General features: G+C 70.0%; 49 protein-coding genes, 1 tRNA gene and 1 pseudogene (1 of these 51 only partly in view). 28 read left to right on the forward strand and 23 right to left on the reverse strand.

The genetic code is table 11. From position 1 onward, the window contains the following. Positions 1–1048 carry the 5' portion of a pyridoxal-phosphate-dependent aminotransferase family protein gene (locus ACIGXX_RS04650; RefSeq protein ID WP_383824354.1) on the reverse strand. Its footprint begins 119 nt before the window's first position, so 1048 of the gene's 1167 nt are visible here — the first part of the coding sequence; it begins with the start codon at positions 1046–1048; the stop codon falls past the left edge of the window. A gap of 96 nt (positions 1049–1144) precedes the next feature. Between ACIGXX_RS04650 and ACIGXX_RS04655 the strand changes: the two genes are divergently transcribed. Then, complete coding sequence (locus ACIGXX_RS04655) at positions 1145–1924, forward strand: IclR family transcriptional regulator (RefSeq protein ID WP_399972674.1); 780 nt, start codon at positions 1145–1147, stop codon at positions 1922–1924. Between the two features lie 269 nt (positions 1925–2193). Further along, a complete protein-coding gene (locus tag ACIGXX_RS04660) occupies positions 2194–3579 on the forward strand; it encodes an SLC13 family permease (protein ID WP_399972677.1) in 1386 nt (461 codons plus the stop codon). A gap of 53 nt (positions 3580–3632) precedes the next feature. On the opposite strand, the gene ACIGXX_RS04665 is transcribed toward ACIGXX_RS04660, so the two are convergent. Then, positions 3633–4397, reverse strand: coding sequence for a DUF2071 domain-containing protein (locus ACIGXX_RS04665; protein ID WP_351155833.1), 765 nt, complete (start codon positions 4395–4397; stop codon positions 3633–3635). Between the two features lie 149 nt (positions 4398–4546). Next, positions 4547–4951 (reverse strand): DUF5997 family protein, encoded by a 405-nt coding sequence (locus tag ACIGXX_RS04670; RefSeq protein WP_351155831.1) that lies wholly within the window; start codon positions 4949–4951, stop codon positions 4547–4549. A 58-nt stretch (positions 4952–5009) separates the two neighbouring features. Here ACIGXX_RS04670 and ACIGXX_RS04675 point away from each other — a divergent pair, with 58 nt between their 5' ends. Continuing rightward, positions 5010–5828, forward strand: coding sequence for a LysR family substrate-binding domain-containing protein (locus ACIGXX_RS04675; RefSeq protein ID WP_399972682.1), 819 nt, complete (start codon positions 5010–5012; stop codon positions 5826–5828). Between the two features lie 91 nt (positions 5829–5919). On the opposite strand, the gene ACIGXX_RS04680 is transcribed toward ACIGXX_RS04675, so the two are convergent. After that, positions 5920–6936 carry a YdcF family protein gene (locus ACIGXX_RS04680; RefSeq protein ID WP_351155827.1) on the reverse strand — a complete coding sequence of 339 codons (1017 nt, stop codon included), beginning with the start codon at positions 6934–6936 and terminating at the stop codon, positions 5920–5922. Between the two features lie 136 nt (positions 6937–7072). Between ACIGXX_RS04680 and ACIGXX_RS04685 the strand changes: the two genes are divergently transcribed. The 7 genes from ACIGXX_RS04685 (at position 7073) to ACIGXX_RS04715 (ending at position 15283) form a co-directional block, all read left to right on the forward strand. Next, positions 7073–7303, forward strand: coding sequence for a hypothetical protein (locus ACIGXX_RS04685; protein ID WP_351155825.1), 231 nt, complete (start codon positions 7073–7075; stop codon positions 7301–7303). Between the two features lie 28 nt (positions 7304–7331). Next, a complete protein-coding gene (locus ACIGXX_RS04690) occupies positions 7332–7640 on the forward strand; it encodes a hypothetical protein (RefSeq protein WP_361472994.1) in 309 nt (102 codons plus the stop codon). A 768-nt stretch (positions 7641–8408) separates the two neighbouring features. After that, positions 8409–9497: a DUF1996 domain-containing protein gene (locus ACIGXX_RS04695; RefSeq protein ID WP_399972687.1), complete on the forward strand. Its 1089-nt coding sequence runs from the start codon at positions 8409–8411 to the stop codon at positions 9495–9497. A gap of 103 nt (positions 9498–9600) precedes the next feature. Further along, entirely contained in the window at positions 9601–11355 is a 1755-nt protein-coding gene (locus ACIGXX_RS04700) for a discoidin domain-containing protein (RefSeq protein WP_383824372.1), read from the forward strand. Positions 11356–11398: 43 nt separating this feature from the next. After that, positions 11399–13840, forward strand: a complete 2442-nt coding sequence (locus tag ACIGXX_RS04705) for a glycoside hydrolase family 3 C-terminal domain-containing protein (protein WP_383824375.1) — start codon at positions 11399–11401, stop codon at positions 13838–13840. Between the two features lie 63 nt (positions 13841–13903). Then, positions 13904–14944, forward strand: coding sequence for a LacI family DNA-binding transcriptional regulator (locus tag ACIGXX_RS04710; protein WP_351155811.1), 1041 nt, complete (start codon positions 13904–13906; stop codon positions 14942–14944). Positions 14945–15094: 150 nt separating this feature from the next. After that, positions 15095–15283, forward strand: coding sequence for an antitoxin (locus tag ACIGXX_RS04715; RefSeq protein ID WP_351155809.1), 189 nt, complete (start codon positions 15095–15097; stop codon positions 15281–15283). Between the two features lie 118 nt (positions 15284–15401). Here the strand turns inward: ACIGXX_RS04715 and ACIGXX_RS04720 are convergent, their stop codons facing one another. Further along, a complete protein-coding gene (locus ACIGXX_RS04720) occupies positions 15402–16145 on the reverse strand; it encodes a metallophosphoesterase (RefSeq protein WP_383824380.1) in 744 nt (247 codons plus the stop codon). Positions 16146–16297: 152 nt separating this feature from the next. Here ACIGXX_RS04720 and ACIGXX_RS04725 point away from each other — a divergent pair, with 152 nt between their 5' ends. Further along, positions 16298–16900 carry a CGNR zinc finger domain-containing protein gene (locus ACIGXX_RS04725; RefSeq protein ID WP_399972694.1) on the forward strand — a complete coding sequence of 201 codons (603 nt, stop codon included), beginning with the start codon at positions 16298–16300 and terminating at the stop codon, positions 16898–16900. Here the strand turns inward: ACIGXX_RS04725 and thpR are convergent. The 5 genes from thpR to ACIGXX_RS04750 all read right to left on the reverse strand — a co-directional run bounded on the left by thpR (position 16879) and on the right by ACIGXX_RS04750 (position 22461). Further along, on the reverse strand, positions 16879–17475 hold the full coding sequence (thpR, locus tag ACIGXX_RS04730) for an RNA 2',3'-cyclic phosphodiesterase (protein WP_383824386.1): 597 nt from the start codon (positions 17473–17475) through the stop codon (positions 16879–16881). The genes ACIGXX_RS04725 and thpR overlap by 22 nt on opposite strands. Before the next feature lie 113 nt (positions 17476–17588). After that, positions 17589–19781 carry a hypothetical protein gene (locus tag ACIGXX_RS04735; RefSeq protein ID WP_399972698.1) on the reverse strand — a complete coding sequence of 731 codons (2193 nt, stop codon included), beginning with the start codon at positions 19779–19781 and terminating at the stop codon, positions 17589–17591. A gap of 88 nt (positions 19782–19869) precedes the next feature. Beyond that, the gene (locus tag ACIGXX_RS04740) at positions 19870–20715 is read right to left on the reverse strand and encodes a hypothetical protein (RefSeq protein WP_399972701.1); all 846 of its coding nucleotides are present in this window, start codon (positions 20713–20715) and stop codon (positions 19870–19872) included. 394 nt (positions 20716–21109) lie between these two features. Beyond that, complete coding sequence (locus ACIGXX_RS04745; protein WP_399972704.1) at positions 21110–21574, reverse strand: SRPBCC family protein; 465 nt, start codon at positions 21572–21574, stop codon at positions 21110–21112. Further along, a complete protein-coding gene (locus tag ACIGXX_RS04750) occupies positions 21562–22461 on the reverse strand; it encodes an RNA polymerase sigma-70 factor (RefSeq protein ID WP_366463945.1) in 900 nt (299 codons plus the stop codon). Before ACIGXX_RS04750 ends, ACIGXX_RS04745 begins: the two co-directional genes overlap by 13 nt. 400 nt (positions 22462–22861) lie before the next feature. Between ACIGXX_RS04750 and ACIGXX_RS04755 the strand changes: the two genes are divergently transcribed. Beyond that, positions 22862–24352 carry a hypothetical protein gene (locus ACIGXX_RS04755; protein ID WP_383824398.1) on the forward strand — a complete coding sequence of 497 codons (1491 nt, stop codon included), beginning with the start codon at positions 22862–22864 and terminating at the stop codon, positions 24350–24352. Position 24353: 1 nt separating this feature from the next. Here ACIGXX_RS04755 and ACIGXX_RS04760 read toward each other — a convergent pair whose 3' ends face one another. Beyond that, positions 24354–25187, reverse strand: a complete 834-nt coding sequence (locus ACIGXX_RS04760) for a helix-turn-helix transcriptional regulator (protein WP_399972708.1) — start codon at positions 25185–25187, stop codon at positions 24354–24356. 131 nt (positions 25188–25318) lie between these two features. Here ACIGXX_RS04760 and ACIGXX_RS04765 point away from each other — a divergent pair, with 131 nt between their 5' ends. Continuing rightward, positions 25319–26392: an aldo/keto reductase gene (locus ACIGXX_RS04765; RefSeq protein WP_351155784.1), complete on the forward strand. Its 1074-nt coding sequence runs from the start codon at positions 25319–25321 to the stop codon at positions 26390–26392. A 32-nt stretch (positions 26393–26424) separates the two neighbouring features. Here ACIGXX_RS04765 and ACIGXX_RS04770 read toward each other — a convergent pair whose 3' ends face one another. After that, positions 26425–27312 carry an MBL fold metallo-hydrolase gene (locus ACIGXX_RS04770; RefSeq protein ID WP_399972711.1) on the reverse strand — a complete coding sequence of 296 codons (888 nt, stop codon included), beginning with the start codon at positions 27310–27312 and terminating at the stop codon, positions 26425–26427. A gap of 457 nt (positions 27313–27769) precedes the next feature. Between ACIGXX_RS04770 and ACIGXX_RS04775 the strand changes: the two genes are divergently transcribed. Continuing rightward, positions 27770–28942, forward strand: a complete 1173-nt coding sequence (locus tag ACIGXX_RS04775) for a serine hydrolase domain-containing protein (protein WP_351155779.1) — start codon at positions 27770–27772, stop codon at positions 28940–28942. A gap of 65 nt (positions 28943–29007) precedes the next feature. Here the strand turns inward: ACIGXX_RS04775 and ACIGXX_RS04780 are convergent, their stop codons facing one another. Next, positions 29008–29547, reverse strand: coding sequence for a CGNR zinc finger domain-containing protein (locus ACIGXX_RS04780; protein WP_383824412.1), 540 nt, complete (start codon positions 29545–29547; stop codon positions 29008–29010). Between the two features lie 135 nt (positions 29548–29682). Here ACIGXX_RS04780 and ACIGXX_RS04785 point away from each other — a divergent pair, with 135 nt between their 5' ends. The 3 genes from ACIGXX_RS04785 to ACIGXX_RS04795 all read left to right on the forward strand — a co-directional run bounded on the left by ACIGXX_RS04785 (position 29683) and on the right by ACIGXX_RS04795 (position 31012). After that, positions 29683–30384, forward strand: a complete 702-nt coding sequence (locus ACIGXX_RS04785) for a haloacid dehalogenase type II (protein ID WP_383824415.1) — start codon at positions 29683–29685, stop codon at positions 30382–30384. Between the two features lie 208 nt (positions 30385–30592). Continuing rightward, the gene (locus ACIGXX_RS04790; protein ID WP_383824469.1) at positions 30593–30844 is read left to right on the forward strand and encodes a DUF3253 domain-containing protein; all 252 of its coding nucleotides are present in this window, start codon (positions 30593–30595) and stop codon (positions 30842–30844) included. Positions 30845–30938: 94 nt separating this feature from the next. Further along, positions 30939–31012, forward strand: a tRNA-Met gene (locus ACIGXX_RS04795). 238 nt (positions 31013–31250) lie between these two features. On the opposite strand, the gene ACIGXX_RS04800 is transcribed toward ACIGXX_RS04795, so the two are convergent. Next, a complete protein-coding gene (locus ACIGXX_RS04800; protein ID WP_351155769.1) occupies positions 31251–32309 on the reverse strand; it encodes a vWA domain-containing protein in 1059 nt (352 codons plus the stop codon). A 351-nt stretch (positions 32310–32660) separates the two neighbouring features. Between ACIGXX_RS04800 and ACIGXX_RS04805 the strand changes: the two are divergent. Beyond that, positions 32661–32954 (forward strand): annotated as a pseudogene (locus ACIGXX_RS04805) (sigma-70 family RNA polymerase sigma factor); the annotation flags it as partial. A 246-nt stretch (positions 32955–33200) separates the two neighbouring features. Here ACIGXX_RS04805 and ACIGXX_RS04810 read toward each other — a convergent pair. After that, on the reverse strand, positions 33201–33746 hold the full coding sequence (locus ACIGXX_RS04810; RefSeq protein WP_383824419.1) for a GNAT family N-acetyltransferase: 546 nt from the start codon (positions 33744–33746) through the stop codon (positions 33201–33203). Positions 33747–34092: 346 nt separating this feature from the next. On the opposite strand from ACIGXX_RS04810, the gene ACIGXX_RS04815 reads away from it, so the two are divergent. Together ACIGXX_RS04815 and ACIGXX_RS04820 are read left to right on the forward strand one after the other, a co-directional pair. After that, the gene (locus ACIGXX_RS04815; protein ID WP_399972844.1) at positions 34093–34764 is read left to right on the forward strand and encodes an HNH endonuclease family protein; all 672 of its coding nucleotides are present in this window, start codon (positions 34093–34095) and stop codon (positions 34762–34764) included. Between the two features lie 162 nt (positions 34765–34926). Continuing rightward, entirely contained in the window at positions 34927–35550 is a 624-nt protein-coding gene (locus ACIGXX_RS04820) for a hypothetical protein (RefSeq protein WP_351155763.1), read from the forward strand. 164 nt (positions 35551–35714) lie between these two features. On the opposite strand, the gene ACIGXX_RS04825 is transcribed toward ACIGXX_RS04820, so the two are convergent. Beyond that, positions 35715–36806 carry a hypothetical protein gene (locus ACIGXX_RS04825; protein WP_399972719.1) on the reverse strand — a complete coding sequence of 364 codons (1092 nt, stop codon included), beginning with the start codon at positions 36804–36806 and terminating at the stop codon, positions 35715–35717. 333 nt (positions 36807–37139) lie between these two features. After that, positions 37140–37916, reverse strand: a complete 777-nt coding sequence (gene map / locus ACIGXX_RS04830; RefSeq protein ID WP_351155757.1) for a type I methionyl aminopeptidase — start codon at positions 37914–37916, stop codon at positions 37140–37142. A gap of 64 nt (positions 37917–37980) precedes the next feature. On the opposite strand from map, the gene ACIGXX_RS04835 reads away from it, so the two are divergent. Beyond that, on the forward strand, positions 37981–38286 hold the full coding sequence (locus ACIGXX_RS04835) for a helix-turn-helix transcriptional regulator (RefSeq protein ID WP_361472929.1): 306 nt from the start codon (positions 37981–37983) through the stop codon (positions 38284–38286). A 50-nt stretch (positions 38287–38336) separates the two neighbouring features. Here ACIGXX_RS04835 and ACIGXX_RS04840 read toward each other — a convergent pair whose 3' ends face one another. Then, positions 38337–39362, reverse strand: coding sequence for a GlxA family transcriptional regulator (locus ACIGXX_RS04840; RefSeq protein WP_399972724.1), 1026 nt, complete (start codon positions 39360–39362; stop codon positions 38337–38339). Positions 39363–39461: 99 nt separating this feature from the next. Here ACIGXX_RS04840 and ACIGXX_RS04845 point away from each other — a divergent pair, with 99 nt between their 5' ends. Further along, positions 39462–40286 (forward strand): dienelactone hydrolase family protein, encoded by an 825-nt coding sequence (locus tag ACIGXX_RS04845; RefSeq protein WP_399972727.1) that lies wholly within the window; start codon positions 39462–39464, stop codon positions 40284–40286. A 341-nt stretch (positions 40287–40627) separates the two neighbouring features. On the opposite strand, the gene ACIGXX_RS04850 is transcribed toward ACIGXX_RS04845, so the two are convergent. From ACIGXX_RS04850 to ACIGXX_RS04865, 4 genes are all read right to left on the reverse strand, one after another. Then, positions 40628–42658 carry a hypothetical protein gene (locus tag ACIGXX_RS04850; RefSeq protein WP_351155750.1) on the reverse strand — a complete coding sequence of 677 codons (2031 nt, stop codon included), beginning with the start codon at positions 42656–42658 and terminating at the stop codon, positions 40628–40630. 40 nt (positions 42659–42698) lie between these two features. Continuing rightward, positions 42699–43940: a carboxylate--amine ligase gene (locus tag ACIGXX_RS04855; protein ID WP_366463960.1), complete on the reverse strand. Its 1242-nt coding sequence runs from the start codon at positions 43938–43940 to the stop codon at positions 42699–42701. A 276-nt stretch (positions 43941–44216) separates the two neighbouring features. Next, positions 44217–45041 (reverse strand): phosphotransferase family protein, encoded by an 825-nt coding sequence (locus tag ACIGXX_RS04860; protein ID WP_399972731.1) that lies wholly within the window; start codon positions 45039–45041, stop codon positions 44217–44219. A 323-nt stretch (positions 45042–45364) separates the two neighbouring features. Next, positions 45365–46009, reverse strand: a complete 645-nt coding sequence (locus ACIGXX_RS04865; protein ID WP_399972734.1) for a TetR/AcrR family transcriptional regulator — start codon at positions 46007–46009, stop codon at positions 45365–45367. A gap of 153 nt (positions 46010–46162) precedes the next feature. Between ACIGXX_RS04865 and ACIGXX_RS04870 the strand changes: the two genes are divergently transcribed. The 6 genes from ACIGXX_RS04870 (at position 46163) to ACIGXX_RS04895 (ending at position 55329) form a co-directional block, all read left to right on the forward strand. Then, positions 46163–47137, forward strand: coding sequence for an ATP-binding cassette domain-containing protein (locus ACIGXX_RS04870; protein WP_399972737.1), 975 nt, complete (start codon positions 46163–46165; stop codon positions 47135–47137). Beyond that, complete coding sequence (locus ACIGXX_RS04875; RefSeq protein WP_383824476.1) at positions 47059–47709, forward strand: CatB-related O-acetyltransferase; 651 nt, start codon at positions 47059–47061, stop codon at positions 47707–47709. Before ACIGXX_RS04870 ends, ACIGXX_RS04875 begins: the two co-directional genes overlap by 79 nt. A gap of 1303 nt (positions 47710–49012) precedes the next feature. Continuing rightward, the gene (locus ACIGXX_RS04880; RefSeq protein ID WP_351172459.1) at positions 49013–49504 is read left to right on the forward strand and encodes a MarR family transcriptional regulator; all 492 of its coding nucleotides are present in this window, start codon (positions 49013–49015) and stop codon (positions 49502–49504) included. A 1235-nt stretch (positions 49505–50739) separates the two neighbouring features. Continuing rightward, on the forward strand, positions 50740–52776 hold the full coding sequence (locus ACIGXX_RS04885) for an MMPL family transporter (RefSeq protein ID WP_351172654.1): 2037 nt from the start codon (positions 50740–50742) through the stop codon (positions 52774–52776). Between the two features lie 257 nt (positions 52777–53033). Beyond that, positions 53034–54296 carry a cytochrome ubiquinol oxidase subunit I gene (locus ACIGXX_RS04890; protein WP_351174186.1) on the forward strand — a complete coding sequence of 421 codons (1263 nt, stop codon included), beginning with the start codon at positions 53034–53036 and terminating at the stop codon, positions 54294–54296. 25 nt (positions 54297–54321) lie between these two features. Continuing rightward, positions 54322–55329 (forward strand): cytochrome d ubiquinol oxidase subunit II, encoded by a 1008-nt coding sequence (locus tag ACIGXX_RS04895; protein WP_351174183.1) that lies wholly within the window; start codon positions 54322–54324, stop codon positions 55327–55329. A gap of 191 nt (positions 55330–55520) precedes the next feature. Here ACIGXX_RS04895 and ACIGXX_RS04900 read toward each other — a convergent pair whose 3' ends face one another. Continuing rightward, the gene (locus ACIGXX_RS04900) at positions 55521–56006 is read right to left on the reverse strand and encodes a phospholipase (protein ID WP_351174180.1); all 486 of its coding nucleotides are present in this window, start codon (positions 56004–56006) and stop codon (positions 55521–55523) included. Positions 56007–56586 lie beyond the last annotated feature (580 nt).

The following is a 56586-nucleotide window of genomic DNA, read 5'->3' on the forward strand; positions in this document are numbered from 1 at the left end:
AGTGGCCGAGATGACCGATGCGGAAGATCCGCCCGGCGAGCTTGCCCAGGCCCGCCCCCAGCGACATGTCGAACCGCTCAAGGACGATCTTCCGCACCTTGTCGGCGTCCTGGTCCTCGGGCATGAGCACCGCGGTGAGCGAGGACGAGTACTCGCGTTCGTCGGCGCACAGCACCTCAAGACCCCATCCGCGCACGGCGGTTCGGGTCGCCTCCGCGTGGCGGTCGTGCCGGGCGAAGACCGCGGGCAGCCCTTCGGCCTGGAGCATCCGCAGCGCCTCGGCGAGGCCGTAGAGGAGGTTGGTGGCGGGCGTGTACGGGAAGAACCCGCGCCGGTTCGCCTCGATGATCGGCTGCCAGTCCCAGTAGGACCTGCGCAGCCGCGCCGTGCGGGATGCGGCGAGGGCCTTCTCACTCACCGCGTTGAAGCCGAGTCCCGGCGGGAGCATCAGCCCCTTCTGGGACCCGGCGACGGTGACGTCGACGCCCCACTCGTCGTGCCGGTAGTCGATCGAGCCCAGCGAGGAGATGGTGTCGACGAGCAGCAGCGCGGGGTGTCCCGTCGTGTCCATCGCCTGCCGGATCGCGGACACCCTGCTGGTCACGCCGGTCGACGTCTCGTTGTGCACCACGCAGACGGCCTTGATCGTACGAGCGCTGTCGGCCGTGAGGCGTTCGGCGACGGCCTCCGGTGAGGCGCCGTGGCGCCAGTCGCCGGGCACGAAGTCGACGTAGAGGCCGAGCCCGGCGGCCATCTGCTGCCAGAGCGTGGCGAAGTGGCCGGTCTCCACGTGCAGCACCCGGTCCCCGGTGCTGAGCGTGTTGACGAGGGCCGCCTCCCAGGCTCCGGTGCCGGAGCCGGGGAAGACCACGACGTCTCCCGCGGTGCCGAAGACCGGCTTCAGCGAGGCGAGCAACTCCGTGGTCAGCGCGGCGAAGTCGGGTCCCCGGTGGTCGATCGTCGGCGCAGACATGGCGCGGAGCACCTGGTCGGGGACGTTGGTGGGCCCCGGTATCTGCAGGAAGTGCCGCCCGGATCGAGAGGTCAATGTGGCCAACTCCCTTGAGAAGCGTGCCGCATTGTGGCACGGTGTGTCGTAAGGTGGCACGGGGAGCGTAGGGCCGACCCGGTGGGGAGTCAACGGATGCAGAGCGTTCTCAACGCACTTCGCGTACTGGAAGAGGTCGCCGCACGGCAGCCGATCGGCGTCGCGGACCTGGCCCGCGGCCTCGATCTGCCCAAGAGCTCGGCACAGCGCGCCCTGCTCACGCTGCACACGGCGGGCTGGATCCGACCGGCCGGCGGCGAGGTCACCCGCTGGGTCGTGACCACCAAGGCGCTCCAGGTCGGGCGGCGCGCCACGGGGGAGTTGAGCCTGCGCGACGTCGCCCTGCCGCTCATGGAGGAGCTGCGGCGGCGCATCGACGAGACGGTCCATCTGGCCGTCCCGGACGGCGACAAGGTGGTGCTGATCGAGCGCCTGGAGACCTCCAAGCCGGTCCGGATCATCCTGGCCCTCGGAACCCAGCTGCCCATCCACGCCTCCGCGAACGGCAAGGCGGTCCTCGCGGCGAGCCCCCAGGACGTGATCAACCGTCAACTGGCGTCCAGACTAGAAGAGTTCACGGGATCGACCATCACGGACGGGGAAGACCTGCTCGCCGAGCTCGCACGCATCAGGGAGCGGGGGTACGCCACCAACGGCGGGGAGTGGCGCGACGACGTGTCCGCGGTCGCGGCCGCCGTCCGGGACGAGTCGGGGACGCCGGTCGCGAGCATCAGCGTCAACATGCCGACGAGCCGGATGACACAGGAGGCCAGCGCCGCGTACGGCGCGCTGGTGAGCGAGACCGCGCGGCAGGTCAGCGCTGCCCTCGGGCATCCATGGCAGGGCGTCGCGGGCGGCTCCGAGGCCGGGCGCTAGCGGGCGGCGCCCCCCGCAACGCATTCGGGCGTTCCCCTTGACGCCCCGGGAAGCGCGCTCCAATACTCCCCATTGCGAAAGCTCAATTCCGTCAGGCGGAATTAGTCATCCCCCCTGGGCTCCTTCGATCCCGGGGCGGACGTCCGTGCGCGCCCTCATCGACCGCGCACTCCTCGGTGCCGCGCGCACTTCTTGACGCCGTGCGCACCCCTCGCCACGCGCCCCGGCGCACCGCGACATGACCATCGGCCGACGGCAAGGGAGCCCTCGTGTCAGATCAAGTCATCTCCATCATCGCCCTGGTCCTTGTCTTCGCCATCGCGACCTTCTCCGCCGTCCACCTCGGCGCGCTCGCCCTCGTGGCCGCGTTCATCGTCGGCTCCACCGTGGCGGACGAGTCGACGGACGACCTCTTCTCCGGCTTCCCCGGCGACCTGTTCGTCGTGCTCGTCGGCGTCACGCTCCTGTTCGCCATAGCGAAGAACAACGGCACAGTGGACTGGCTCGTCGACGCGGCCGTGAAGGCGGTGCGGGGCCGGATCGCCCTCATCCCCTGGGTCATGTTCCTCGTCACCGCCGTCCTCACGGCCGTCGGCGCGGTCACCCCGGCCGCCGTCGGCATCGTCGCGCCCATCGGCCTCGGCTTCGCCGCCGCCTACGGCATCAACCCCGTACTTATGGGACTGCTCATCGCCAACGGAGCCAGCGCGGGAGGCTTCTCGCCGATCGGCGTGTTCGGCAGCATCACCAACAACGTGGTCGAGCGCAACGACCTGCCGGGCAACCCCACCCTGCTGTTCACCGCCTCGTTCCTGTTCAACGTGGCGCTGTGCGTCATCGTCTTCTTCGCCTTCGGCGGACGGCGATTGCTCGGGCAACGAGCACGGACGTACAAAGGCGGTGACGGCAACGGCAGCAGCGAGCGGCACGACGACGCAGCGCCACCGGGCGGACCCGACGGACCGGGCGGTCAATTGGTCGAGGCGGGCGGGACACCCCGACGTACCCTCGCCGTCGCCACGACCACCGCCCCCACGCCACCGGACGAGCCCCTCAGGCTCGACGGCCCGCGCACGCTCACCCTCATCGGGCTGCTCAGCCTCGTCGCCGGCGCGCTCTTCTTCGACCTCGACGTCGGCCTGATGGCGCTCACCATCACCGTCGTCCTCTCGCTGGTCTCCCCGAAGTCGGTCAAGGGCGCCGTGGACCGGTGCGCGTGGTCGACCGTGCTCCTGGTCTGCGGCATCGTCACCTACGTCAGCCAGATGGAGCGCATGGGCACCATCGACTACCTCGGCAAGCAGGTCGCCTCCATCCAGGCCCCTCTCGTGGGCGCCCTGCTGATCTGCCTCATCGGCGCCCTGGTCTCCGCCTTCGCCTCGACCACCGGCATGCTCGGCGCGCTGATCCCGCTGGCCGTACCCTTCCTGCTCGCCGGCGAGGTGGGAGCCGTCGGACTCATCACGGCCCTGGCCATCTCCGCGTCCGTGGTGGACGCCTCGCCGTTCTCCACCAGCGGAGCCCTGATAACCGCCAACACCCCCGCGGACCAACGCGACTTCGTCTTCCGCCGCCTCATGGCCTGGGGGCTCGGCATCAGCGTCGTCGGCCCCCTCGTCACCTGGGGCCTGTTCGTCGTCCCAAGCTCGCTGTGAGGGCGTACGAAGTGGTGTCGTACGCAGGGACGTCGTACGCCGTCGGGGCGCCCTCAGGGGGTCGGGATGCCGCCGGGCCGGGCAGGCCGCCCGAACCGGACCGGAACGCCCGGCGAGTACAGCACGCTCACCGGGTCCCCGACCGGACGCGGCAGCCCTGCCGCCGCGACCAGGTCCTCGTCGCACTCGATCAGCTCGGCCCGGTGCAGCGGCCAGCGCGGATGCACGTTCGGCAGGAACATCTGCCGACCGAAGAACGTGTTGTGCATGCCCCACCGGGCGGTCAGGAAGTGCTCGAAAGCGGTGGGATCCTCGACCCGCTCGCCCACCCGCACGGAGATACGGCTGTGCGCCCCGCGCGGGCCCGGCCAGCGCCTGGCACTCGTGTACGTGACGGTGTCGCCGCGGTGCCGGATGCTCATCCGCGACCACTGATACGGCAGCCGGAACGCGGCGCGCGCGACCGCCACCGGGATCAGGCGCGAGGCGTCAAGGGACCGGAAGACGACACCCCGGCGGCCCTGGGCGTCCACCGAGTACAGGCGGACGTTGGTCTCGGGAAACGTGCCCAGATAGGGGATGCCCGGCAGCCGGAACCAGCCGACCCGGTGCATGCGGAACGCGACCAGGCCCACATAGGTGACCCCGTCGTGCAGATCGGGGACCGTCCCGGCCGGAAGCAGCGGCGCCACGTCCGCGGGATCCACGGCCCAGTGCACGAAAGCCAGATCCAGCCACGACTGCGTGAGCAGCGGATTCTCGGCGGAGGCGGGCGGATCGGCGGTAATCGGTTCCGGGGAATCGGGGGAGAGGACCACACCACCAGCATCGCAGGACCCGGGCCCTCCGTCGCAGGAGCCGATCTCCGGGCGGGCGCGGGGCCGCGGTGCCGCCGCCCCAGGGCGTCCGGGCATGACTGAGCCCCCGGCTGACCGTGTCAGTGTCCGGGGGCCGTGTCCGAGCGAGGTCAGGAACGCGACTGGCGGTCCTGCTCGGCCCGCTCCGCGTTCTTCTCCTTGATGCGTACCGCTTCCTTGCGGACCTCGGCCTGGGTGGCGCGCTCCTTCTGGAGCCACTCCGGGTTGTCGGTCTTCAGCGCGTCGATCTGCTCCGTGGTGAGGGCCTCCGTGACCCCGCCACGGGCGAGACCGGCGATGGACACGCCGAGCTTCGACGCGACGACCGGCCGCGGATGCGGGCCGTTGCGGCGCAGCTCCTGGAGCCACTCGGGCGGCTCGGTCTGCAGGGCGTTGAGCTCGGTGCGCGAGACGACACCCTCCTGGAATTCGGCGGGGGTGGCCTCGAGGTACACACCCAGCTTCTTCGCCGCGGTCGCGGGCTTCATGGTCTGGGTGGTCTGGTGCGACGTCATGGTCCCCAGGGTATCGAGCATGTGAGCTACCGCCGACCACGACCGGTAACCTGGCGGGGTGACAGACTCGCAAGTGACCCCTTCGTTCAGGCTCGCGTACGTCCCGGGGGTGACACCCACCAAATGGGTGCGGATCTGGAACGAGCGGCGGCCCGACATGCCGCTGACCCTCGTCGCGGTCTCCCCGGGCGATGCGTTCGAGCTCCTGCGCGGCGGCGGCGCCGACGCGGGATTCGTCCGACTGCCGGTCGACCGCACGGACCTGAGCGCGATCCCCCTCTACACCGAGACGACCGTCGTGGTGATCCCCAAGGACCACGTCGTGTCGGCGGTCGAGGAAGTGTCCCTGGAGGACCTGGCCGACGAGATCGTGCTGCACCCCCTGGACGACACCCTCCACTGGGAGAACCTGCCGGGAAAGGCAGCGAACGAGCGCCCCGCCACCACGGCGGACGCCATCGAACTGGTCGCGGCGGGCGTGGGCGTCCTCGCCGTTCCCCAGTCGCTCGCCCGCCTGCACCACCGCAAGGACCTCACCTACCGGCCCCTCTCGGAAGCCCCCGAGTCGCGGGTCGCGCTCTCGTGGCCGGAGGACGCGACCACGGACCTGGTGGAGGACTTCATCGGGATCGTCCGTGGGCGCACCGTCAACAGCTCACGCGGCCGCACCCAGACTCCCGCCGCCGCGTCGTCACCGGCGGGGGCGAAGGGCAAGAGCCCCGACAAGGGCGGCGCCCGACGCAAGCCGACGGCCGGAAAACCGACCGGAAAGACCGGGAAGACCGGCAAGACCGGCAAGCCGACCGGCAAGAACGCACGGAGCGGTTCAGCCGCCTCCAAGGGCGGCAAGCGGGGCAAGCCCCGCGGTCGTTCTTAGCCCGCTTCACCGTCCCCGGGGCGGCAGGAGCAGGCGGCGGGCGGCAGGCAGCAGGCGCCGGGCGGCAGGCCGGGGCGGCAGCAGCCTCATCTCACCCGGAGACGCTCCGCTGCCACCAGGCGAGCACTCCGCCGAGGACGAGCAGCAGGCAGATGGCGGCATTGGTCCGCTTGTAGGCCACGAGGATCGCGGTGAACTCGCGGATCGTCGCGGTGGGCCAGAAGTACGCGGCGGTGGGCGAGCCCACCACTTGGCCCCTGATCCCGGTCCGCCGAGCCGTGAGGGCGGCGCGGAAGGCGTGGTAGTTGTTCGTGACGATCACGCACCGGTAGTCCGGCTTCGTCCTCTCCATGATCGCCTTGCTGAACCGCAGATTCTCGTCGGTCGTCGTCGAGCGGTCCTCCCGCTCGATCAGATCGGCGGGAAAGCCACGGGCGATCAGATGGTCGGCCATCGCGTGGGACTCCGGCAGGTCCTCGTCAGGCCCCTGGCCCCCCGAGGTGATGAGCACGGGAGAACTGCCCCGCTTGGCCAGGCGCGTGTGCACCGCCTGCGCCCGCTTGAGGCGACTGGCCAACAGCGGCGGCACGGTGGAGCCACCGACGAGCCCCGAGCCCAGTACGACCACGTAGTCGGCCTTGCGGCGCACCCGCAGCCGCCCGTAGAGGAACGCGTAGAAGACGAAGCACAGGAACAGGAACGAGAGATAGGCGGCAAGCCCACCCGCCGCGGCGCCCACCCCGACCCACACCGGCGTCCGCACGACCACGGCCGTGACCAGCAGCGCCACGACGGCCAGGATGCACAACGCGGCCAGCAGCGAGAGCAGGTTGGTGGGGCTCCTGCCCTCCTTGCGCACCATCTGGAGGCCGTTGAAAAACAGCAGACACGTCAGTACGAGGATGCCCAGCGCCCCCAAGACCACCAGCGCCCACGCGACGGCCTCACCCGACGCCGAACCGGACCTGACCAGTTGGAACACCCAGGCCGCGAGAGCGCAGAGCACGGCGAGCCCCAGGATCACGGCATTGCTGAACTTCCTGCGTTCGCGCGCCACGCGTACGCAGAAGACGAGGAACAGGAGCGCTGCCGGGGCGTAGACCAACATCCGCACAGCGTAGGCGCCGTGGGGCCATGCCTCGGACCGGCCTCGGACCGGCCTCGGACCGGAACGAAAGCCTCCGCTGTAGTGATCTCCGCGGTCAGGCCGTGCCCTTTCCGGACGGCAGGGAGTTGACCCCGGTATGAAGAAGCGAAGCGTACTCGCCGTTGCCTCCCTCGCCGCCGGGGCTGTCATCGCCGCGATCAGCCCGCCGCAGGGAGCGGACACCGCCGACACGAGGGAGCCCGCCCACGCTGCGGGGATGCTGGACGAGATCGGCGACACCGAACCGTGGGCCGACAGCGCCCCGCAGACGCCCGGCGCCGGTGTCGGCGTGGTCGCCCCCGACATCTCCAGCACCCACAGGCTCTGAGGAGACCGGCCCACCCGCGGAGGCCCCCATGTCCCGTACCCGACAGGTGCGCGAGAGCGCGGCGCGACTCACCGCCGTACTGGCGCTGAGCCTGCTGGCTCTCCCGATGCTCGGCGGCACCGCCGCGGCGGGCGGCACGTGCTACGCCACCCACGCCGACGCGCCGATCTACGCCGGGGACAACCCGTGGACCGAGATCGTCGGTCATCTCGACCCGGGCATCCCGGTCAACGGCACCCGCCAGGGCGTGGACGCCCTGTGGCAGGTCTCGCGCACCGACAACGGCCAGAAGCTCGGCTACATGCGGCCCGCCGACCTCAGGTGCGACGGCGGCTGACAAAAGCTCATGGCGGGCCCGGTGCTCCCTCGGCCGGGCCCGCACGACTGCACCGGCACGACTGCACCGGCACGACCGCACCCGCGGTCCGCACACTGACAGCCCCCAACTAACGCCGTGGCCCGCGCACTTGCCGTGCCGCTATCGTCCACCTCCTGACCAGCCGCTTCGGCGGCTTCCGATGCGGAGGTGGATTTTCCATGACCGGCCGGCCCGCGACGACGACCCTGTGGCGCCCGACCGGCCCCAAGGAGCTCGACGACTTCAACGCCCACATCGTCGGCGACATCCAGCTGGTGCACAGCTTCGAGTGAGCGCGCGGGCCGCTCGACGGCCCTGTGGATCCCGGGAGAGCGCTGAAGGAGAGCGCTCTCCCGCACTGCCTTCCCCGGGTGTCCGGCCGAGGCGAGTCCGTGGAGCAGTCGTTCCCCAACATCCTTTGGTCTGCGGCCAGTTGCGGACCGGGACTCTCGGACCTGGGGGAGTGGCCAGTCTCGTACGCCATGGGTGCGCCGCCGAGCCACGGGCTGCGCCGCCCAGTTGTTCACCGTCTCTTGACACGCTCGTGTCACGGTGGGAACACTCCGGGAGAGCGCTCTCCCGGCTCTCTCGGCTCTGCTGCCGTCCGGGCGCTCCGCAACAGGTGACCGTCGGCGGCCAGTTGGCGCGCCCTCAGCCACTCATGTCCCCACCCGGTGCTCGGGAGCGCACGGCCACGGCTCCCGGAAGGCCGGCCCCCCATCCCCTTCCACGTGGCAGGAGGTCTCCATGGCACGGAGATCGAGAACGATCTCAGGAGCGCTGATCGCGGGCGCCCTGATAGTGAGCTCACTCGGCATCGGCGGCATCGCGGTGAGCGCCGACAACGCGTCGCAGTCCCGTACGCCGAAGGCCATGGCAGCGCACGCGGGACACACCATGGCCGCATCCACTCGCGCATCGGCGGACGACGCCGACGCGGACGGGTACATCCCCGCGAAGTCGCCCGTCGCCGGAGTCAAGCCGGCCGCCGAGGCGCCGCCGCACCGCTACTTCCATGAATTCCAGGCGCACTGTTCGGTGTCCCACACCGCTCCCGACGACCCCGTGGTCTATCCCGGACAGCCCGGCAAGTCGCACGACCACACGTTCATGGGCAACACCACGACCAACGCGCACAGCACCACGGGCTCGTTGGACGCCGGTGCCACCAAGTGCCTCGCCCCCGGTGACCGGTCGGCGTACTGGATGCCCACGCTGTACAACGGTGACAAGGAGATACGCCCCGTAGGGGACCAGACGATCTACTACAAGGCCGGGGTCACCGACTACACGAGCGTGCGGCCCTTCCCCAAGGGGCTCAGGTTCGTCGTCGGCAGTCCGATGCAGACCGCGCAGGAGTTCCGCGACCACCCCGGCTTCGTCGAAGGGTGGGAGTGCGGGACCAGCTACTTCAACGTCGCATTCCCCAAGGACTGCCCCACCACGCCCGACACTCAGCTCAACATCCGCTTCCAGGCGCCCAGTTGCTGGGACGGCAAGTCGCTGGACGCCCCCGACCACCAGAGCCACATGGCCTACCCGGTCGTGAAGAACGGCACCAACGACAACATCTGCCCGACCAGCCACCCCGTCGCCCTGCCGATGATCGAGTTCAAGATGGCGTTCCCCGTCAACGGGGACCTGTCGAAGGCCCGATTGGCGAGCGGCGCGAGCCACTCCTTCCACTACGACTTCTTCAGCGCGTGGGACGACGCGACGCAGAAGGCGCTGGTGGACCACTGCATCGTCGGCGGCCTGCAATGCGACCCGCGCGGCTATGACCAGACGCACCCAGAAGCGGGCGCGGCGCTCGACGAGAACTACGAACTGCCGTGACCTCGGCCTGCGAAGGGCGGGGCTCCCTTCCGCCCTTCGCAGGTGTGCCCCCGCGCCCCCTTCCTTCTCCTCTTCCCCATCCCCCCTCGCCCAGGAGACCTCCATGCGCAGACCTGGTACCGCTCTCTCCCTACGCACCCTCGTGGCCTCCGCGACCGCGGGCCTGCTCGCGGCAGGCGCACTCGTGCTCCCCGCCCAGCAGGCGCACGCGGCCGGCAGTGTCGTGAAGGTGACCGGTTCGCAAGGCAACTGGCAGCTCACCGTCGACGGCTCGCCCTACCAGGTCAAGGGCCTGACCTGGGGCCCATCGGTCGCGGACGCCGGCAAGTACATGCCCGACCTGCGGTCCATGGGCGTCAACACCATCCGGACCTGGGGCACCGACGCCTCCAGCAAACCGCTGTTCGACTCCGCGGCCGCCCACGGCATCAAGGTCGTCGCGGGCTTCTGGCTCCAGCCCGGCGGCGGCCCGGGAAGCGGCGGCTGTGTCAACTACCTCACGGACACCGCGTACAAGAACCAGATGCTCGATGAGTTTCCCAAGTGGGTGGACACCTACAAGGACAACCCCGGTGTCCTGATGTGGAACGTGGGCAACGAGTCGGTGCTCGGCCTGCAGAACTGTTACGCCGGGGACGAGCTGGAGAAGCAGCGCAACGCGTACACCACCTTCGTCAACGACGTCGCCAAGAAGATCCACGCGGTGGATCCCGACCACCCCGTGACCTCCACCGACGCCTGGACCGGGGCCTGGCCCTACTACAAGAAGAACGCGCCGGACCTCGATCTCTACGCCGTCAACGCCTACAACGCAGCGTGCGAGATCAAGTCCGACTGGGAGAAGGGCGGTTACACCAAGCCCTACATCGTCACCGAGACCGGGCCCGCGGGGGAGTGGGAGGTCCCCGATGACGCCAACGGGGCTCCCCAGGAGCCCACCGACCAGGCCAAAGCCGCCGGATACACCAAGGCCTGGGACTGCGTCACCGGCCACCGAGGTGTCGCGCTGGGCGCCACCATGTTCCACTACGGCACGGAGTACGACTTCGGAGGTGTCTGGTTCAACCTGCTTCCCGCGGGCCAGAAGCGACTCTCGTACTACGCCGTGAAGAAGGCCTACAAGGGCAGCACCGCCGGTGACAACACCCCGCCGGTCATCTCTGAACTGGCCGTCGACGGCGACGCGGGCAAGGTCCCCGCGGGCGGCCCGCTCACGCTCACGACCAAGGTCAGCGATCCCGACGGCGACACGCTCTCCTACGAAGTGCTCGCCAACAGCATGTACATCGACAAGAACAAGGACCTCACCCCGCTGACCGCCACGGACCTGGGATCGGGCCGTCTGAAGGTCACGGCACCGGACAAGCCCGGCGTCTGGAAGATCTACGTCAAGGTCTCCGACGGCAAGGGCAACGTCGGCATCGAGACACGGTCCGTGCGCGTGGTGGTACCGCCGGTCGACGGCACGAACGTCGCCCTGGGCAAGACCGCGACCGCCTCCTCCTTCCAGCCCGGCAGCGGCGACTGCCCGTGCACCGCCGCCAACGCCGTCGACGGCAAGCAGGGCACCCGCTGGGCCAGCGACTGGAGCGACCCGCAGTGGCTCCAGGTCGACCTGGGCTCCATCACCTCCTTCAAGCACGTCCAGCTCACCTGGGAGACCTCGTACGCGAAGACGTACACGATCCAGACCTCCGACGACGGACGGAACTGGAGGACGGTGCACGAGGTGCGCGGCGGCAACGGCGGCGTCGACGACTTCGACGTGAACGGCTCGGGCCGATATGTGCGGGTCAACGGCACGGAGCGAGGCACCGGATACGGCTACTCGCTCTACGAATTCGGCGTCTACAACTGATCCACGGAAGCGGAAGCGGCTGCGGGGTCAGGAGGAGCAAGGAATGACGCGCGACGAACTGCTCAGTCTTGTGGACACGCTGGACCTGGAGCGGAAGGTGGGGCTCCTGACCGGAGCCACCGTGTGGCGCACCCGGGCCGAACCGGCCGTGGGGCTGCGGGAGATGGTCTTCTCGGACGGTCCCGCCGGAGTGCGCGGGGAGGAGTGGGACGAACGCAGCCCCTCGCTGCTCCTGCCCTCCGCCTCCGCGCTGGGCGCCCTGTGGGACGAGCGGCTGGCCGGTCAGCTCGGCGAACTGCTCGCCTGCGAAGCCCTGCGCAAAGGGGTGCACGCCGTGCTCGCGCCCACCTTGAACCTCCACCGCACTCCGTTGGGCGGGCGCCACTTCGAGTGCCTGGCCGAGGACCCGGAACTGGCCGGGCGCACCGGAGCCGCCCTGATCCGCGGCATCCAGGCGCACGGGGTGGCCGCGACCGCCAAGCACTACGTGGCGAACGACTCGGAGACCGAACGGCTCACCCTGGACGTACGGGTCGACGAGCGGACGCTGCGCGAGGTGTACCTGGCCCCGTTCGAGGCCGCCGTTCGCGCGGGCGTGTGGCTCGTCATGAGCGCGTACAACGCGGTCAACGGCACGACGATGACCGCCAACGCGCTGTTGGCCGAACCGCTGAAAGGAGCGTGGGGATTCGACGGGGCCGTCGTCTCCGACTGGGGAGCCGTGCGCCTGACGGCCGACAGCGCGACGGCGGCCCAGGACCTCGCGATGCCAGGCCCTGACGGCCCGTGGGGCGCGGCTCTGGTGGCGGCGGTCCGCAGGGGTGATGTTCCCGAGGAGACGATCGACGACAAGGTGGTACGCCTGCTCGCCCTGGCCGACCGGGTCGGCGCGCTCGGGAGCGGACGCGGGCTCCCGCCGCGCGCCTGGCCCGCCGGCACCGCACGCCGCCTGCTGCGCCGCGCCGTGGCAGCCGGCACCGTACTGCTGCGCAACGAGAACGTCCTGCCCCTGGACCTCTCCGCACTGCACAGCGTGGCGGTCATCGGACGGCACGCCTGCGCCCCGCGGCTCCAGGGAGAAGGCAGCGCCGGAGTCTTCCCCCGGGACGTCGTCACACCGCTGGACGGCATCCGGGCCCGGCTGCACGGGCGGGCCCAGGTGCTGCACGCCCCCGGCCCGGAGCTGGGCGGGCAGCCGCTGCCGCTGGATGTCGCACGGTGCGCGAACCCCCTCACCGGGGAACCCGGCGTACTGATGCGCGTCCTGACCGCGACCGGGCGGGAAATCTCATCGGAACACCGCCTGTCCGGGCGGCAGTTGGAGCCTCCCGTCGCACCGGAAGCGCACACCGTCGAGATCAGCGCGCTGGTACGCCCGGTCGACGACGGCAAGTGGACGTTCGGGATCGGCGGCTACGGCCGGATGAGTCTCGCGGTGGACGAACAGCTGCTGGTGGAAGGAGAGTTCACGCGCGACACCGAGGATCCGGCGGTCATTCATCTCGACCCGCCACGCAGGCACGCCTCGGTCTGGCTGCCGGGCGGTCACGCCGCGCACGTCGTGGCACGCAGGGAGCTGGCTCCCGGCACCGGCCGCGCCGTCGTCGTGACGGCGGCGGCGCCCGAGCCGGACCCTGATCAGGCGCTGGCCGACGCGGTCGAGGCCGCGCGGAAGGCGGACGTGGCCGTGGTCGTGGTCGGCACCACCGAGGGCAGCGAGTCCGAGGGACACGATCGAACCTCGCTCACCCTCCCCGGCCGTCAGGACGAACTCGTCGCGGCGGTCGCCGCCGCCAACCCGCGCACCGTGGTCGTCGTCAACTCCGGTGGCCCCGTGGAGCTGCCCTGGCGGGACCAGGCGGCGGCGGTGCTCCTGTCGTGGTTCCCCGGACAGGAAGCGGGAACCGGGCTCGCCGACGTCCTCTTGGGGCAGCGCGAACCCGGTGGACGACTGCCCACCACCTGGGGAGCGGCGCTGGCGGACGCACCGGTCACGGACACCCGCCCGCGGGGCGGCGCGCTCGCGTACGCCGAGGGCCTGCACATCGGCTACCGGGCCTGGCTGCGGGCGGGCCGTGAACCGGCCTACTGGTTCGGTCATGGCCTGGGTTATACGACGTGGAGTTACGAGCGCATTCGGGTAGCGGGGGCGGCGCGGGACGGAGGAGAAGTCCTGGTTGTGGAGGTCCAGTTGCGCAACACGGGCGCCCGCCCAGGACGTGAGGTGGTGCAGGTCTACCTCGCGCGGCCCGACTCGGCGGTGGAGCGCCCGGTCCGCTGGCTCGCGGGCTTCACGGCGGTCCGGGCGGAGCCGGGGGAGACGGTGACGGCATCGGTGGAGGTACCGGCCAGGATGCTGCGCCACTGGGACGTGCGAGCGGGCCGCTGGCGAACCGAGGCCGGCGTCTGGCGGATCCACGCCGGGCGCAGCGCCGGAGACCTGCCCCTGACGGCGACGGTACGCAGGCCAGGCAACTGCCCCTAGCGGGGCGAGCGGGTACGGGAGAGCGCTCTATGATGCCCGGGGGCGGGGCGTTAGGGTTCCCGGATGGACAGACAGATGCCGACGCTGGAGGACGTGGCGCGCGAAGCGGGGGTCTCGCGCGCCACCGTCTCCCGGGTGGTCAACGGCGTACGCAATGTCGCCCCCGCCATCCAGGACGTGGTCCGAGCGGCCATCGAGCGTACGGGCTACGCGCCCAACCGGGCGGCGCGCTCCCTGGTGACCCAGCGCGCGGGCACCATCGCCCTCGTCGTCTCGGGCGCCGGGGACAACTCCGACACCGCACAGAACGCGTTTGCCGCCCGGGTGTTCGCGGACCCCTTCTTCGGCCGGGCCGTCAGCGGAGTGGTGGGATTCCTGCGCCCGCGCGCGATGCATCCGGTGCTGATGTTCGCGGAGACCGAGGACGCCAGGCAGCAGGTGCTGACCTACCTGGGCCAGGGCAACGCGGACGGCGCCCTGGTCGTCTCGACCCACGCCCAGGACCCGCTGCCGGCCCTGCTCGCCGAAGCGGGACTGCCCGCGGTGTTCTTCGCGCGTCCCGCCCTGCGGGCCCACGTCACGTTCGTCGACTTCGCACACCGGGACGGGGCGAGGCTGGCGGCCGAGCATCTGCTGGCCCGCGGCTGCGGGCGGGTGGCGACGATCTCGGGTCCCTTGGACATCCCCGCGGGCCGAGAGCGCCTCGCCGGATTCCAGGACGGCATGGAGCGGGGCGGGCAGCCCTACATCCCCGTCGCCGAGGGCGGGTTCACCCTGGAGAGCGGGGCCAGGGCGATGCGCGGACTGCTGGCCGAGCATCCCGACATCGACGGGGTGTTCGCGGCCAATGACCTGATGGCACAAGGCGCGTGCCAGGCCCTGAGGGAAGTGGGCAAGCAGGCGCCCCAGGACGTGGCAGTCGTCGGGTTCGACGACTCGAGCGTGGCGGTCACCTGCATGCCGCCGCTGACGACGGTGCGGCAGCCGGTCGAGGAGATGGGGGCGGAGATGGCCCGGCTGCTGCAGGAACAGATAGAAGGCGTACGGACCGACCCCACCTCGGTGATCTTCGAGCCGGAGCTGGTGGTGCGTGAGTCCGCCTAGCGCGCCGGTGGCAGTGTCCGGTGGGGTCGGGCAGCGTCAGTGTCAGTGCCGATGCCTCGTCTGCGACGCCGGCCGGAGGGGCTACCGGATGCGGATCACGCCTCGCGATGTGAGCCTGTATGTGGGGGCGACACAGAGAGGCGGTTGCCCATGTCAGTCATGGACAAGCTGAAGCAGATGCTCAAGGGCCACGAGGACAAGGCCGGGCAGGGAATCGACAAGGCGGGCGACTTCGTCGACGGGAAGACCCAGAACAAGTACTCCGGCCAGGTCGACACCGCCCAGGACAAGCTCAAGGACCAGTTCGGCCGGGACCAGGACAAGCCTCCGCAGCCGTAGGCCACCCGCGGTTGTCAGTGCTCGCCGATAGGCTGAGCTCTTCCATCCGCGCTGTGGCTGCAGCGCTGCCGCCCCGCCCCCGTGATGCAGGGGCGGGGCACTCGGCGTTCCGGCCGTATCACGGCAGGACGCGGTAATGGGTGGTCAGACGGCGGTCGTCGTCGAGGACGTGGAAGGCGAGCCCCGGGGGCTGGTCGCGGTCCGCGGGCTGGTCGCCCTCCCAGGGCAGGCGCAGGGTCCAGGTGATCGCGGGGCCGACGATCAGGGGGCGCGCGGCGAAGGTGGTGGCGGCCGCGGTGTGGGCGTGGCCGGTGAGGACGGCGGCGACGTGCGGGTGTGCATCGAGCAGCGCGGCGAGTCGCTCGGGGTGCTGGAGGCGGTGGGCGTCCGGCAGCGGGTGGTGGAGTGCTGCGGGCGGCTGGTGGAAGGCGATCAGCGCGGGGGTGTCGCGGGGCAGCGCGGCCAGCGTGGAGTCGATCCACGCGAGTGTCGCCGCGTCGAGATGCCCCTCGTCGCGGCCGGGAATGGTGGAGTCGCACATCAGGATGGCGGTCCCGGCGATGTGGTGGACCTGGTTGATGGGGCCGTCGTCAGGTGCCTGGCCGAGCAGGGCCTTGCGGTAGGCGGCGCGCACGTCGTGGTTGCCGGGGCAGGCGAGGACCGGGAAGGGCGCGGTCAGGATCTGGGCTGCCTCCTCGTACTCGGCCTCCTCGCCGTGGTCGGCGATGTCCCCGGTGACCAGGAGGGCGTCGACCGGGTGGGGCAGGGCCCGCAGATGGTCCATGACGTGCGTGGCGCGTCGGGTCGCCCTGTCGCTGCCGTCCAGGTGCAGGTCGCTGATGTGAGCAAGCAACGCTGTCATCGCTCTGTATCTCCTCCGGGTGGCGGGGTCCCCGCCTCGCGTGACTAACGGTATTTCTCAGTTTTCCGTTAGGGACAGTAGAGTGTGCCGGGGGTGTGATCAAGTGGTCGACGGCGGGGCCCGGGACGGGCGGAGGAAGAAGGAGACGACCTGTGGAGCGCTGGCTGGCACTGGAACTGGCGAGCACGATCCGCCATGACGGGGACGGCGGCGTCGCCGACGACCTGACCACGGTCGAGGACGCGACCCGCTGGATCCAGGAGCAGGACGGCCTGCTGCCCGCCCACATTCAGCCCGGGCAACTCACGGCGGACGAGGACCTCAGACAGGACATCGTCGAACTGCGGGGAGCCGTAAGGGCGTTGTTCGCCCGGGCGGTGAGCCCCGCGCCGCCCAGCCCGGCGGACGCCCGCCACCTGATGCCCGCCGAGAAGGCCCTGGCCCACCTCAACACGATGGCCGCCCGGGAACCGGTCGCCCCGCAGCTGGAATGGCCCCACGAAGGAACTCCCTCCGCACGGCTCCTGACGGCGCAGGACGATCCGCACATCAGCCTCACGGCGACGCTGGCCCGCGCCACGATCGACTTCCTCGGCGGCCCGCAGCGCGAGCAACTGCGCGCCTGCACCGCGCCCCGGTGCGTGCGCTACTTCGTCAAGAGCCACGGCCGGCAGGAGTGGTGCAAGGCCTCATGCGGCAACCGAGCCCGCGCGGCCCGCCACTACCGACGCCATCACACGGCGGCCGAGGGCTGACCGCCGAAGTCCCAGGCGCCGACGTCGCGGTAGTGGATGGGCCCCGGGCCGCGCCCGATGTTGCTGGCGACCAGGTGCAGACGCTCGGCCCGCCACGGGCGGCCGTTGAACCCGGCGAGTCCGGCAGCGGCCTCCACCGCGCACGACGGGGTGTCCCGGCGGGCGCGCGCCAACGTCAGGTGCGGGCGGAACGGCCGGTTCACACGAGTGACACCGCAGTCGTCGACCACGGCACGCACCGCCGCGGCGAGCAGACGCAACTCTTCGAGATCACCGTCGATCCCGCTCCACAGCACACGCTCGTCGAAGTGCCCGCCGCCGCGCAGCGCCAGCGTGAGGGCGCCGCGGCCGGCGGCGAGACGCGCGAGGGGCGTACGCAGGAGCGCAACCGCCCCGACGGGAACCTCGCCCAGGAAGGCCAGGGTGATGTGCCAGTCCTCGATGCGGTTCCACCGCATCCGTGGATGCGCGTCGTACGCGGGGTCGAGCGCCCGCGCCAGTTCCTGCTTCGCGTCGTCCGGCGGGGCGAGCGCGATGAACACACGCACGGTTGCGGGCTGAATCTGTTCGTTCACAGAACACTTCGTACCGCATCCATGGGGTGCGAGCAGTACTGGTCGTGGCGGCAGACCCGGCGGCGGCGAAGCGGCCGGTGGGCTGAGCCGCCGCCAGGTCTGAGGACTGCCGGTCAGGCTCCGGGCTCGGCCCCGGCGTTGACGCTCCTCCTGGTCTCGTCCACCTGGCGCCGTACGGTGTCGACGACGTGCGGCCTGAACTTCGACTCGGCGTACTGCACGAGGTTGTCGAGCACGCCGTTCGCCTGCTCCGTGTTGCCCTCCTTGGCGTGGGCCCGGGCCAGGCGGCGCATCACCATGTTCAGCGTGATGTTGTCGACTCCGTTGCCGTGCAGCGACGCCTCGACGACGGGTGACAGCAGACCGACCGCCTGTTCGGGGGCGGCGGGGCGCACCAGCAGCGCACTCTTGTCCGGCGTCAGGTACTTGAAGTCCCGTTCCGCGTTGAGCCCTTCGACCATGCGGGCGTAGAGGGCGAGCGGGTGCTTCTCGTAGTGCTGCACGACCTCCCGCAGTGCGTCGTTGCCGGTCTGGAGCGAGGGCGAGTCGGATCCGCGCAGAGCGAGGAGCGTGCCCTGCTCCTCGCCCAGCATCAGCTCGCCGACGTTTTCGTCGGTCTCGTTGTAGGGGCTGCGGACGGTCGTGCGCAGCACCGGCGAGACGATGCGGGAACCGTCGGATGCGATGTAGGCGGCGCGCAGCAGGTAGGTGCCCGGCTGCTCGAAGTAGTGCCCGTCCTGGCCGTAGCCCACGTAGGCGCTCGCGTAGAGCGGAGGCCCGTCCACGGCCAGGCGGACGGTGGCGTCCGCCTCGACGCACCGGCGCAGCAGGGGCCGGTAGACCAGCGTGCGGCCCGACGGCTGCCGGATCGCGATGTTGACCAAGTCGTAGTCCGGGTGCAGGAATTCGTGTGTCTCCCGACCCCGCAGGTCGGTCGTGTCCAGCTTGAGTTCCACGACGACCGGTTCACCGAACGCGAAGTGCTTCTTGCCGCGCAGGTCGAGACGGAGCCCCGACTCATCCGCCACGGGCTGGTCGAACAGGTCCGGGTCGATGTCGGCCGCGCCCCTGCCGAAGGCGTTGGCGCCCATGATCACGTCACGGTAGAAGCCATGTCGCAGATGCGTGATCTCGTTCGCGGTGAACCGGAAGGGAAATGCCCTCCAGTACGCGTCCGTTCCGGTCGGAGCGCCGCCGCCGGGGTTGTAGTTCTGGGGGTAGTTCATCCACGACAGGTCCCCGAAGCCGTTGTTGGGACCCAGCGGTGCCGGGGGTGTGGCCAGGCCCTTCTGCCAGGAGTGCAGCAGGTTGAAGGCGTGGCCGAGCTCGTGGACGTACGTACGGAGCTGGGCGCGCACCGTCTCGGGGTCGGTGCCCTGGATGATGTCGTGGAAGACGGCGCAGCCCTGCCGCTGGAAGGCGTCGGCGGCGTCGAACATGATGCCGCGGACACCCGCGTTGCCCTCGTAGCGGCTGGCGACCAGCAGCCACACACGCCACTGCGGTATGTTCCGCCACAGGCTGAAGTTGGTCTGCATCGCGGCGTGCAGCTCGGCGTTGTTCCAGCCGGCCGGACTGTCGCCGAGGATGTTGGCCGCGCTGGACACCAGTACGTCGATGCCCGCCTCGGCGTAGGCGCGCGGCACGGTCAGTTTCCCCGCCGGGCTGCCGGGCGGCCGGGGCAGGGACCCGGTGTCGTACGACACGAAGGGCACCTTGCCGGCGACGGAGTCCTGCTCCCACTGCACGGTGCGGAAGTACGGCGACCTGAACTGGCAGCTGTACGAGGCGCCCACCTGACCGGACGTCCTCATGAACTGCACGGTGGCCGCGGCCTGTTGTTGGCCGACCCGTCGGCGCGCGATGCTCACCCGCACGATCGGGAAGCTGGTCGTTCCGGTGAACCGGCCCTGACCGGTGATCACCACTTGGGTGGGGGACCAGGTGACGGCCGGTGCGTGCACGACGAAGGAGCCCGCGTAGCTCGTGGTGCCGCCGCCGGAGGTGAAGAAGTCCCCGCTGACCTTCCGCAGCGTGCGGGGGCCGTCGACGTCGACCCGCAGCTCCAGGACCCGGGTGCCGACACTGCGGTAACTGCCCCGCACGAGGAGGTACGCGGGCGTGGCGGCCGCGGCAGTGGATTCCTCGCCGATGCCCGCCGACGGTTCACCGACCGGCGTATCGGAGAGGTCGGAAAGATCGGAGAGATCGGTGAAGTCGGCGGGATCGGAAAGGTGTCCGTCCGGCAGTTCTGACATCGCGGATTCCGTGGTTTCGGCTGTGGGATCGCCAAAGGGTGTGGACATGGTGCTGACTCCTCCGACCTCTCGGGTGAGCTCTCGGTTTATGGTGAAGCGGTGAATCGGTGAACGGATGAAGGAGAGACGGGCGGTCTCAGCGAATGACGAGGGAGTGGTGCGTCTGGAACAGACCGCACCACTCGTTGTAGGGGCGTCGATCGCACGTGTACGGATTCGTGATGCGGATTCCGGAGTTGTCCACGTCGCGGACCGGAGTACCACCCGGCTTGTGGGCCCAGATGCCGCCCGGGTGCAGGCGGTACCAGTGGTAGTCACGGAAGTTCCCGGGAAAGGTGCCGGTGACGAGCGCCACCACGTAACGCAGCGATCCCGTCGGCTGGCAGTTGCCCCAGATCCGCAGACCGTCGCGCTGCGCCCCGGTGGAGACCTCGCCGCAGCAGACGGTGCGGGGGATGGTGTAACCGTGTGCGCGGCCGGGCTGGGCGAAGGTGTTGGTGCGCCGGTTGACCGCGAAGTTGTAGCAGTTGTTGTGGGGCTGGGTGTCGGGGCGGTTCCAGAAGGCCGGGTTGTAGGGCGTCACGTCGTACGCGCAGGCCAGCGCGGCCCGGTGCACGAGGGTCTGTAACTGCTTCTCGACCTCCGCGGCGTCCGCCTCGGAGATGCCGCCCGACTCGGCGGGCTCGATGGTGGTGGCTCCGCCTGCGCCCTCACGTGCCGTGCGCCGGATCTCTTCGCGGACCGACTCGCGAAAGTCCTCGGGATAGCTCCCGTCGAGCGTCGCCGAGTCGGCATCGCCCTCGGCGGGACGCTGCTCGCCGCCTTCGCCGCCTTCGCCGCCCTCCCCGAGCCGGCCGACCGGCATCGTCTCAAGGAGGCGCTCGGCCACCTCGGCACCGGTGAACGGGTCCCGTGACCCGCCTCCTGCGATCTCGAACACCGCGGGCAGTCCCGCGGTATCCAGGTCATCGGTGATTTCCACCTGAATTCCCCGGAACCCAAGTCCGGTGAAACCACTGGACACTTCGGCCACCGCTGCCCGGTTGCGCGCCATGAGCCGAATCAACTCATGCGCCTGGTCCTGGTCCTGGATTTCCCACGTGGGATTGGAACGCCCCGAGAAAATGTCCACAGTGATGCGCAGACCCATGATGTCCCCCCTTCGTTCCGCGCTCGACCGCGCGGAACGTCCAGCTACCCCTGTGAGAGATGTGCCGGGATGGCCGGGCGATGCACGGAATGACAGCCGTCACGAAAAACACGAGAAACACGAGAAAAGGGGTGCTGGGCCATGGATGTCGTAGTGGACTTGTACTGCGACCCTCAAGAGCAGTCAATGGACCCGAGGGGAGGTCGCCCCCCTGGCGGCCGGAACATCAGGCTCGGTCCGGGCTGGGGTGGCGGGCCAGTGCGGTGTCGGCTGCGTCGAGGATGCTGTGGAAGCTACGGGTGATCATCGGTCGTACGAGATGGCGGGTGAGGAAGGCGCCGACGAGCGGGGCCCGCATTTCGGCGCGGGTGGTCCAGGTGACCAGGGTGCCGCCGTCGGTCTCGGCGAACGTCATGCGGCCCAGTTCGTGCCGGGACGGCGGCACGCTGCGGTCGACGACGTACTCGGTGGCGTAGGGCGGGTCGTAGTGGGTGATGCGTTCGCTGAGCCAGCCGATCAGCCAGAGATGGCTGCGGACCGCGCCGACGCCGTAGGGGTCGGAGTCGCCGTGGCGGGTCAGGCGGCAGCGCAGGACCAGCGGCGAGCGCGTGTAGTTGGTGGTCGTGGTGAGCCAGGCGAACACGTCGGCGATCGGGGCGTCGATGGTGCGCTGGGCGGTCATGGTTTCCATGGCTGGTGTTCTCCTCTGTCGAGCGGGCGCACGGTGCGGGCGCGGTGCAGCTTGTCCGGGTTGCGCATGGCGTAGAGGCCGGTGATCTGTCCGTCGTGGATCTCGAAGGCGAGGAGCCAGTCGAGTTCGCCGCCGGTGAGGCAGAGCGCCGCGGGCATGCCGTTGTAGGTGGCGTGCTCGATGCGGGTCGTCGGGGTGAAGCTGGTGCGGGCCACACCGAGGGTGAAACGGGCGACGTCGTCGCGGCCGGTGATCGGGCGACGGGGTGCGGAGATTCTGCCGCCGCCGTCGGAGATCTCCACGACGTCGGGCGCCATCAGGTCCATCAGCGCCTGGATCTCACCGGTCGCCGCCGCCAGGAGGAAGCGTTGGACGATGGCCCGGGTGGCGTCGGAGTCGGGCTCGAAGCGGCGGCGGCGCGCGTGGACGTGCTTGCGCGCACGGTGGGCGATCTGACGGACGGTGACTTCACTCTTGCCGACCGAGGCGGCGATCTCGCCGTGGGTGTAGCCGAACACGTCGTGCAGCACGAACACCGCGCGCTCGGTGGGGTTGAGCGTCTCCAGGACGAGCATCATGGCCATCGACACCGACTCGGCCAGGATCGCGTCGTCGTTCACCTCGGGCGCGGTACGGATCGGCTCGGGCAGCCACGGGCCGACGTAGTCCTCACGTCGCGCCTTGACCGCGCGCAGGTGGTTGAGCGCCTGGCGGGTCACCACACGGACCAGGTAGGCGCGCGGATGCTCGACCGTGGCCGGGTCGACCGCGCTCCAGCGCAGGTAGCTCTCCTGCAGCACGTCCTCGGCGTCGGCGGCGCTGCCCAGCATCTCGTAGGCGATGGTGAACAGGAGCGGACGGTGCTCGCTGAAGGCGTCCTCAGCCATGACCGCCCCCGGCGATCCAATGCGCCGCCCGCACTCCGGCACGGCTCGCCCCCACCACCGACACGCGTCGGTACTTCGTCACCACACCCGGCTCCTTTCGTCGGACGCCCATCGAGACACCCCGCACCGGCGAACCGTGACAGTCCGCCACTGTGATCCACACCACGGCGGCGGTGCCGGTAGCTCGCACCCGAGACGGATCGTCACCGAGTGGGGCACCGGGTTGTGCGTATCTCTCGTCGAGGGTGTGCCGCCCAGAGTCAGCCTCTGCTACGCAGGAAGAGGCCTCGCGCGAGGGCGCAGCCGGCGCGGCGCGGTGTGCCAGGGGGAGATCATGGCCGATTCCGTACGTCGTGAGGGGCCACGGGCGCCCGAAACCGATCCCAAGCTAGGGGTCGATGTGGCCACGAAGTGGGTGGGAAATCCGCAGCACCGTCTGGTCACGGTGGGGGATTCGCTGACGCAGGGTTTCCAGAGCGCGGCCATCTTCAACACCCCTCTGTCGTATCCGGCGATCGTCGCCCACGAACTGGGATGCCTCCCGAGCTTCCGCCACCCCCTCTACGAGGGCCATGGCGGGCTGCCCTTCAACCTCGAACTGTTCCTGCGCGACCTGGAAGCCCGCTACGGGCGGACGGTGGACTGGTGGGAGGCGCCACAGGCCCTCTTCCGGGCTCGCGGCGTGATGGACCGGGTGGAGGACTACTGGGAGCGAGGGCCTGGCCGGGCCGTGCCGTCGACCACGGCGATCATGCACAACCTCGCGGTGTTCGGATGGGACCTGCGCGACGCGCTGTCGAAGTCGGCCGACGAGTGCCGCAAGCGGATCGACGCGCCCCGGGACGACCTGGTGAACCAACTGGTGCAGAACGCCGGCGAGCGCGCGGCGCTACGGGTACTGCCCACCCGCCCCCAGTCGGCGGGCGCCCTGACACAGCTGGGTGCGGCGGCCGAACTGGGCAAGGGCACCGAGGGCACCGACACGAAGCACGGCATCGAGACGCTGGTCATCTTCCTGGGCGCGAACAACGCGCTGCGGGCGGTGACCGAACTGCGCGTGGAATGGAGCAAGGACGCCGGATTCGACAGCTTGGACGACAAACGGCGCTTCACGGTCTGGCAGCCGAAGCACTTCACGTCCGAACTGCGCAAGGTGGCCGCGGAGGTCGCCGCCATCAAGGCGCGCCACGTCATCTGGTGCACGGTTCCCCACGTGACGATCGCGCCGATAGCGCGCGGGGTGGACGACAAGGTCCGGCCCGGTTCGCGGTACTTCCCCTACTACACCCGTCCGTGGATCAGCGACCGGGACTTCGACGCCCACAGGGACCCGAAGATCACCGATGACGAGGCACGGCAGGTGGACGATGCGATCGACGCGTACAACGACGCGATCACCGCTACGGTGCGGGCGGCCCGGAGCAAGGGGAAGGACTGGTACCTGCTGGAGACCTGCGGCTTGATGGACCGCTTGGCGTCGCGCCGCTATGCAGAGGACCCGCTGGCGCGTCCGGACTGGTGGCAGCCGTACCCGCTGCCGTCGGCGCTTCAGGCGCTGTCACCGCCGCCGAACTCCCACTTCCTGGCCGCGAAGAACGGACGGCGCACGGACGGTGGCCTGTTCTCGCTGGACGGCGTACATCCGACGACGGTCGGGTACGGAATCCTGGCCCAGGAACTGATCAACGTGATGCGGCTGGCGGGCGTCCGGTTCTTCCGTCCCGACGGGGAAACCCTCCGCCAGGACCCGGTGCTGGTCGACTTCGACCGCCTGATCCGCCACGACACGCTGGTCAACCGTCCACCGGGGAACCTGGGTTCGGCGCTGGGTGTTCTGGGCTGGGCGGACGAGGCGACGGATCTGTTCCGGCGGGTGTTCTCCGTCTTCTGAATCATCCTGCGCCCAACCGGTCCAAGGCCGACCGGCTCTCGTCGTCCGCGGCGCGGTAGATCACCAATCGCTGGTCGGGATCCTGCAGCGGCACAAGCACTTCGAATTCCACTGCGATCACACCGACGTCAGGATGCCGCATCGCCTTGCTCCCACGGCCGTTGACGTTGATGTCCCGCTCGGCCCACAGCCGCGCGAAGTCCTCGTCACGAGCGGTGAATTCGTTGATGAGGTCGGTCAACGCCCGATCCTGCGGATGCGCGGCCCACGCCGCGCGCAGGTGGGCGATCCCCTCCCGCACGACGCGTTCGCGGTCGACATAGAACTCGCGCATCTCCGGATGCATCAGGCACAGCCACATCGCATTGCGCCGTGCCGGCGGCAGCGTGTCGAAATCCAGCAGCAGTCTGGCCATCTCGCCGTTCCAGGCCAGGATGTCGTAGCGGTGGTTCATCAGCATGGCCGGCAGCGGCGACAGGTCGGCGACCAGCCGGGCCAGCGGCGCCGCCGCGGCGACGGCGGGCTTGTCGGCGTTACGGGGCCGCTGCTGGGCCAGGTTGAAGAGATAGGCGCGCTCCTCGGGGGCCAGACGCAGCGCCCGGGCCAGCGCGTCCACCACGTCCGCCGACGGCCGCAGCCCCCGGCCCTGCTCCAGCCGCACGACGTAGTCGACGCTCACCCCGGCCAGTTCGGCGACCTCCTCCCGGCGCAGTCCCGGGGTCCGCCGGGCCTGCCGACGCGACGGCAGGCCGAAATCGTGCGGGTCCAGGCGCTCGCGCCGGGACCGCAGGAACACGGCCAATTCCTGTGCCGTGTCCACGGCGCGGGTCGTCATGCCCGGTCCAACAGCCAGGGTAGGACCGGTGTTCCCAGGAACCTCCTTCCCTTATCCGCGGCCCGCGGCGGTCACAGGCTTGTCCTCGGCAACGCATGACAGGCACAGAAGGACAAGCACAGGAGGACACCATGTCGCTCACCCTCGACACCTACCGGCTGCTGGGCCGCTCAGGGCTGCGGGTCTCACCGCTGGCGCTGGGCGCTGCGACCTTCGGCACCGAGTGGGGCTGGGGCGCCCGGCAGGACGAGGCACGCAAGCTGTTCGACCTCTACGTCGAGCGCGGCGGCAACTTCATCGACACCGCCAGCACCTACACCAACGGCAGCTCCGAGCGCCTGCTGGGCGAATTCACCCGCGACAACCGCGAAAGCCTGGTGCTGGCAACGAAATACACGACGCTGCGCCGGCCCGGCGACCCGAATTCCGGGGGCCCGCACCGCAAGAGTCTGTTCGCATCGGTGGAAGCCAGCCTGCGACAGCTGAACACGGACTACATCGATCTGCTCTACCTGCACCTGTGGGATTTCACGACGCCGGTCGAGGAGATCCTGCGCGGCATGGACGATCTGGTCCGGCAGGGCAAGGTGTTGTACGTGGCCGTCTCCAACACCCCCGCCTGGCAGGTGTCGCGGATGCAGGCGATCGCCGACCTGCGCGGCTGGTCGCCGCTGGTCGCGCTGCAGATCGAGTACAACCTGATCGAGCGCACCGCGGAACGTGACCTGATCCCCATGGCGCACGAGATGGGGTTGGGCGTGATCCCGTGGTCGCCGCTGGCCGGCGGGGTGCTCTCCGGCAAGTACGGCCGCGACACCCTGACCGCGACGAACGCCGCACCCGACGACGGCACCCGCAGGAGTCTCACCATCGCCAACGGCGCGCTCACCGAACGCAACCTGACCATCGTGGACGTCGTGAAGGAGGTCGCCAGGGAGCTGGGCCACACACCCGCCCAGGTCGGTGTCGCCTGGACCCTGCAGAACCCGGGGGTGACGGCGCCGGTCATCGGCGCCCGCACTCCCGCGCAGCTGGAGGAGAACCTGGGCGCCCTGGACGTGGCCTTCACCGCCTCTCAACTGGCCCGGCTCGACGAGGTCGGCGCGATCGGACTCGGATTCCCGCACGAGATGCTCGCCCGCGAGTCGACCCGCATGCTGACGCGCGGCAACCTGAAGGTCGAAACGCGTGGCACAGGGGCGTGATCGCCGTTGGCTACCCGCGCGGGCCTCGGCTGCTACCAGCGCATCGCGGTGAAGTCGACGGCACGGGGCCGAAGTTGACGGGTGCGTGCCGTCAGCCGGGCAAGCCGCTGCGCCATGTCGTGGCCGGGGAGGTGCTGACGGTCGCCGTGGCCCGGCAGCAGCCACTCGAAGCGCAGCTGGTGGGCGGTCCGGGCCAGAGAGGCGGCCAGCTCCTCGATGGAGTACCAGGTGACGCTGTGGGCCACCTCGATGTCCGCTGTCGTGCGCGACCAGTAGAAGCTGTCGCCGCTGAAGCAGTACCGCTGGTCGGCGAGGTAGAGCACGCTGCCCCGCGTGTGTCCGGGAAGGGGGAAGGCGATGACCCCGTCTGCGATCTCCGCCGGGTCGGTGCCGCGGAGCACACAGTCGGCGTCGGGGGCGGCATCGAGATCACCTTCGTGGATCCACAGCCGGGCGCCGAAACGATCGGCGTAGCGACGGCCGTGCGCGGCGTGGTCGCGGTGGGTGAGCAGGATGTCGGTCACGGGTCCCAGCGCCTCGTAGCGCGCGGCCAGCGAAGTGCTCCAGCGTGGGGTGTCCACCATCATCAGGGTGCCGTCGGCGCGGCGTAAGAGGTAGGAGTTGGCTCCTGCGGTGTGCGGGGAGTTGTGTCCGCACAGGTGCACGGTGTCGTCCAGTGCCAGGGGGAAGGGGTCCAGGGAGGCGTCCAGCCGCCCGGTCGGGGGACGGATCGACCGGGTGGGGCAGGCGTGGGCAGCGGTGTGGAACTGCCGGATCTCGCTCTGGCCGCGCGGCTGGCGCAGGACGACCGCGCGGCCGTCGGCCTCACCGATCAAACCCGGGGCGAGTTGTCGGGCGACATCGCAATTCATGCAGCGCTCGTCGACTCGCCAGCCGCCCTCAAAACGTTCATCGCTCATGGTCCACTCCCTTGCGCACTGCGCCCGCTGACCGGCCGCTCGCTCTCAGGGGTATCCCGCGCCGTACGGACAGAGGAAGAGGGTACGGATCTTGTACTTGTGCCACCGCCCTGTTCTGAGGGTTGTTTTAAGGGTGTTTATCCATATTTCCTTCCAGTGGTTTTGTGGTCCTAGGCGCTGGGGGCGGGCCGCAGGGGGTGGGGCGCGGCCTCGCGAGGGTGACGGCCGTCGGGGTGAGCATCCCTCGGCGGGCTGGGGGGGGCGGTGACGATGGAGTCGCGGGCGCGGCAGCGGTCGCGAGTGTGGCAGCGGGGGGAGAGGAGCGTGGCGCGGGCCTCGGTGTTGGCCGCGTACCGCTCCGCACCGCTCTCGGCTGGTTGGAGCAGAGCCGCGCGCAGGTTCCTGACCTGCGGGTGAAGCTGGGCCTCCCGCCGCGCTCACGCATCAGGAGCCTTCCGTGCCAGTTGCCCGCTTCCCGCAGATCCGCCTGCCCCTCGTCGCCCTGCTGACCGCTGCCTGCGCGGCCGGGCTGGTGCAGGCCCCGGCCCACGCCGCGCAGGCCCCGGCCGACGACGAGCGCGCACTGCGACGACAGTTGCAGGAACTGACCACCGCTCCCGGCGGCCCGCCCGGAGCGATCGCCGTGCTCGAGCGCGGGTCCCGAACCGAGGTGTACCGCGCCGGCGTCGCCAAGACCGGCACCGGCCGCCCGATCAAGGCCACCGACCACATGCGCATCGCCAGCACGGCCAAGGCATACAGCGGCGCGGTCGCCCTCCGGCTCGTCGACCGCGGGGAGCTGCGTCTGAACGACACCATCGGCAAGGTGCTTCCCCGGCTGCCGCGCGCATGGCATCGGGTGACGTTGCGGCAGCTCCTGAACCACACCAGCGGGCTGCCGGACTTCTCCGCGAACCCGGAGTTCCTGGCCCTGGTGACCAAGAACCCGCGCCACCACTTCGACTCCCGCCGACTGCTGGACTTCGTGGCCGATGAGCCGTTGTCGTTCCGTCCGGGCGCCCGGTACGCCTACTCCAACTCCGACAACATCGCCGTGGCGCTGATGGCGGAAGCGGCGACAGACTGCCGCTACGAAGACCTGCTCGCCCAGCTCGTGTACCACCCGTTGCGTCTGCGCGACACCAGCCTGCCGCAGGGCTACCGGATGCCCGAGCCGTACATGCACGGCTACGACGTCACCCCGTCGGACCCGCCCGAGGACGTCAGCGAGGTACTGAGCGCGTCGGGCGTCTGGGCCTCGGGCGGGATCATCTCGACGCCGAAGGACATGACGGCCTTCATCCGCGGCTACGCCGGTGGAAAGCTGATCTCCGACCGGACACGCCGTCAGCAGCGGAAATGGGTGAACGGCGCGTCCGAACCCGCGGGCCCCGGCAAGAACAAGGCCGGTCTGGCCATCTTCCGGTACACCACCCGCTGCGGCGTGGTGTACGGCCACACGGGCAACTTCCCCGGATACACGCAGCTGATCGCGGCCACCCCGGACGGCAAGCGGTCGCTGACCGTCTCCCTCACCACCCAGATCAACAAGACGAACAAGCCCGAACTGCTGGAGCGGCTGCGGACGGTGGAGGAGAACTTCGTCTGCGCACTGTTGCGCAAGAAGTAGCCAGGAGACAGGAGACAGGAGACCGGAGGCGGACGGCTCTGCCGGGGCAGCCGTGCCGACGTCGCTTAGGGAGTGGCGTGTTTGCGGGCCCGGTAGGCGGCGGCCTTGACGCGGTTGCCGCAGGCCTGCATGCCGCACCAGGTGCGGCGGGTGCCGCGGGAGCGGTCGAGGTAGAGGCGGGAGCAGCTGGGGCGGCCGCATTCCTTGAGGCGGGCGTCGGTGTCGGCGAGCAGGGTGATCGCGCTGCGGGCGACCTGGGCCAGCGCGGCGGGCAGATCGCCTGTCAGGTGGAGACCGGTGTCGCTGAGTTGGACGGTGGGCGGGGGTGCGGCGGCGGCGTGGTTGAGGGTGTCCAGGGCGGCGGGTGTGTAGCGGCGGGGGTGCATGCGGTCGAGGGCGAGCTGGTGGATGGCTTCGCGGAGCTCGTGGGCGGCGGCGAGGGCGGCGGCGCCGGCGCTCACCTGCCCGGGGAGTTCGTCGCAGGCGTGGATCCACTGCTCGAGGTCGGCGGGGGTGGCCAGGAGGTCATGGGGCTGGTCGTAGCGGGACTCCACGGTGGCGACGAGGTCCAGGGCGGGGTGCCCGCTCACGAAGGCGAATTTCACGTCACCATCTTGACCGGTGACGCACGGGCGGGCAAGACTCGTCACCGGTTGAACCGGTGACGAGACAAGGCTCGCTCTAGTGACGCGACAGGGTCAGGGTCATCTCGCGCCCGGCCGTCGTGGAGAGGAGAGCGGATGTCTGGGGCAGGCGGTATCGAGGTCGTCGTCTTCGATGTGCTGGGGACGATGGTGGACGAGTCGGGAGGACTGCGTACGGCGATCGGCGAGGCGCTGGCCGCGTGCGGTGGCGACGCCGGTGAGGAGACGGTGGAGCGTCTGCTGGCGGTGTGGCACGGGCATGTCGAGGGCGAACAGCGGCGTATCGGGGAGGGGAGCCGGACGTACGCCAACAGCGAGGTCATCGACCGCGAAGCGGCGGAGCGCGTGGCCGACCGCGCCGGGCTCACCGACCAGGCGGCCATAGGGCGGCTGGCCGGTGCGGGGCAGCGCCTGAGCCCCTGGCCGGACTCGGTGGCCGGCCTCGCCCGCCTGGCGGGACGGTTTCCCGTACTGGGGCTTTCACATGCCAGCCGGACGAGTCTGCTGCGCCTGAACGCGTACGCGGGGCTGCGCTGGCATCAAGCTCTGTCGGCCGAGGACGCGCGGGCCTACAAACCGGCCGCGGAGGTCTACCGGCTCGCTGTCGACGCGGCGGGGTGCCCCGCCGAGCGGGTGCTGATGGTCGCCGCGCACGCCTGGGACCTGCGGGGAGCGCAGGCGGCGGGGATGCGGACGGCTTTTGTCCGGCGACCGGCGGGGGATGCGCCGGGGAGCGCGGACTCCTTTGACTGGCGGGCGGAGAGCCTGGACGAGCTGGATGCTGCGCTGACGGCATAGCGGCGCTGACTGGGGGAGCGGGACGCCTGGTTCCCCGGCGGGGCGATACGTGCTGGACCTGCCTTTGAGCTGCATCGCCGCAGTGGGGCGCTCATGCCCGGCCCTCCCCCTCGATGCGAGGGCCGGGTGGGGCGGGTGCGGCGGCTGATGTCCTGCTTCCCGTCGTCGCCGGTGTGAGACTAGTGCGGTGAGGGATAGCGAGCAGCAGATGGACCGGTGTTTGGAGCGGGCCATTTTGGATCTGCTGGAGCGTCGTGGTCCGGCCTCGACGATCTGCCCTTCCGACGCTGCGCGGGCGGTGCACGAAGGGGACGATGACGGCTGGCGCGCGCTGATGGAACCGGTCCGCCGCGCGGCCCGGCGCCTGGTGGCGGCCGGCGAGGTGGAGATCACCCAGGCGGGCCGCGCGGTCGATCCCGCACAGGCCCGCGGCCCGATCCGTATCCGCCGCGTCCGCTGACACGCTCCGGGCGGGGCGCCGCTTGGCCGAGTGCCAGGCTGCGTCCCGAGTGGTCTTGAGGGTGGGTCGTGGTGGCGTAGGGTGGGTCTTACGGCGCGGGGTGGAGCAGCTCGGTAGCTCGCTGGGCTCATAACCCAGAGGTCGCAGGTTCAAATCCTGTCCCCGCTACTACCCGTCAGGGCCCGGATCCTTCAGAGGATCCGGGCCCTGACGCATTTCAGGTCGTGAGCCGTGATGGTCACTGTGGGTGATGGTCACATCGAGTGGTGCCGCCGTCGAGTCTCACCCTCAACCTCACCCTCTACCTCAACGTCAGGTTGAGCGTGAGCTTGAGATTCGCGTGGTGTCGGTCGTCAACCGCGCCCCGGCCGCTGTGACGTCTCCAGGGGGAGGGGCCGTGGTGGTGTCAGAGCATGATGAGCAGGCGGGTCTTCGGCTTGAGCTTGCGGTTGACCGAGCGGCTCTGCACGTAGACCTCCAGCTGGGGATTGTTGCCCGCTTTCACCGAGACGGTGCCCTGGATTCCCGTACCGAACAGCAGGCTGCGTGCCGCGTCCCCGGTGTAGGCGCGGTCGGTGTCCTTTTCGACCACGATGACTTCCTTGTTCGGCTGGACCTGGGCGCGGGCCCCCAACTGGTAGTAACAGGAGCCGCGTTCGTAGTTGACGCCCGGATGGGAGTCGACGAAGGGGCGGATCTCGGCCTCCTGGTCGACCTTCAGCAGCCGGTACATGGTCGCGGGAATCGGTTCGAGGTTGGCCCGCACCTCGTCGATGGATATGTCCTGGCCGACGGCGAACAGGTTCTTTGTGCCGCGCACGCCCTGTTCGCGGGCGCGCAGGAAGCTGGTGGCGGCCGCGCGTACGGTGCCGATGGCCTCTTCGACGCCCTCTTGGGAGTCTGCGTCCCAGATGGCGATGTTCCCGGCCGGGAAGCCGTAGTTCTGGGCGGTGCGTTTGGCCAGGGAATTGGGCACCAGGATCGCGGAGGTCCAGTGGTCGGGCAGGCCGCCCATCTTCGCGGTGATCCGTTCGAGCCAGGGGCCCAGGATGGTCATGTCGCCGTCGTGGCGTCTGTCGCCGCCGGACGCGTTCTCCTCGCCGTCGGTCACCACGATCTGGAGGAAGCTGTGCTCGCCGTACTGCTCCCAGATGTGTCCCAGGTCTTCCAGGGACTTCAGTGATGCCTCGATGAGGGCGGTGGCACCGTTGTTGACCCGGTACAGGCCGCGCATCGACGGCAGGTGCTTCACGTCCATGTCCCACACCAGGTTTTCCACCCGGTGGTCGAAGGAGTAGAGGCTGATCCGGGTCTCGTGACCCAGGCTGTCCGACTCGGCCTTGAGCCCGGCCACGAACTCGTCCACCACGCGCACGAGCTGTTCCTGATGCGGACGCATGGAGCCCGAACAGTCCACGACCAGCGCGACGTGATTGACCTTGTGTTGGATCCTGTTGGCAGACATGGCTGTGCTCCTTCTCCCCGGCTTACTCCCCGGCCTTCCGCAGTGATTTCACTCTATGTGCAGGCACTGACAACGCCGTTTGACGCTTCCTCACCTGCTCTCACCTGCCCTCACCCGGCACCGCGTTCAGCACTCGGCAGGCGATCGGGAGCCCGTGACCGCCGGAGCGGAAGCCGGCGCTGGCCCGCCACAGAGCCGCATACTCAACGTCCGCTTCCGGTACACGCTCCAGAGGAGCCGGGGCCCGAGGGAACTCGCCGCCGGCGAGCTGGCCGGCGACCGGATGGCGGAACCTTCACCACTGCTTTCTCCAGCAGCGGCACCGTTACGACCCCGCGTGGGCCACGGGTACGGCACCGGCGGGCCGAGGTACGCCGTTTCAAAGCCCTGGCCCGCATCCCGGCTCCGGCCGATCACGAGGAGCCGCTGGCCGACCGTGCTTCGGCCCGGGTGGGGGCGCAGGCGCAAGCGGTGGGCCGCGAGCTGGCGGTGGCACTGGCCGCACTGCCCGCGCGGTACCGGGGCGTGCTGCTGCTGGTGGCGTGGGGCGGTCTTGGCTACGAGAAGGTGGCCCAGGCCCTTGGTGTCCCCATCGGCACGGTCAGATCACGGTTGCACCGGGCTCGCGGCAAGCTACGCGAAGCGAGGTGTCCGACGATGACTGACGAACTCGAACTTTTGCGGGACTGGGGCGCGTCACGCGCTGCGTCGGCGAGGGTGACCGTGCCGACCGCTCATAGGGCAGGGCACGGCGACCCTGCGGACTGGCAACGTCAGCGCCGCAACGGTTCGGAACCGGGCAGCAGTGCAGTTGGGTAAGCACGAGGAGACTGTCGCGCCGCGCGACGACCAGTTGATCACCCGTCCCCAGCTGATCTGCACCCGCAAACATCATGGGGAAGGGACCGGATGCACGGCGAGGTCAAGGGTGAAGGCCACCCGGTCGAGCCCAGGACCGTCGTAGTCCGGCTTCACGTTCGATGCCGCGAAGCCGAGTCGAGTGTGGAAGGACTGCGACGCGGTGTTCTGCGGGCTGGTGATGCAGTGCACGTATCGACGGCCGTGTGAACGGGCGAGAGCGAAGAACGCCCGGTACAGGGCTCGTCCGACGCCCTGTCCGTGCAGTCGCGGGTCGACGCCCACGAAGTGCACGTAAGCGGCGTCCGGTTCGGTCTGCGACAGGAAGCCGACCAGGAATGCCGCGATCTGGCCCCCGTCGGTCCGGTCCCCGTCGACCTGCCCCTCATCGCGTTCGACCAGGAAACTTGTGGTGGTGAAGTGCTGGAAGTACAGCCTCGGCAGGAGCAGTGAACGCTCCAACGCCCCTGCGGGCCCTTTCAGCCCGCCCCACCATCCGTCGAGTACCGAGAGGACCTGCGGATGGTCTTCCTCGGCGAGGTGCCGTGCCTTCAGGCCATCAGGAAGAAAGTCGATCATCGGGGCATTCTGTCATCGGCGCCCGGTGCGCCGCCAGGCCCGATTCCGAGCCACGCATCCGCAGGACCATCCAAAAGTCCGACCAGTGGCCGGACTCGGGTAAGGGTGAGGGTGAGAGTGGGGCTGGGAGTGGGTGCGCCTCGAAGCGCAGAGCGGTGATCCAGCTCGCCCGGACAGAAGGCGGGCCCCGGTCGCGGCCTGACGCAGCTGGTATGACGGGAGCCCAGGACAGCGTGCTGGCGGTGGACGCCAATGCAACGTTTCTGCGGTGAACTTCGTCCTCCACACGGAGGAGAGGCCTGCCGAGCACCCGGTGATCGCGTGCGGCGGGAGGTATGCCTGCCGGGTGATCAAGAACTTCACTCGCGGCCTCGCCGCGCTCAGCCTGTCCCTGACCCCGCTTCTCGCTCCGGCCCCGGCGCAGGCCGCCGACCCCACCGAGACCACGACCCTGGCCGACGCCGTGCACCGCATCCCGGTCGCCGACGAACGCCGCGAGGGCTACACCCGCACCGCGTACAAGCACTGGAACGCCGGTGAGGTGCCGTCCGACGGCTGCACCACACGTGCCGAAGTGCTGATCGCCGAGGCCACCGAGGCGCCGTCCGTCGGCGCGAACTGCAAGCTCACCGGCGGTGAATGGCTGTCCTACTACGACGCCCAGGAAGTCGAGGACATGGACAAGCTCGACGTCGACCACATGGTGCCGCTGGCCGAGGCCTGGGACTCCGGCGCCTCCGCCTGGAGCGCCGACCGCCGCGAGGCCTACGCCAACGACCTGGGCGCCCCGGCCTCGCTGGTGGCCGTCACCGCCCGTACGAAGAGCTCCAAGGCCGACCAGGACCCGTCCGAGTGGCTGCCGCCGCTGCCTGACGCGCACTGCCGCTACGTCTCGGAGTGGGCGGCCACCAAGCTGCGTTGGGACCTGGCGGCCGACCCGGCCGAGCTCGACGCCATCGCCGTCTTCGCCTCCGGCCAGTGCAAGGACACCGCCGTCACCTACACCGCGGCTCCGTAACCCGCAGGCTCCGGGGTCGCGCTTGGCCCGACCCGACCCGACCCGACCCGACCCGACCCGACCCGGTCCGGGCCGAGTCGCGTTGGAGTGGAGTGGAGATCACGCTGCGGGAGCGCCGGCCTGTTCCTGCCGAGTGGAATGATCGACATAAAGTATCGTCCTATGTCTCATCCACAGAATCGGCACAGCGCCCACTTTGGCCGGCGCCTTGGGCTGATAGCCGTCGGCGCGGCCACGGCCTGCACCCTCACCGCGTGCTACCCCAGCACGGGCGACTCCTCGAAGGACGCCACCCCCAGTGCCACTCAGGCTCCGAAGAAACTGAGGCTCGGTCAGCCGAGCCCGGAGCAGGAGATCTCCAGTTACAAGAAGACGGCCAAGTTCGTGTTCACGCCGACGAAGGTCGTCGAGGGCAAGCCGGAGGATCTTGACGAACTCGATGAGCCCGACAAGTACGCGGGCAAGAAGGTCGTGTGGGTCTACGTCAACGCCAGGCACGTCGGCGGCGATGCGCTCAAAGAGCCGCCCCCGATGATGAGCGATGTCAATGTCGAGACCGCTGCGGGCCCCGGCACGAAGTTCATCCTCATCGGTGCCCTCAGCAGCACGCCAAAGGACTGCAACCTCCTCAACGGTGTCAAGGAACTCGGGACCGAGGACGTGTGGAAGAAGGGCGAGAAGCGCGCTGTCTGCGACCCGTACCTCATCCCCGAAGGGGCCGAGGTGGAGAAGGTGACCTACTCCCAGGGGTACTACAAGGAGCCCCTGAAGTGGTCCGTGAAGTAGCGCCGCCGGCGGGCGCACCGTGGGCGGATCGAGAGGTTGCCCGCGGGGATGACCGCCTGGGGGAGCGATAGACAAGGCCGGCGCCCAACCCGCCGAAGCGGGTGGCAAGGGCGCCGGCCTTCGAAGACGTGCCCCTGAAGCAGAACCGGCCCGGTTCCTGCGCTTCAAGAGCGGGTGGCCGTCGCGCAGTCTTTGCCCGTGGCCGTCGTGCCGTTGTTCGTGTCGAGCGGTTTGCTGCGGTCGTAGGGGTCGAGCCGGCGGGTTTCGTCGGCGGTCTGCTCGTCCGTGGTGTCGAAGGGCGGGACGAAGTAGCCGGTCGGCTCGGAGCAGCCGCCGTTGGTCATGTCGAGGGTGTAGGAGACGAGGGACATCGTGCCCGGTTCGGTGATGACCTTGGCCGGGTTGTCCCAGCTCATCACCACCTCGCGCCGCACGATGGTCCGGACGACCTCGGCTTCTCGTCCATCGTCGTCCGCTGGGGCGACCGGGTAGACGAAGGTGACGTCCGCCGTCACCTCGAGCGCCCCGCGCTTCCCCTCCCGGTAGGTGAGCCGGCCGCGTGTCTTGACCACGTCACCGACCGGCTGGGCCTTTTCTGGCCGGAAGCGGCTGAACAGCAACAGGGGGTCGGTCTTGTCGGTGGGCGTCGCCGTCGACAGGGCCGCACGGAGGTAGTCCTGCACGTCCTGTTGATGCGGGTTGAGCAGCGCGATCGCCTTGGTGGGCCGTTCGCCGCGCAGCACGCGGGAGTCGAGCCCCGCGGCCACCAGGAAGTCGCGGCTCTTGCGCAGCGCCCGCTCAACTTGGGCGGTGTCCATCCAGCCGGTCGCCTTGGCGGGCGGCACCGTGATCCCAGCCGCTCCGTCGGCCCACCGGGCGGCGGGTGAACCCCGGAAGGGTTCGGCGCGGGTAGCGCGTAGCTTCGGCTCTGCGCCGGGCGCCTTGCTCGGGCTCTGCGACTCGGCGGCCAAGGGTGCCTTGTCCTGCCCGGCGTCGTTGTCACCGACCCAGCCGAAGAGTTGCTGCGGGAAGAGCCCCACCATCAGGAGCGCCACGGCTGCCAACAGCCCGGTCACGTACCAGCCTGTCCTGCGCCGGGGCCGCGCCGGTGAGTGCGTACGCCATCCCTCCAGCTGCCCGGAGCGCCCCCGCAGCCGCCGCTCCACCGCACGAGCGCGCGCCGACGGCTCCACAGGGGCCCCGGCCTTGCCCTCCACCGACTCGCGAAGGAACCGGTCCCACTCCTCATCGGACACGGACGATCCGTCCTGCCCCCCAGCCCCGCTCACACCGCACTCCCGTTGCCGCTCGACAGGTTGACCCCCGGCGTCTCGATCGCCTGGTCAATTGACTGCGCACCGGTCGATCGAGAGCCGTCCGCATAATCGCATGGGCAAGTCGCGAGCCTGCAGGAGGCAGTGGTGAAGCATCAGGTTGCCGCGCTCAAGAGCTGTTGAGTTCTGGTGCGAACGTGGGCGGCCCGATTGGCTTTCTATGATCCCCGCACGCGTGAGCCAGGGGCCGCCGTACCGCACGCCCCAACCACCAGTCGGCAGCGGTACGCGGGGGCGGCCCCAAGCCCTTGACGGCTACGCCCGCGGAGGCAGGGTGAGGATTTCGGCTCCGTCGTCAGTGATGGCGATGGTGTGCTCGCTGTGTGCCGTCCGGCAGCCCGTTGCGCTGCGAAGCGTCCAGCCGTCGGCGTCGGTGACGAGCGTGGCGGTGTCGGCCATGACCCAGGGCTCCAGGGCCAGGAGCAGCCCAGGGCGCAGCTTGTAGCCCCGGCCGGGCCGTCCGTTGTTGGCGACATGCGGGTCCTGGTGCATCGTCGAGCCGATGCCGTGACCGCCGAACTCAAGGTTGATCGGGTACCCGGCTTCGCCGAGGACCGTACCGATGGCGTGGGAGAGATCGCCGATGCGGGCCCCCGGCTTGGCGGCGGCGATGCCCGCGGCCAGCGCGCGTTCGGTCGTCTCGATCATCGCGACGCTCTCCGCCGGCCGGGCCTCGCCCACGAGGAAACTGATCGCGGCATCCGCGGCCACTCCGCGCGTGGAGACAGCCAGGTCGAGGGTCAGCAGGTCGCCGTCGGCCAGCGTGTAGTTGTGGGGACGGCCGTGGAGCACGGCGTCATTGACGGCCGTGCAGATGTAGTGGCCGAACGGACCGCGACCGAAGGACGGCGCATAGTCGACGTAACAGGACTGCGCCCCGGCCTCGGCGATCATTTCCTTGGCCCACTGGTCGATGTCCAGAAGGTTCGTGCCGGCCGTGCTGCGCTGCTTCAGCGTGTGCAGGATGTAGCCGACCAGCGCTCCGGTCTCCTTCGCCCGCTCGAGCCGGGTGGAGTTCAGGATCTCAATCATGGGGGCCCCTCACGTGTTTCCAATAACTATACCGGTCTAACTGTACCGGTATTAGAATGGGGTCATGGTCAGGTTGCCGCTCACTCCCGCCGAGGTCGAACGCGGACAGCGCCTCGGCGCCCTGCTCCGCCGTGCCCGGGGCTGCCGCTCGATGCTCGACGTCGCGCTCGCCGCGGGCATCTCGCCGGAGACGCTCCGAAAGATCGAATCCGGCCGCGTGGCCACCCCCGCCTTCCCGACCATCGCCGCGATCGCCGACACCCTCGGGTTGTCCCTCGACGCGGTCTGGGCGGAAATCAGCGCACCGGAGGGTGCCGGAGAGGACCGGTCGGTCCTGCCCGTCGCCCGGCACGCGCTGTTCGCCTCGTAGACCGCCGCGTAGCCGCCGCGTCGCCCCCGCGCGGCGGAGTCTGCTTGGCATTACGGCAGATGCAGGGAGGGTGGCACGCTGGTGATCGCGCTCTTGGGCACGCGGTGACGATGGAATTTCGCGCGGTACTCCCTCGGGCGCTGGCCCGTGTGCCTGGCGAAGATGCCGCTGAACGTTCCAGGGTCGCGGTATCCGACATCGGCGGCGACGTTGGCGACGGTCTTGTCGGTGGTTTCCAGCAGGTGTCTGGCGCGGCGCACCCGGACCGTCTGAAGGTACGCCAGCGGTGACTCGCCGGCTTCGTGGCCGAAGCGGCGGAGCATGGTTCTCGTGCTGACGTGGAACTCCTGGGCCAGGGTGGACAGGTCGTAGCGAGTGTCGAGGTTCTGGTCGAGCCACCGCTTGACGCTGAGCGAGAACTCCCTGCCCAGAGTTGGTATGAGCTCCGCGTCGACGTACGGAGCTTGGGTGGAGCGCGCGTCATCGAGCAGCGCGATACGCGCGGTGCCACGGGCGACGCGGGGACCGTCGTGCTCGCGGATGAATTGCAGCGCGAAGTCGTACATGGCGCTGAAGGCCGCGGTGGTCGTGACCCCGCGGTCGGTCACGACCAGACTCTTCGGCCGGAGGCGGACGTCGGGGTAGCGGCGGGCGAACCGGTCCGCGAACAGCCAGGACGTGGTCGCTTCGCGTCCGTCGAGCAGTCCGGCTTCAGCAACGAGGAAGGCGCCCACGCAGATCGAGACGACAGCGGCCCCCGCTGCCGCCTGTGAGTGAATCGCCGACACTTCCGGTCCCAGGTCTGCGATGGTCGCCTCGAGACCGGTGGTGGGCGAAGACTCGAAGCCCGGCACGATCAGGACGTCCACGGGGCGCATCGCCGAGACGTCGAGGACCGGGCCTCCGGACGCGATCACTCTCCTCCGGGGCGAGATGACCGACGTCTCGTAGGCCGGTTCGTGCGCTCCGCGTGCCGCGGCGACGTGACTTGCCATCGTCAGGAGGTCGGGCACGCCGAACACCTCCGACGCGAAGCAGCCGGGGTAGGCCAGCACGCCAACTCGTAACGGACTCACGCGATCCCCCTCCGCCCGTTGAAGGGTGGCGATATTACCGGGATACATGGCGATGTCGCCGCTTCTCAGGAAGGTCGGCCACTCGCCATCATCTCGATCATGACAATGGTGCGAGGACAGAACGATCCTCTCGAGGACTTCGTACGGAGAGATGTCAGCGTCGATGACATCGCCAAGACCGTGTACGTCGCCGGGGCGGGGCCGGCAGTCATCCTCATGCCGGAGATGCCGGGCATCAGCCCCGACGTCGCCCGGTTCGCGCGCTGGGTGCGTGATGCCGGCTTCACGGTGTACCTGCCTTCTCTCTTCGGTGTCGACGGCGCCTATCCGCTCGCCGAGGCACGCGAGACCGTCGTTCGACGCGCGTGTGTCAGCGCCGAGTTCCGAGCGTTTGCCGGAGGCGGCACAAGCCCTGTCGTCACCTGGCTGCGTGGCCTCGCCCGCCTGGCGCACGCGGAGCACGGAGGGCCCGGTGTCGGCGCCGTCGGTCTGTGCTTCACCGGCAACTTCGCTCTGACCATGGCGCTCGAACCCGCTGTCATCGCACCCGTCGTCAACCACCCGTCCCTTCCGCTCGACGACCCCGGCGGTCTGGAGATCAGCGAGGAAGACGCCGCTGCGGTGGCCGACCGCGTGGCGCGCGACGGCTTGAAGGTGCTCGCCTACCGCTTCGAGAACGACAGTTGGTGCACCGGCCAGCGGTTCGCCGCCTACCGGGCGCTGCTGGGGGAGGCGTTCGACGGCCGCGTACTCAGAGCCGAGACGGCGAACACCAATCCTCCGCCCTTCTTCCGTGACGTCGTCGGCTGCGCCCACAGCGTTGTCACGGCCCACCTCGTCGACCAGGAGGGTCACCCCACCATGCAAGCCCGGAACGAGATCATCGCCTTCCTGGCCGAGCGGCTCGGGAGGCGGCTGGACTGAGCCCAACAGCTGCGGATCAGCTGAAGCGTCACGAAGGCTTGAGCGGGCTGCACTGCCGCACCGGCAGTGCAGCCCGTCACGGGGCGCCGCACGGGACGCGTGGCCGAGAGGTCGGGCGGCGCGATGAGCGCCGTGCCACTCGACGGCTTCGTCGTTGCGGGAGATCCGGAACCGACCGCCGCCGGCGGTCCGGTACGCAGGACGGTACGCAGGACCACCGGCGGCTTGCCCTCCCCGCGGTGGCGGTCGCCGGTTCGGCTTCCTTGCGGCCTCTGTCCGATTCCGGTGTCCGGCCGCGATTCAGACAGGGAAGGTCGCGGCCTGGATCCGGGGCGCCGGGCTCACCGGCTCGTGGGCCTTTCGAGGGCTTGAAGCATCTCCGCCGACAGCCGGTCGTTGCCCCAGCTGCGCTCGATGTAGCCGGTGATCCGCGCGATGTTCTCGGCGGGTACGCGCTCCGGTTCGCCGTGCTCGAGCGGGTCGGCGTGGAAGATGTAGAGCCGCGAGGCGAACTGGTCGAACGGCAGTGATGCCTCGCCGAACCGCTCTCCGTTGCCCGAGGTGGAGACGACGACGCCGTCGCCCCAGTCCTGGCCGCTGTCGTTGTTCGGGTTGAAGAAGTACACCCGCATGACGTCCTGCGGGTCGGGCGCGGTCCGCAGAATGGTGATCGCGTGCCAGCCGATGTAGCGGGCCGCACTGTCGGTGACGGCGATGCCGGCCGGCTGCGGATGGATCAGCGGCTGCTCGCCGTTGTAGAAGGGGTGGTAGCTGGTGTGGAACTGCCGCAGGAACTCGTCGAGGTCGACCAGGTTTCCGGTCGCGACGTCGACGTTGATGTGGAACCCGCGGGCTGCCCACCAGCCGTGGAACTCGGGGTTGATCCACCGGTGCGGGTCCCCCGGCCGTGCGGCGCAGCGCCGCCCCATCTCGGCGTAGATCCGGTCCAGGTGGGGGACCAGGAGGAGCGACACGGGGTCCAGGTCCATCGGCAGCGTGGTCGCGACGCCGCCCGCGCTGTCCTTCGACGAGATCGGCTGCCCCTCGAAGTGCATGAGGACCTCGTCGTCGCGGGCCGCCCAGACCAGCATCTGCAGCAGGTAGTCCGGATCGTTGTAGGACCACATCGACAGCGCACGGGCCGACTGGCAGGTGGGGTTGTCGCCCTGACCGACGCCGAGTGGCTGGCCCAGCATCGAGAGCACCCCCGCGACCAGCCGCGCCTGCGGCGACGGCGTCTCGCCGAAGACCGTAGTCAACCGCTCGCGCGCGACCGGAGAGAGCTCGAGCGACAGCTGGCGCCACAGTGCGGGCACCACCGGCGGCTGGTAGAGGATGCCGCGGTCGAGCAGCAGCGCCAGCCCGTAGACGCTCTGCGCGGTCTGCGGGTGCACGGCCATCTCGATCAGCCGGTGCACCAGCTGGCTGTAGCGCAGCAGACAGTTGCGGCCGGTGTCGGAAAGGCCGAGCGCCTCACCGACGAGGTAGTCGCTCTCGCGCAGGAGGAATCGGAGCAGTTCCGCGTGGTACGGCGACACCAGGCCGGTGTCGTGCATCGCTCGCGCGAACCCCGTCGCCTCGTACTGAAGGCCGCCGGAATCCATCGCCTCGAGCCGGGAGCGGAAGACGTCGATGCCCGGGTCGTCCCGGCTCGCCTCGGTGGTCCCGAACAGACTCGTGATGAGCCGGTCGATGCCCTGCCCCGACGTCACACCCAGAGCGACGTCCGGGTCGTTGCGGTAGATCGAGATCCGGGTGATCAGGGCCTGCACCGCCTCGACCTGGATCGGACGCTGACGCAGGATCCGCCATATCTCGTCGACCAAATTGTCCAGGACGCTGTCGTAGCCGATCTCGTCGGCGAGGTGACGGAACAGGTCGCGGATGAGCTGTGCGGTCCGGCCCTGCTGGATTCGCTCCGCCTCACTGGGCGGGGTGAACAGCAGCTCCAGGTTCGTTGCCAGTACCTGGGACAGGAACTGGCGGGCGTCCTGGGCGGACAACGTCGGATGCGGGTAGTCGCCGCGGGCGACAGCGAGCATCCGCAGTTCGCTGGCCGCCTCCATGACGACGGTGTCCGCGTTTCCGCTGTGCAGGCTCGGGCCGACCAGCGCCGGGACGAGGATCTCCGGTGACGCCCAGTCCGTCTCCAGGAACAGTCCGGCTTCCTCAAGGGCCTGTGCCCGGGCCTGGATCGCCGCGGCGCCGCCCGGCTGCCCGAGCACCCGCCGCACTGCTTCCAGGACCCGCCGCAGCTTGGTGTGCTTGCCGAAGTCGCGGGTTTCGGCCATGGCCTGGATGGCGTCGTCCAGCGAGGCCACGCGCTTGTCCAGCGTCGTGGCCTCACCGTTGACGTCGACGGTCGGTTTCAAAGAATTTCCCTCACGTTGGCCTCCTGCGTCCACAAGGCCGTCAGACGTAGAAGTCGAGCTCTTCCTGCTTCTTCAGCAGGTCACGCATGCGGTAGGGGTCATCACCGAAGAAGTACACCAGGCCCCAGTGGGTGCCGAACGCGGTCCTCTTGGTGACCGTCTCCTCCAGCGGCGTCGAGAGATCGTGCGACTCGTAGTAGTCGTCGTCCTCGGTCTCCTGCGGGATCTCCAGGTCGCTGACGACGCGGCGGCGCGGGTAGACACCGAAGCAGCCGGCGACCCCGGACGCGTCGACGACCTCGCGCGGGAAGAAGGCGTCGATCTCCTCCTCGGTCGTCTTCGGGTCGAAGGCAAGAACCAGCCCATGGTAGGCGTTGAACCCGTACGCCCGCTCCAGCAGCTCGAACACCTTGAAGCCCGGCGGCCGGTAGGCGACCTCACCGAAGTACATCTCTCCGTCACTTGTGACGAAATACTCGGGGTGTACGAAGCCGAACTCGATGTCGAACGTCTTGATGAGCTTCTCGATCTGCGCCGTGATCTGCGGCCGGTACCGCTCCAGTTCCGGGGTCGCCGGCACGAACACCGAATATCCCAGCGTGACGTACTCGGAGATGTTGAGGAACTTGATCTTCCCGTTGTGCACCCACGCCTCGACCGCGAACTCCCAGCCGTCGAGGTGGGATTCCATGAGGACCGGGAACTCCTCGTCCGGAATCGTGTCGACCTCGTCCGGGGTACGGATGACGCGGTGCCCGAGGCATCCTGCCTTGTCGAACGCCTTGAGATGGATCGGGTCGTTCGGGTCACCGTCCAGCTTGAGCAGGGTCTGATTGACGCGCTTGAGGAAGCGGGTCACGTCGTCCCGGTCGTGGGCCTCCTCGAAGATCCCGACCCGGATACCGCCGAGTTGCGCGCGGCGCTTCATCAGCGCCTTGTCACGCAGCAGCATGGCCTGACCGTACAGTCGCGGGTTGCCAAGCAGAACGGAGTTGATAGCCCCCGCCCATTCAACCGTTTCCTCGTACAGCGGGATCGCGACGTCTACCCCCTCGTTCTGAAGGGTCTCGGCGATCTCCATGGAGCGGTCGTTGAGCCGCTCGAAATTCCACGGAACGTAGGGGATGCCGTGGTCGACGCAGTACTCCTCGGCCCACTCCGGCGCCACGACGATATAGCGCCTGTCGAACCGGTCGAGGGCTTCCACCGCATTGAGACTCCAGCCAAGAAGCGCTACATAGCCTTTGTCCGGGTTCTTGGTGGCCGGTTCGCCCTGTGTCATAGACCGTTTCTCCTTCGGCGCATGCGCTCGTCGATGCCGTGCTGGCACGACAGCGCCCGGTGATCTACCGGGCAAGCCCCTCCTGCCCACGCGCAGGCACCTCACTCCCGCGCAACTTCCGTGCGCGAGACAGGTGATGGCCGGCCCGAGGTCCTCCGGCTCCACGACCACGGCGTTGCGCCGGCGGTCCGGGCGGTCGGTGCGACGCCGGCGGCCTTCCACGACGCCGGGAATCTGCTCCCGGGGGTCTGTGTCGGTGGGAGGAGGTGTCCTGGATCAGGGGAGTTGGCTGGTCAGTCGGTCCGCTTGGCGTTCCACGGTGCCGACGGGGTTCTTTGGGTTCTGGCTCTGGTTGTCGAAGTTCAGGAGGAACAGCCAGACCAGGGCGAGGAGTCGGCGGCAGTCCTCGAGCCGTGCGGATTCGGATGGGGTCAGGTCGAAATGCCGTAGGAATGAGGGGACATCGAGGGGGTGCTCGACCCAGCTCCCGACGTGCTCGGTGATTTCCGCGAGTTCGAAAGCGCGGTCGCTGCGGCCCGAGTCCTCGAAGTCGACCACCTGGACGCTGGAGCCGTTCCAGAGGTAGTTGGCAAGGTTGCCGTCTCCCGGGCCGAAGACCGGCGGGACATTTGACGCTGTGTCCGCGTGCAGGCTTGAGCGGGCGAGCCAGTGCAGTCCGCGGTCCATGGCCCGTGTCACCGGGCCGTGCGGGGCCTTGGGGCGGGCTGTCGCTGCCCAGGTGTTGAGGTGGGCGATGAGATCGGCCTGCTGGCCGGGCCTGGCGGGAACCTGACGGAGGGTGTGGACGGGCACCGCGGTGTGCAGCGTGCGTACTGCATGCGCCAGTGCCTTGACCTGCTCGTCTCTCAGCGCGTATCCACGCATGGGTACACCTGTGAGCCGTGACATCACCACGGTCGACCCGGCAGCTGTCAGGTCCGCCTCCCCGGGTTCAGGGGCCAGTCCTGGCGCATGAACGGACAGGAGCCTCAGAGCGCGCCATTCGCGCTCAGCGCGTCCGCCGTCACGGCCGGGGAATCGCTTGACCACCTGGCCGGCGGCCTCCGTCACCGCGTGAGTACTCCATGCACCAGACTCCATGGGAAGCGATCGTGCCAGGCGGTCCGCGCTCCTGAACCGGAGTTGAGGGACCAGCTCTTCAGCTTGATGGGTTGCGTGGTGCGGGTGCTGTCTGGGTCCGGGGCCGTGCACCAAAGCTGGTGATGACCCTCCAGGCGAAGCCGTGGAAGGTCGACACCTCCAGCCGCTGCCGCAGTTCTGTGGTCAGGGTGTTGTCCTGTACGTGCCGCCATGTCCCGGGCATCGTTTCTTTCTTGTGTGCCGGGTTTTGCCCTGGCGTGTGGCTCCGCCGGGGCGAGGGGCCCTTCCGGGCCCTGGTGGGGTCCGTTTCGGTGGTGGGGGTGTCAGGGGTTTGGGTTGGGTGGGGGGTGGTTGAAGGCTCCGGCACTGGCGGCCAGGGTTGCGGTGGTGGCGGCGTGGGTGGGCAGGTGCGGGTCGGGGGCGGTCCGCATAAGCACTAGCTGGTGGTAGAGGGGTGCGGTGGCGGCGATCAACAGTCGTCGTGCGTCGGTGTAGTGGGGGAGTTCACCGCGTTGGATGGCGCGCTCGACGAGGATTTCGCAGCGTTGGTAGCGGTCCTCCCACAACTGCTGCTGGGCGTGGGCGGCTCGTGCGGAGCGGAACGAGGCGGCGATCAGGGCTTGGGCGATGGAGGGTTGTGCGAGCAGGGATTGCTGGATCTCGTCGTTGAGGGCGGTCAGATCCTCGTGGAGGGAGCCGGTGTTGGGGGGCTGCCAGTCGTCCTGGCCGGCGGCGTCGAGGAGGTCGGCGAGCAGGCCGCCGGTGTCTTGCCAGCGTCGGTAGACGGTGGCGCGGTGCACGCCGGCGCGGGCCGCGACGCCCTCCATCGTGAGTCCCTCGTAGCCGTGTTCACCGAGTTCGGCGCGTACCGCGTCCAGGACGTGGGCGCGGATGCGGGCGGTGCGGCCGCCGGGCCGGCGCTCGGGCGGTGCGGCGGGGTGGGGCTGGGCGTGGGATGGGTCGGGCATCGGGAATCCGGTTGCTCGGCGGGCTGGAGCATGACAGGCTCTTAAAGTAACAGTTGTCGCAGTAGTGGGGTTGTCGATGCTCTTCCGAAGCGTTCTTCCGGTCTTGCGGCCCCAGGTGGCCGTTTCGTCCCCGGCAGCTTCGGAGTTGCTTGTATGCCTGCACAGATCACTGCGCTCGCCGTCAGCAAGTCGTTCAATGGCAGGCCCGTACTCGACTCGGTGACCTGCTCGCTGGCCCGGGGTGAGCACACCGGCATCGTCGGGGAGAACGGGTCGGGCAAGACCACGCTGCTGCGGTTGCTCGCCCGGCGGGAGCGCCCCGATCAGGGGGAGGTCATCGTGCAGGCCGACGGCGGTGTCGGCTACCTCGCCCAGGCCGGGGGCCTGCCCGCGCAGGTGACCGCTGGGCAGGTCATCGATGGGGTGCTGGGTGATCTGCGGGCGATCGAGGCGCGGCCCCGGTTCGGGTCACGAGATCCTCCTGTCGGCTTTTGGGTGCGGGCGGCTGGGGGTGCTGGGGAGTATGTCGACCCGTTGCTGGCTCTGGGTGTGTTCGGGTGTGCGCGGCTCGGTGTTGTGGTGGCGCGGTTGTCCACCGGGTGGTGGCGGTGGCTGGTTCTGGTGCGGTTGGTCAGCCGGGTTGCGGATGTTCTGTTGTTCGATGGGCCCGCCAAGCGTTTCTCGCCGGTTCTGGCTGAGGGGCTGGGGGGTGGTGCTGGTGGCTTTTGCCGGCGTTGTTGTGGTCGTGAGCCGTGGCCGGCTGCTGTGGCGGCGGTGGCGGGGGAGTTGTCTGGGGGTGTGTGCCGCCCAGGCCGCCTCGTTGCCGGCTTGAGGGTTGCGCGCCGCCTTCGTTCCTGCCCTCTGCCCCGTGCCCTCTGTCCCGTGCCCCGTGCCCCGTGCCCCGTGCCCGGTGCTCCGTGTTCTCTGCCCCTCTGCCTGTTCCTGCCCTGCTGTGCGTTCCTGGCTTCCTGTCCCCGCTGTCCTGTTGGTGTTCGGTTGTCTCGTTGTCTCGTTGTTTTGTTTCTGGAAGGAAGTGCACGGTTCGTATGGTGTCTGTTCCTGCTGATCCCACGGTTCTGTATCCGATGCCGGAGCATCCGCGGGTGGTTTTGCTGCGGCCGTTGGTGACGTCTGCGTTGATCGAGGTGGGGGAGTATTCCTATTACGACGATCCGGTGGATCCGACCGCGTTCGAGACGCGCAATGTGCTGTATCACTACGGCCCGGAGAAGCTTCGCATCGGTAAATTCTGTGCGCTGGGTACCGGGACCCGGTTCATCATGAACGGTGCCAATCACCGGATGGACGGTCCCTCGACCTTCCCCTTCCCCGTCATGGGCGGTTCCTGGGCGGAGCACTTCGATCTGATCACGGATCTGCCCGGCCGGGGTGACACCGTCGTCGGTCATGATGTGTGGTTCGGTCATGGTGTGACGGTCATGCCCGGGGTCCGGATCGGTCACGGTGCGGTGGTCGCGTCCGGTGCGGTGGTCACCGGTGATGTGCCCGACTACGGGATCGTGGGGGGCAATCCGGCCCGGCTGATCCGTACCCGTTACGACGCGGAGGATGTCGCCCGGCTGCTGGCCGTGGCGTGGTGGGACTGGCCTGCCGGGCACATCACCGGGCATGTACGCACGATCATGTCGGGCTCGGTCGCGGACCTGGAGGCCGCCGCCCCGCCCGCGCGCCAGCCCTGACCCCGGCGCGGACACCGCGACTATGGCTGGGTCCGGCGCGAGTCCGGCGTCCCCCCCGTCTGGTGTCGGTGTCCTGCGCCCCGCGTCGGGCGCCGGGGTGTGTTCCTGGGGCCGGCACGGGATGCGCGTCCGCCGCCGGGTGTCGGAGTGTGCTCAACTCCGCGCTCCGGGCGCGGGTTCGGCGTCCCCCCGTCTGGTGTCGGTGTCCTGCGCCCCGTGTCGGGGTGTGTTCCTGGGGCCGGCACGGGATGCGCGTCCGCCGCTGGGTGTTCGGGGGTGTAGTCAACTCCGCGCTCCGGGGCGGGATCGGCGTCCCCCGGCGGGTACCGCGGCGACGGCGACCGGGGCCCGCACGGGGCCGGCGTCCTTGCGCCCCGCGTCGGGGTGCAGTCCTGGGTCCGGGCGCGGGTTCGGCGTCCCCCGCCGGACACCGCGACCGGGTCTGGTGCGGGTCGGGTGTCGCCCTGTCTGGTGTCGGTGTCCTGCGCCCTGCGTCGGGGTGTGTTCCTGGGTCCGGTGCGGGTTCGGCGTGCGCTGCTGGGTGTCGGGGGTGTAGTCAACTCCGGGCTCCGGGACGGGATTGGCGTCCCCCGCCCCGCCCGCGCGCCAGCCCTGACCCCTGTGTGGGTACCGCGGCCGGGTCCGGGTCCGGCACGGGTCCGGTGTCCCCCCGCCTGGGCTGCGGCGCGGGTCCGGCGTCCGCTGCTGGGTGTCGGGGTGTAGTCAGCTCCGCGCTCCGGCGCGGTTCCAGCGTCTTGCGCCCCGCGCCGGGCACCGGGTTGCACTCCTTGCTGCGGCGCGGGCTGCGCGTCCGCTGTCGGGGGTGTGCTCAACTCCGTGTTCCGGGTGCGGGGTTGATGTCTTCTGCCGGGTGTGGGGTGGGGGTGGGTGCTGTGGGTGGGTTGTTGTGGTGGCTGGTGCGGGGTGGTTTCTGGTGTGGGCTTGACGGAACGGCAAAGTCTCTCTAAATTCGAGAAGCATGAAGATAGAGAGAATCCGGTGGGGGGCGGGACCGCTGGGGCGTGCGCATGCTCCGCCCGGCGGGGCGCGGTGTTGGCCCCTGGATGCGGGGTCCCGGCGGGTGCCGGGGCCGTGCGGGCGGCGGGGGGCGGGGGGTGCTGCTGGTCTGCGGTGCTCGCTGCGTCCGGTCCGGCGGGGCGGTGTCTCTCCGGGGCGGCTGGGGGGGTGCGGGCTTTCTGGTGGTGCGGCAGGGCGCCCGGGGGTGGTTGTCGGGCGGGGGAGTGGTCCGGGCGGGGCAGTAGGCTGGTGGTTTCGGTCACCAGAGGGAAAGGGCAGCCCCGACATGCGTCTTGACGGTGCGACGGACAGTGTGGGCGGCTCGGGATCCAGGCTGCCGGCGCTGGCGACGGCGCTGCGGGTGCAGGCGGCCAGGACCGTGCTGTTCCAGGCGGCGGTGGCCCAGGCGGTGGGGCTCAATGCCACCGATTTCAACTGTCTGAGCCTGCTGGACCTGGAGGGGCCCACGACGCCGGGGCGGCTGGCCGAGCAGGTCGGTCTCAGCCGCGGCGGCGCCATCACCACGGTGATCGACCGGTTGCAGAAGGCCGGGTTCGTGCGGCGCAGGCCTGATCCGGTGGACCGCCGGCGGGTCATCGTCGAGGCGGTGCCCGAGGCCTTCGCCTCGCAGGTCGATGTGCTGCTGACCGATTTCCGGGCGGCGTTCGGCGAGCTGCTGCTCGGGCTCACCGAGGAGCAGCAGGAGCTGCTGCTGGAGATCACCGACCGGGGCAACGAGATCTTCCACACCGAGACCCAGCGGCTGCAGGCCCGCTAGCCAGGCGCGCCTCTTGCGCCGCCCGGGCAGGGGCCCGGGCGCGAGGCGGCCTCCTCGGCGGCCGGCGCTCGCTCCACCGGTCCCGGCCGGCCCTGGCCGGCCGTGGCGCACGGGGTCACCGCGGCGGTGCACGTCCGCACACCTCCCCCGGGTGCTGCGTGTGCCGCCCGGTGCTCCGTGTGCCGTCCTGGGCCGCGCGGTTGGGCCCGGTGCCCGGTGAGGACCGGGCGCCGTGATCCGGCCGGACACCGCGCACAATCCGTTGCCCACCGGGCGGCCGTGGCCGGGGGGTTCGGGGGCCGTGCGGGATCCGCGCGCGGCGGCCGGACCCGCTCAGGCACCGCACCGCCCAGCACCACCCTGCAAAACCCGGCACCGCACCGCCCAGTACCGCCCTGCAAAACCCGGCACCGCACCGCTCGGCAGGACCCGGCACCACCCGGCACCGCACCGCCCTGCATGACCCGGCACCACCCGGCTGAACCCGGCAGGATCCGCCGCCCCGTAGAACCCGCCGCCGCCCAGCAAAACCCGGCAGGACCCGGCAGGACCCGGCACCTCTCGGCAGGATCCTGCAGGACCCGCCGCTCTGTAGAACCCGGCACCACCTGGCAGCACCTGGCAGGACCCGGCAGGACCCGGCACCGCCCCTGCAGCACCTGGCAGAACCTGCCGCCCTGCAAGACCCGGCACCGCCCGGCAGAACCTGGCAGGACCCGCCGCCGCCCGGCGGGCCCCCGTGAGGGTCTGACGGTGTGTCACTGAGCTCGGCCGGTGGCCCTGGCGGTCATCCGGCGCACGCCGCCGCGCGCAAGGCCGCAAGACCGCAAGGCCGCAGGACCGCAAGGCCGCAGGACCGGTACGTCCCGCCCCCGGGCCCGGGGGCGGGGTCCGGGTGCTGCGCGGGGTGCACCGTGCCCCTGATTCCCGTCCCGATTCTCTTTCCGATTGTCGTCCCGATTTTTCGTCCCGATTTTCGTCCTGTTCCCACGAACTGACGCCCAGTCAGTTCCGCTCGTGTCCGGGTCCGCCGCAGGCGTGGCCGACCCGGCCGCGTCGCGGGGTTGTCTGGGTGCGGTGATCCAGACAAGGAGCGCACGGTGACTTATACGCCCGGCCAGACACAGGAGAACCGTTCGGCGCCGCCCCCGCCCCGGGGCAGTGTCCTGGAGCGCACCGCCTCTTTCGCCCAGCGCCACCGGTGGACGGCGCTGGTGCTGTGGCTGGTGATCCTCATGGGTGTCTGGGCGGGAGCCTCGGCGGCCGGTGACCGCTACCGTGACGACTTCTCCCTGCCGGGCACCGAGAGCCAGCAGGCCCTGGACGTCCTGGAGGAGCACGGGTCGGCCGGCGCGGGCGATTCCGTGGAGATCGTGCTGCACGACAAGGACGGGCTTGCCGGGGCGGCCGTCAAGCAGCGGGTGTCGGGCATGCTGGAGAAGGTGGCCGACCTGCCCAAGGTCGCCCAGGTGCGCAGCCCCTACCAGGACCAGTCCACCCTCTCCAAGGACGGCACGATCGGGTATGCCACGGTCGTCCTGGAGGGCACGGCCGATGAGATGGACAAGGCCGACACCCAGCGCATCCTGGACACCGCCCGCACGGCGCAGGCGGACGGCCTGCAGGTCGAGCTCGGCGGCGACGCGGCCCGGAAGCTGGCCGAGGAGGAGAGCGGCGCGGCGGAGGGCGCGGGCATGCTGGCCGCGCTGGTGATCCTGGGCATCATGTTCGGCACGATCATCGCGGCCGGACTGCCGGTGATCACCGCGGTGTTCGCGGTGGGCAGCACGCTGGGCGCCATCATCCTGCTCTCGCACACCTTCACCATCCCCAGCTACACCCCGTACGTCATGATCATCGTGGGTCTGGGGGTGGGCATCGACTACGCGCTGCTGGTCTTCGCCCGCTACCGGGCCGAACTGGTCAGGGGGGCCTCGCCGGAGGATGCCTCGCGGCGCGCGCTCGACCTGGCCGGGCGCACCGTGTTCTTCGCGGGCTGCACGGTCATCGTGGCCCTGCTGGGCCTGGTGGCCCTGGGGCTGGGTTCGCTGCAGGGCACCGCGGTGGCGCTGGCGCTGACGGTGCTGGTCACCATGCTGGCCTCGCTGACCCTGCTGCCCTCCCTCCTTGCGATCTTCGGCAAGCGCTTCGCCCGCCAGTTCACCGCCAAGGCCCAAAAGCGCGTCGACAAGGGCAAGCCCGCGCCGGGGACCGGCTGGCGCCGCTGGGCCGGCTTCGTCCAGCGCCGGCCGCTGGCGGTGCTGGTGCTGGCCGTCGTCGCGCTCGGCGCCCTGGCCGCCCCGGCCCTGGACATGCGGCTGGGGTTCGCCGACGCGGGCAACGACCCGGAGAAGTCCACCAGCCGCAGCGCCTATGACCTGCTGGCCGAGGGGTTCGGCCCGGGCTTCAACGGGCCGCTGGTGGTGGTGGCCGAAGGCAAGGACCAGGCGGCCCAGGCGCTGTCCGCGAAGCTCAACGACACGCAGGGCATCGCGGCCGCCACCGGTCCCATCCCGGCCGAGGAGCCGGGCGCGTTCACGGTGATCGCGTTCCCCGACTCCGCCCCGCAGGACGCCGGGACCTCGGATCTGGTGCATGTGCTGCGCGATGACGTCCTTCCGCAGCTCGGTGAGGAGAACGGGGCCGAGTACCTGGTGGGCGGGTCGACCGCGGCGGTGGTGGACTACTCCGACACCGTCGCCGAGCGGATGCCGCTGTTCATCGCGATCGTGGTGGGGCTCTCGCTGATCCTGCTGGTCATGGTGTTCCGCTCGGTGCTGGTGCCGCTCAAGGCCGCGCTGCTGAACCTGCTGAGCATCGGCGCCGCGCTCGGTGCGATGACGCTGGTCTTCCAGAAGGGCATGTTCGGCGTCGAGTCCGGACCGATCGAGGCCTTCTTGCCGATCATGGTCTTCGCGATCGTGTTCGGCCTGTCCATGGACTACGAGATCTTCCTGGTCAGCCGGGTCCGGGAGGAGTGGGACCGCACGGACGAGCACGCAACCGCCATCCGCGAGGGCCTGGCGCACACCGGCGGGGTCATCGTCGCCGCCGGCGCCATCATGGTCGCGGTCTTCGGGGCGTTCATGCTCAACAGCGACCGCATGCTGCAGCAGTTCGGCTTCGGGATGGCGGTGGCCGTGTTCGTCGACGCCATCATCATCCGCCTGATGATCGTCCCGGCCGCGATGCAGCTGATGGGGCGCAAGGCCTGGTGGATCCCGGCGGGCCTGGACCGGATGCTGCCCAAGCTGAACGTCGAGAAGCACTGACCCCGGCAGGGGAGTGCGGGCGCTCCTGACGGCGCCCGCACTCCCCGCCGCGCCCGCCCCGGCGGCCCGCGCCTGCACTCGCCTGCCGCGCCCGCCCCGGCGGCCCGCGCCTGCCGCGCCTGCCGCGCCTGCCGCGCCTGCCGGGCCGGCCCGGCGGCCCGCGCGTCGGCCTGCCGCGCCCGCACTCGCCTGCCGGGCCGGCCCGGCGGCCCGTTCATCTGCTCGCCATCTGCACGGCTGCACAAGGAGAGACCCCCGTGGACGACGTGCTCACCCTCGCACGGCTCCAGTTCGCCCTCACCGCCATCGCCCACTACCTGTTCGTCTCGCTCACCCTTGGCCTGGTCACCTTCCTGGTCGTCCTGCAGACCCGCTGGGCGATCACCGGCAAGGACAAGCACCGCACCCAGACCAGGTTCTGGGGCCAGCTCTATCTGATCAACTACGCCCTGGGCATCGGCACCGGCATCGTGATGGAGTTCCAGTTCGGGCTGAACTGGAGCGGACTGACCCACGCCGCGGGCAACGTCTTCGGCGCGCCCCTGGCGGTGGAGACACTGGTGGCGTTCTTCGCCGAGTCCACCCTGCTGGGCCTGTGGATCTTCGGCTGGGACCGGCTGGGCCGCACCGCGCACACCGTACTGATCTGGCTGGTGGCGCTGACCGCCTACGCCTCGGTCTTCTTCGTCATGGCCGCCAACGGCTTCCTGCAAAACCCCGAGGGCACCCGCCGGGTCGACGGGGAGATGGTGCCGGTCGACACCGCCACCCTCTTCCAGAACTCCAACGCCGGCTCCGCGATGGGCCACGTCCTGACCGGCGCGCTGGCCACCGGCGCCTTCTTCATCGTCGCGGTCAGCGCCTGGCACCTGCGCCGGCGCACCGCCCACACGGAGTTCTTCTGGTCGTCGATGAAGCTGGCCCTGCCCGTCGCCGCCCTCACGTCCCTGGTCACCGGCATCATGGGCGCCGGCCTGTTCCAGGTGGTGGCCGACCAGACCCCGACCAAGTTCGGCCCGGGGGACAAGAACGCGGCGGCCCGGGCCAGGGAGTTCACCGAGAAGTTCGGCCCCGACAACTACTACGCCCCCGACTACGTCAGGACCGCGGAGAGCCTGATGCTCTCCAGCTGGACCGTGATGATCGTCGTCCCCCTCGTCGCCCTGCTGTTCCTGATCCGCCGCAACCTGATCCGCCGCCGCGTCCTGCTGTGGCTGCTCAGCGCGTGCGTCATCCTGCCCTACCTGGCCAGCACCGCCGGATGGGTCTTCCGCGAGGCCGGGCGCCAGCCCTGGGCCATCTACGGCGTCCTCAAGACCGAGGAGGCCCTCACCCCCGGACTGACCGCCGCCGGCACCCTCGCCTCGCTCCTGGTCTTCGGCCTGCTGGTCGTGGCCCTGACCCTCATCGACTGGGCGCTGCTGCTGCGCTTCGCCCGCCAGGGACCGGACGCGGCACAACTGGGCCGGCCCCCCAGCCCGGCCGGAAAACCCGCAGACCACGCCACGTTGACCTACTGAGTTGACCTACTGAAAGGCGCACACCATGTGGGACGACATCTGGTACGCCCTGCTGGCGCTGCTGCTGACGGGCTATCTCGTGCTCGACGGCATCACCATCGGCAGCGGCATCGTGGGCCGCCTGGTGGCCCGCACCGACGCGGACCGCCGCACCGTGGACGCGGCCACCGGGCCGTTCTTCCTGGGCAACGAGGTGTGGCTGGTGGCCGCCGCGGGCATCACGCTGGGCGGCTTCCCCGGCCTGGAGTCCACCGTCGTCAGCGGCATGGCCCCGCTGATCGTGGTGGCCGTCGCCGCACTGCTGCTGCGCCACGCCGCCGTCCAGTTCCGCCGCCGGGTGCCCTCCCCCTCCTGGCGGCGCCGCTGGGACGCGGTGGTCCAGGCCGCCTGCGTGGCCCTGGCCCTCATGTGGGGCGCCCTGGGCGGTACGGTGCTCGGCGCGCTCCCGGTCAGGGACGGACACCTGAGCCCCTCCCTCGACCTGCTGCTGCGCCCGGTGCCGGTGGCCTCGGCGCTGACCGCCCTGGCCGTCCTGGCGCTGCACGGCGCGGTGTTTTTGGCCCGCAGGACCAGCGGCCCGGTCGCCGACCGGGCCGCGGAGCTGACCTGGTGGCTGGGGGCTACGGCGGCGGGGCTGGGCCTGCTCACCCTCTTCGCCGCCGCCTTCGACGCCCAGACCCGCGACGGCGTGCCCAACGCGCTGCCCGCCGCGCTCATCGCCCTGGCCGCGATCACCGCCGCGCTGCTGGCCGCACGGCTGGCGGCCTCCAACAGCCCGGGCGCCTGGCTGTTCAGCGGCCTGGCCGCGTGCCTTCCCGTGCTGGCCATCGGCGTGGCCCGCTTCCCGCAGACGGTGGTGAGCACCTACCCGGGCGAGGACCTCTCGCTCGCCGAGGCCGCCGCCCACCCCGACACCCTGAGCATGGTCGGCCCCATGATGCTGCTGGTACTGCCGGTGCTGCTCGCCTTCCAGGCCATGCAGTGGTGGGCGTTTCGCACCCGGACGGACGAGCGCTCCCCGGTGTACTTCTGACCCCCAGACACCCCCAGCCGCCCTCGGGACGAGCCGCCCTCGGGACGAGCCGCCCTCGAGACGCTCTGGAGCGGTTCGCGGCGTCCTCGCGGCGAGGGCGCCGCACCCGGGTGCCGGCCACCGTGCTTCGTCCGCGCCTTGTCCGGTCCTGGTCCGCTCTTCGTCTGGTCTGCGTCCGGAGGGGCGCGGGGTCAGGAGGCGGTCTTCTCGCCGGCCGCGCCGGTGAGGCCGAGCTTGTCGACGGCCTGGTAGTAGGTCCAGGCCGTCGAGTTGCACGTGGTCTTCGTCGCGCCGCTGTACCTGGCGCACACGCGCTTCAGATCCTCGTAGAAGGCGCTGTCGACGCGGGCCTTGTGGGCGCCGAAGGTGCCCGCCTCCTTGTAGTTGCGGTACCCGAAGTCGTGCCGGGCGCAGGCCGTTTTGAAGGGGAAGCCCAGCGGGTTGTCGGGCGAGCTGGAGCAGTAGTCGGTGGACCAGTTGAACCGGTACGCGCTCCAGGCCTGCTGGTTTGCGTTGGCCGACGCCCAGGCGCCGTAGCTGCCCGCGTCGGTCTGGGTCCACCGGCCAAGTACCTGCGCCTTGTCGGCGGGCACGGCGGCGGCGGGAGCGGCGGCCACCCCGACTGCCAGGGTGAGGGAAGCCGTGCTCACGGCGAGAGCGGTCAGGCGAGCGCGCATGGGGGCCTCCTGCAGGGGGGATGGCACGTCCGTCTCAACAAGCGCTTTCATGCCCACAGTTGGCGCTTCAATAAACGAGACGTCCGCGTGAACTCCCGTTGGCCCAAAGGGGTTTACGCCACCAGCACCGCCGTGCGCCCGGCTCTGCCGGTGGCCGGTGGGCCGGGGTGGGCCGGTGGCCGGGTGGCCGGTGGGGGAGGGGCATGGTCATCCAGAGGCGCGGACGGGCCGTGCCGGCCGTCGTCCCGCGCGGCCCGCGCAGGAAGCCATCGGACCCTGGACGACGCGCCGCCGCTGCCACGCACCCCGTACCCGCCGGATCCGGCAGAGGCGGGCACATCCCCGCCCGTCTCTGCCCGGTTCGCCGCTGAGCCTGTTCGCTGCTGAGCCCGGCCGCCGCAAGCGACCGGACCTGCTTGCGGAAGATGACACCGTCCGTCCGCGGCACCGGGTTCTTCGGCGGCGAGGCGCACCCCGACCTCCGCACCTACACCTACAAGACCTGCACCTGCACCTGCAGCGGGACGAAAGCCGGCTAGGTGCCCGCCGGCGCGAGCGTCGTCCCTGCGGCTGAGACCGG

Source organism: Streptomyces sp. NPDC055243 (genome assembly GCF_044544025.1).
Classification (GTDB): Bacteria; Actinomycetota; Actinomycetes; order Streptomycetales; family Streptomycetaceae; genus Streptomyces.

Excerpts from the sequence above, each read along its gene's own strand:
- ACIGXX_RS04680 (WP_351155827.1), bottom strand. The coding sequence starts at position 6,936 with ATGTTGGTCTACGCCCCGGCAGCGCTCCTGTTCCTCGTCTTCTGCGTA.
- ACIGXX_RS04820 (WP_351155763.1), top strand. The coding sequence starts at position 34,927 with ATGTCTCATCCACAGAATCGGCACAGCGCCCACTTTGGCCGGCGCCTT.
- ACIGXX_RS04860 (WP_399972731.1), bottom strand. The coding sequence starts at position 45,041 with ATGGAGTCTGGTGCATGGAGTACTCACGCGGTGACGGAGGCCGCCGGC.
- ACIGXX_RS04670 (WP_351155831.1), bottom strand. The coding sequence starts at position 4,951 with ATGACGTCGCACCAGACCACCCAGACCATGAAGCCCGCGACCGCGGCG.
- ACIGXX_RS04760 (WP_399972708.1), bottom strand. The coding sequence starts at position 25,187 with ATGACGACCCGCGCCGTGGACACGGCACAGGAATTGGCCGTGTTCCTG.
- ACIGXX_RS04745 (WP_399972704.1), bottom strand. The coding sequence starts at position 21,574 with ATGGAAACCATGACCGCCCAGCGCACCATCGACGCCCCGATCGCCGAC.
- ACIGXX_RS04750 (WP_366463945.1), bottom strand. The coding sequence starts at position 22,461 with ATGGCTGAGGACGCCTTCAGCGAGCACCGTCCGCTCCTGTTCACCATC.
- ACIGXX_RS04720 (WP_383824380.1), bottom strand. The coding sequence starts at position 16,145 with ATGACAGCGTTGCTTGCTCACATCAGCGACCTGCACCTGGACGGCAGC.
- ACIGXX_RS04865 (WP_399972734.1), bottom strand. The coding sequence starts at position 46,009 with ATGCCCGACCCATCCCACGCCCAGCCCCACCCCGCCGCACCGCCCGAG.
- ACIGXX_RS04845 (WP_399972727.1), top strand. The coding sequence starts at position 39,462 with ATGACAATGGTGCGAGGACAGAACGATCCTCTCGAGGACTTCGTACGG.
- ACIGXX_RS04685 (WP_351155825.1), top strand. The coding sequence starts at position 7,073 with ATGAAGAAGCGAAGCGTACTCGCCGTTGCCTCCCTCGCCGCCGGGGCT.
- ACIGXX_RS04700 (WP_383824372.1), top strand. The coding sequence starts at position 9,601 with ATGCGCAGACCTGGTACCGCTCTCTCCCTACGCACCCTCGTGGCCTCC.
- ACIGXX_RS04710 (WP_351155811.1), top strand. The coding sequence starts at position 13,904 with ATGGACAGACAGATGCCGACGCTGGAGGACGTGGCGCGCGAAGCGGGG.
- ACIGXX_RS04810 (WP_383824419.1), bottom strand. The coding sequence starts at position 33,746 with ATGATCGACTTTCTTCCTGATGGCCTGAAGGCACGGCACCTCGCCGAG.
- ACIGXX_RS04880 (WP_351172459.1), top strand. The coding sequence starts at position 49,013 with ATGCGTCTTGACGGTGCGACGGACAGTGTGGGCGGCTCGGGATCCAGG.
- ACIGXX_RS04855 (WP_366463960.1), bottom strand. The coding sequence starts at position 43,940 with ATGACACAGGGCGAACCGGCCACCAAGAACCCGGACAAAGGCTATGTA.
- ACIGXX_RS04765 (WP_351155784.1), top strand. The coding sequence starts at position 25,319 with ATGTCGCTCACCCTCGACACCTACCGGCTGCTGGGCCGCTCAGGGCTG.
- map (WP_351155757.1), bottom strand. The coding sequence starts at position 37,916 with ATGATTGAGATCCTGAACTCCACCCGGCTCGAGCGGGCGAAGGAGACC.
- ACIGXX_RS04705 (WP_383824375.1), top strand. The coding sequence starts at position 11,399 with ATGACGCGCGACGAACTGCTCAGTCTTGTGGACACGCTGGACCTGGAG.
- ACIGXX_RS04690 (WP_361472994.1), top strand. The coding sequence starts at position 7,332 with ATGTCCCGTACCCGACAGGTGCGCGAGAGCGCGGCGCGACTCACCGCC.
- ACIGXX_RS04715 (WP_351155809.1), top strand. The coding sequence starts at position 15,095 with ATGTCAGTCATGGACAAGCTGAAGCAGATGCTCAAGGGCCACGAGGAC.
- ACIGXX_RS04790 (WP_383824469.1), top strand. The coding sequence starts at position 30,593 with ATGGACCGGTGTTTGGAGCGGGCCATTTTGGATCTGCTGGAGCGTCGT.
- ACIGXX_RS04885 (WP_351172654.1), top strand. The coding sequence starts at position 50,740 with ATGGGTGTCTGGGCGGGAGCCTCGGCGGCCGGTGACCGCTACCGTGAC.
- ACIGXX_RS04785 (WP_383824415.1), top strand. The coding sequence starts at position 29,683 with ATGTCTGGGGCAGGCGGTATCGAGGTCGTCGTCTTCGATGTGCTGGGG.
- ACIGXX_RS04735 (WP_399972698.1), bottom strand. The coding sequence starts at position 19,781 with ATGTCCACACCCTTTGGCGATCCCACAGCCGAAACCACGGAATCCGCG.
- ACIGXX_RS04870 (WP_399972737.1), top strand. The coding sequence starts at position 46,163 with ATGCCTGCACAGATCACTGCGCTCGCCGTCAGCAAGTCGTTCAATGGC.
- ACIGXX_RS04655 (WP_399972674.1), top strand. The coding sequence starts at position 1,145 with ATGCAGAGCGTTCTCAACGCACTTCGCGTACTGGAAGAGGTCGCCGCA.
- ACIGXX_RS04770 (WP_399972711.1), bottom strand. The coding sequence starts at position 27,312 with ATGAGCGATGAACGTTTTGAGGGCGGCTGGCGAGTCGACGAGCGCTGC.
- ACIGXX_RS04695 (WP_399972687.1), top strand. The coding sequence starts at position 8,409 with ATGGCACGGAGATCGAGAACGATCTCAGGAGCGCTGATCGCGGGCGCC.
- ACIGXX_RS04835 (WP_361472929.1), top strand. The coding sequence starts at position 37,981 with ATGGTCAGGTTGCCGCTCACTCCCGCCGAGGTCGAACGCGGACAGCGC.
- ACIGXX_RS04800 (WP_351155769.1), bottom strand. The coding sequence starts at position 32,309 with ATGTCTGCCAACAGGATCCAACACAAGGTCAATCACGTCGCGCTGGTC.
- ACIGXX_RS04895 (WP_351174183.1), top strand. The coding sequence starts at position 54,322 with ATGTGGGACGACATCTGGTACGCCCTGCTGGCGCTGCTGCTGACGGGC.
- ACIGXX_RS04900 (WP_351174180.1), bottom strand. The coding sequence starts at position 56,006 with ATGCGCGCTCGCCTGACCGCTCTCGCCGTGAGCACGGCTTCCCTCACC.